The 41,575-nt window shown below is 72.2% G+C and carries 36 protein-coding genes (1 of these 36 running past the window's edge); 16 read left to right on the forward strand and 20 right to left on the reverse strand.

The features are described from left to right. The 3 genes in view from AB0873_RS21950 to AB0873_RS21960 are tightly spaced (at most 1 nt apart) and all read right to left on the reverse strand, a layout consistent with a single transcriptional unit that may run on beyond the window. On the reverse strand, positions 1-699 hold the 5' portion of the coding sequence (locus AB0873_RS21950; RefSeq protein WP_366601741.1) for a carbohydrate ABC transporter permease. Its footprint begins 135 nt before the window's first position; only the first 699 of its 834 coding nucleotides appear in the window; its start codon is at positions 697-699; its stop codon lies beyond the left edge, outside the window. 1 nt (position 700) lies between these two features. Continuing rightward, a complete protein-coding gene (locus AB0873_RS21955; RefSeq protein ID WP_366601743.1) occupies positions 701-1,699 on the reverse strand; it encodes a sugar ABC transporter permease in 999 nt (332 codons plus the stop codon). Beyond that, the gene (locus tag AB0873_RS21960; protein WP_366601744.1) at positions 1,696-2,982 is read right to left on the reverse strand and encodes an ABC transporter substrate-binding protein; all 1,287 of its coding nucleotides are present in this window, start codon (positions 2,980-2,982) and stop codon (positions 1,696-1,698) included. The genes AB0873_RS21955 and AB0873_RS21960 overlap by 4 nt, the downstream gene beginning before the upstream one ends. A 235-nt stretch (positions 2,983-3,217) precedes the next feature. Here AB0873_RS21960 and AB0873_RS21965 point away from each other — a divergent pair, with 235 nt between their 5' ends. From AB0873_RS21965 to AB0873_RS21980, 4 genes are all read left to right on the forward strand, one after another. Next, the gene (locus tag AB0873_RS21965) at positions 3,218-3,796 is read left to right on the forward strand and encodes a DsbA family protein (RefSeq protein ID WP_366601746.1); all 579 of its coding nucleotides are present in this window, start codon (positions 3,218-3,220) and stop codon (positions 3,794-3,796) included. A 152-nt stretch (positions 3,797-3,948) separates the two neighbouring features. Beyond that, positions 3,949-4,653: a VOC family protein gene (locus tag AB0873_RS21970; RefSeq protein WP_366601747.1), complete on the forward strand. Its 705-nt coding sequence runs from the start codon at positions 3,949-3,951 to the stop codon at positions 4,651-4,653. A gap of 171 nt (positions 4,654-4,824) precedes the next feature. Beyond that, positions 4,825-5,256 (forward strand): hypothetical protein, encoded by a 432-nt coding sequence (locus tag AB0873_RS21975; RefSeq protein ID WP_155331338.1) that lies wholly within the window; start codon positions 4,825-4,827, stop codon positions 5,254-5,256. Positions 5,257-5,303: 47 nt separating this feature from the next. Beyond that, the gene (locus AB0873_RS21980) at positions 5,304-5,573 is read left to right on the forward strand and encodes a hypothetical protein (protein WP_155331337.1); all 270 of its coding nucleotides are present in this window, start codon (positions 5,304-5,306) and stop codon (positions 5,571-5,573) included. A 385-nt stretch (positions 5,574-5,958) separates the two neighbouring features. Here the strand turns inward: AB0873_RS21980 and AB0873_RS21985 are convergent, their stop codons facing one another. The 3 genes from AB0873_RS21985 to AB0873_RS21995 all read right to left on the reverse strand — a co-directional run bounded on the left by AB0873_RS21985 (position 5,959) and on the right by AB0873_RS21995 (position 10,239). Beyond that, entirely contained in the window at positions 5,959-6,714 is a 756-nt protein-coding gene (locus AB0873_RS21985; protein ID WP_366601749.1) for a DUF4184 family protein, read from the reverse strand. Between the two features lie 17 nt (positions 6,715-6,731). After that, on the reverse strand, positions 6,732-7,427 hold the full coding sequence (locus AB0873_RS21990) for an HAD family hydrolase (RefSeq protein WP_366601784.1): 696 nt from the start codon (positions 7,425-7,427) through the stop codon (positions 6,732-6,734). A gap of 76 nt (positions 7,428-7,503) precedes the next feature. Then, on the reverse strand, positions 7,504-10,239 hold the full coding sequence (locus AB0873_RS21995) for a glucosidase (RefSeq protein ID WP_366601751.1): 2,736 nt from the start codon (positions 10,237-10,239) through the stop codon (positions 7,504-7,506). 42 nt (positions 10,240-10,281) lie between these two features. On the opposite strand from AB0873_RS21995, the gene AB0873_RS22000 reads away from it, so the two are divergent. The 6 genes from AB0873_RS22000 (at position 10,282) to AB0873_RS22025 (ending at position 18,764) form a co-directional block, all read left to right on the forward strand. Next, a complete protein-coding gene (locus AB0873_RS22000; RefSeq protein WP_366601753.1) occupies positions 10,282-12,219 on the forward strand; it encodes an amylo-alpha-1,6-glucosidase in 1,938 nt (645 codons plus the stop codon). Positions 12,220-12,363: 144 nt separating this feature from the next. Beyond that, positions 12,364-13,692, forward strand: coding sequence for a glycosyltransferase family 4 protein (locus tag AB0873_RS22005; protein ID WP_366601754.1), 1,329 nt, complete (start codon positions 12,364-12,366; stop codon positions 13,690-13,692). A gap of 133 nt (positions 13,693-13,825) precedes the next feature. Further along, a complete protein-coding gene (locus AB0873_RS22010; RefSeq protein WP_366601755.1) occupies positions 13,826-15,196 on the forward strand; it encodes a hypothetical protein in 1,371 nt (456 codons plus the stop codon). Between the two features lie 84 nt (positions 15,197-15,280). Further along, on the forward strand, positions 15,281-16,960 hold the full coding sequence (locus AB0873_RS22015; protein WP_230689030.1) for a serine/threonine-protein kinase: 1,680 nt from the start codon (positions 15,281-15,283) through the stop codon (positions 16,958-16,960). A gap of 98 nt (positions 16,961-17,058) precedes the next feature. Continuing rightward, positions 17,059-17,868, forward strand: a complete 810-nt coding sequence (locus AB0873_RS22020; RefSeq protein WP_155331332.1) for a metal-dependent hydrolase — start codon at positions 17,059-17,061, stop codon at positions 17,866-17,868. Between the two features lie 2 nt (positions 17,869-17,870). Beyond that, positions 17,871-18,764 (forward strand): amidohydrolase family protein, encoded by an 894-nt coding sequence (locus AB0873_RS22025; protein WP_155331331.1) that lies wholly within the window; start codon positions 17,871-17,873, stop codon positions 18,762-18,764. 3 nt (positions 18,765-18,767) lie between these two features. Here the strand turns inward: AB0873_RS22025 and AB0873_RS22030 are convergent, their stop codons facing one another. Both AB0873_RS22030 and AB0873_RS22035 read right to left on the reverse strand, forming a co-directional pair. After that, positions 18,768-19,361: a nucleotidyltransferase family protein gene (locus AB0873_RS22030; protein WP_155331330.1), complete on the reverse strand. Its 594-nt coding sequence runs from the start codon at positions 19,359-19,361 to the stop codon at positions 18,768-18,770. A 186-nt stretch (positions 19,362-19,547) separates the two neighbouring features. Further along, entirely contained in the window at positions 19,548-21,233 is a 1,686-nt protein-coding gene (locus AB0873_RS22035; protein WP_366601758.1) for a bifunctional 3'-5' exonuclease/DNA polymerase, read from the reverse strand. Between the two features lie 195 nt (positions 21,234-21,428). Between AB0873_RS22035 and AB0873_RS22040 the strand changes: the two genes are divergently transcribed. Together AB0873_RS22040 and helR are read left to right on the forward strand one after the other, a co-directional pair. After that, positions 21,429-21,569, forward strand: coding sequence for a hypothetical protein (locus tag AB0873_RS22040; protein WP_366601759.1), 141 nt, complete (start codon positions 21,429-21,431; stop codon positions 21,567-21,569). A 5-nt stretch (positions 21,570-21,574) separates the two neighbouring features. Continuing rightward, the gene (helR, locus tag AB0873_RS22045) at positions 21,575-23,719 is read left to right on the forward strand and encodes an RNA polymerase recycling motor ATPase HelR (RefSeq protein WP_366601785.1); all 2,145 of its coding nucleotides are present in this window, start codon (positions 21,575-21,577) and stop codon (positions 23,717-23,719) included. A gap of 233 nt (positions 23,720-23,952) precedes the next feature. Here helR and AB0873_RS22050 read toward each other — a convergent pair whose 3' ends face one another. Further along, complete coding sequence (locus tag AB0873_RS22050; RefSeq protein ID WP_366601761.1) at positions 23,953-24,171, reverse strand: hypothetical protein; 219 nt, start codon at positions 24,169-24,171, stop codon at positions 23,953-23,955. A 419-nt stretch (positions 24,172-24,590) separates the two neighbouring features. Next, positions 24,591-25,799 carry a helix-turn-helix transcriptional regulator gene (locus AB0873_RS22055; RefSeq protein ID WP_366601787.1) on the reverse strand — a complete coding sequence of 403 codons (1,209 nt, stop codon included), beginning with the start codon at positions 25,797-25,799 and terminating at the stop codon, positions 24,591-24,593. Between the two features lie 316 nt (positions 25,800-26,115). On the opposite strand from AB0873_RS22055, the gene AB0873_RS22060 reads away from it, so the two are divergent. Continuing rightward, complete coding sequence (locus AB0873_RS22060; protein WP_366601762.1) at positions 26,116-26,649, forward strand: DUF6745 domain-containing protein; 534 nt, start codon at positions 26,116-26,118, stop codon at positions 26,647-26,649. 84 nt (positions 26,650-26,733) lie between these two features. Here AB0873_RS22060 and AB0873_RS22065 read toward each other — a convergent pair whose 3' ends face one another. The 5 genes from AB0873_RS22065 to AB0873_RS22085 form a co-directional block, all read right to left on the reverse strand. Then, the gene (locus AB0873_RS22065; protein ID WP_366601789.1) at positions 26,734-27,534 is read right to left on the reverse strand and encodes a carbohydrate ABC transporter permease; all 801 of its coding nucleotides are present in this window, start codon (positions 27,532-27,534) and stop codon (positions 26,734-26,736) included. A 169-nt stretch (positions 27,535-27,703) separates the two neighbouring features. After that, entirely contained in the window at positions 27,704-28,645 is a 942-nt protein-coding gene (locus AB0873_RS22070; protein WP_366601764.1) for a sugar ABC transporter permease, read from the reverse strand. Between the two features lie 23 nt (positions 28,646-28,668). Next, positions 28,669-30,072 carry an N-acetylglucosamine/diacetylchitobiose ABC transporter substrate-binding protein gene (gene ngcE / locus AB0873_RS22075; protein ID WP_366601765.1) on the reverse strand — a complete coding sequence of 468 codons (1,404 nt, stop codon included), beginning with the start codon at positions 30,070-30,072 and terminating at the stop codon, positions 28,669-28,671. A gap of 25 nt (positions 30,073-30,097) precedes the next feature. Continuing rightward, positions 30,098-30,847, reverse strand: coding sequence for an SIS domain-containing protein (locus AB0873_RS22080; RefSeq protein ID WP_155331324.1), 750 nt, complete (start codon positions 30,845-30,847; stop codon positions 30,098-30,100). Further along, entirely contained in the window at positions 30,844-31,833 is a 990-nt protein-coding gene (locus tag AB0873_RS22085; protein WP_366601767.1) for a MurR/RpiR family transcriptional regulator, read from the reverse strand. The genes AB0873_RS22080 and AB0873_RS22085 overlap by 4 nt, the downstream gene beginning before the upstream one ends. A gap of 192 nt (positions 31,834-32,025) precedes the next feature. Here AB0873_RS22085 and AB0873_RS22090 point away from each other — a divergent pair, with 192 nt between their 5' ends. Then, a complete protein-coding gene (locus tag AB0873_RS22090; protein ID WP_366601769.1) occupies positions 32,026-33,027 on the forward strand; it encodes a BadF/BadG/BcrA/BcrD ATPase family protein in 1,002 nt (333 codons plus the stop codon). Between the two features lie 13 nt (positions 33,028-33,040). On the opposite strand, the gene AB0873_RS22095 is transcribed toward AB0873_RS22090, so the two are convergent. The 3 genes from AB0873_RS22095 to ngcE (AB0873_RS22105) all read right to left on the reverse strand — a co-directional run bounded on the left by AB0873_RS22095 (position 33,041) and on the right by ngcE (AB0873_RS22105) (position 36,343). After that, a complete protein-coding gene (locus AB0873_RS22095) occupies positions 33,041-33,949 on the reverse strand; it encodes a carbohydrate ABC transporter permease (protein WP_366601771.1) in 909 nt (302 codons plus the stop codon). After that, positions 33,946-34,854 (reverse strand): sugar ABC transporter permease, encoded by a 909-nt coding sequence (locus tag AB0873_RS22100; protein WP_155331320.1) that lies wholly within the window; start codon positions 34,852-34,854, stop codon positions 33,946-33,948. The genes AB0873_RS22095 and AB0873_RS22100 overlap by 4 nt, the downstream gene beginning before the upstream one ends. Positions 34,855-34,927: 73 nt before the next feature. Further along, positions 34,928-36,343, reverse strand: a complete 1,416-nt coding sequence (ngcE, locus tag AB0873_RS22105) for an N-acetylglucosamine/diacetylchitobiose ABC transporter substrate-binding protein (protein WP_366601773.1) — start codon at positions 36,341-36,343, stop codon at positions 34,928-34,930. A gap of 187 nt (positions 36,344-36,530) precedes the next feature. On the opposite strand from ngcE (AB0873_RS22105), the gene AB0873_RS22110 reads away from it, so the two are divergent. Next, entirely contained in the window at positions 36,531-37,982 is a 1,452-nt protein-coding gene (locus AB0873_RS22110) for an acyltransferase (protein WP_366601775.1), read from the forward strand. On the opposite strand, the gene AB0873_RS22115 is transcribed toward AB0873_RS22110, so the two are convergent. Both AB0873_RS22115 and AB0873_RS22120 read right to left on the reverse strand, forming a co-directional pair. Beyond that, positions 37,954-39,444 (reverse strand): CoA-acylating methylmalonate-semialdehyde dehydrogenase, encoded by a 1,491-nt coding sequence (locus AB0873_RS22115; RefSeq protein ID WP_366601790.1) that lies wholly within the window; start codon positions 39,442-39,444, stop codon positions 37,954-37,956. The two genes, AB0873_RS22110 and AB0873_RS22115, sit on opposite strands and share 29 nt — an antisense overlap. A 17-nt stretch (positions 39,445-39,461) precedes the next feature. After that, positions 39,462-40,769: an aspartate aminotransferase family protein gene (locus AB0873_RS22120; protein WP_366601777.1), complete on the reverse strand. Its 1,308-nt coding sequence runs from the start codon at positions 40,767-40,769 to the stop codon at positions 39,462-39,464. A gap of 690 nt (positions 40,770-41,459) precedes the next feature. Between AB0873_RS22120 and AB0873_RS22125 the strand changes: the two genes are divergently transcribed. Next, a partial coding sequence (locus tag AB0873_RS22125) for a transposase (RefSeq protein ID WP_366601792.1) occupies positions 41,460-41,575 on the forward strand: 116 nt, incomplete at its 3' end.

The raw sequence follows: 41,575 nt of genomic DNA on the forward strand, positions 1-41,575 counted from the left end.
GCCGGTGAAGAACGACAGCGCGACCGGCACCGTACGGGCCCGTTCGGTGGAGGTCAGCGTGATGGCGAACAGGAAGTCGTTCCAGCAGAAGATGAAGACCAGGATCGCCGTGGTGAACAGCCCCGGCGCGGCCAGCGGCGCGATGACCCGGCGGAACGCCTGGCCCTGCGTGGCGCCGTCCATCTTCGCCGCCTTCTCCAGGTCCCACGGGATCTGCTTGAAGAACGCCGACAGCGTGTAGATGGCCAGCGGCAGGGCGAACGTGATGTACGGCAGGATCAGGCCGGGCCAGGTGTCGAAGAGGCCGAGCTGCCGCTCGATCTCGAACAGCGGTGACACCAGCGACACCTGCGGGAACATCGCGATCAGCAGCGACACGCCGACGAGCAGCTTCTTGCCGGGGAAATCCAGCCTGGAGATCGCGTACGCGGCCATCGCACCGAGCACGACCGCGATCAGGGTGGCGATCAGGGCGATGCCGATCGAGTTGACCAGGGCACGGACGAACTGGTCGGTCTGGAAGATCGTCCGGTAGTTGTCCAGCGTCCACTCGCGCGGGATGAACTTCCCGTCGGTGAGCGTGGCCGGGGTCTTGAACGACAGCGACGCGATCCACAGCACCGGGATCAGCGCGAAGACGACCACGAGGACGTCGAGCAGCCCCCAGCGCAGCCTGGCCTTGGTGGTGGTGTCCGCCATGTCAACGCCTCTCCCCGTCGTCGCTGCCGGGGGCAGCGGTACCGAACAGCTTCACGAAGATGAAGGCGATGATCGCCACGGTGATGAAGATCAGCACCGACATCGTGGACCCGATGCCGAGGTTCAGACCCCGGATCAGGTTGTTGTAGGCGATCATCGACACCGACGACGTCTCGTTCGCCCCGGACGTCAGGACGTAGATGTTGTCGAAGACCCGGAACGCGTCCAGCGTGCGGAACAGCAGGGCGACCAGGATCGCCGGCTTCATGACCGGCAGCATCACCTTGGTGAACCGCTGCCAGGCCGTCGCACCGTCGGTGGAGGCCGCCTTGAGCAGGTCCTCCGGCACCAGGGCCAGGCCGGCCATCAGCAGCAGCGCCATGAACGGCGTGGTCTTCCAGATCTCGGCGAGCATGATGATCGCCAGTGAGCTGGCCCGCTCGGTCAGCGGCGCGCCCTCGCTGAACAGGTTCGCCAGGTAGCCGGTGCCGGGCGTCCACGCGTACCGCCAGGAGAACGCGGCGACGACCGTGACGATGCCGTACGGGATCAGCGCCGCGGTCCGGACGATCCCCCGGCCGACCAGCGTCCGGTGCATGATCAGCGCCAGCCCCATGCCGAGCACCAGCTCGACGGCGACCGTGACGACGGTGATCAGCACGGTGACGCCGAACGCCGTCCACCAGAAATCGTTGGTCAGCACGGTCACGTAGTTCTCCAGCCCGATGAACTCGCGCTGGTCGGGGAAGCGCAGGTCGAAGCGCTGCATCGACAGCCAGACCGAGTAGAGGATCGGGTACGCCGTCACCAGCACCATGACCAGCGCGGCCGGCGCGCAGAGCAGCCAGCCGAGCCGTCGCTCGGCGCGCTTGTTCTCGCTCAGCGGGCTCCTGTTGCGGCGGTTGGCCCGCTGCGCGGGCACGACCGCGTGCCGCCCGCTACGGGTGGCGGTCTCGTCGGCGGTCACGTCCGCGCCCGCCGGGGTGGCGTTGACACTCACGGCAGGACCCCCTTCGACTCGAGCGCGTCCGCGATGGCGGCGCGCAGCTCGTCCGCGGTCTGCTCCGGGTCGATCGCCGACGGCGGCGAGAGGATCGCCGAGGTCACCGTGGAGATGCTCTGGTAGGCCGGCGTCAGCGGGCGCACCGCCGGGTCCTTCAGCTCCTCGAGGATCGTGTCCTTCATCGGGTACGCCTCGGTCATCTCCGGGTCGTCGTAGATGCTCTCGATGGTCGGCGGCACACCGTCGTTGATCGCGGAGAACTTCTGGTTCTTCTCGTTACGGATGCACTTCGCGGCCTCGAAGGACTCCTCCGGGTGCTCCGAGTACGCGCTGACGGCCATGTTCACCCCGCCGATCGTCACCTTGCTCGGGGTGCCCTCGTCGATCCCCGGGACCCGCGCCCAACTCACCTGCGTCGCGAGGTCCGGGTTCGCCTCCTGCATCGCCGGGTAGACGAACGGCCAGTTCACCTGGAAGGCGCCGTTGCCGGACTGGAACTGCAGCCGCACCGGGTCCTCGGTGGCGTTGCTGAACGACGGTGACGCCACGCCCGACGTGGCGAAGCGCCGGAGCTGGTCGAGGGCTCGCACCGTCCCCTCGTCCATCACCGCCTCGGTGCCGTCGTCGTTGAGGATCCGCCCGCCGGCGCTCTCGGCGAGGGTGTTGTAGAGGACGACCAGGCCCTCGTACTGCGCGCCCATGGTCAGCACCTGGTACGGCTTGCCCTGCTCCTTCAGCTGCTGGGCCGCCGCGATCATCTGGTCCCACGTCTTCGGCGGCTCCGGCACCAGGTCCTTGCGGTACCAGAGCAGCTGCACGTTGGTGTTCTTCGGCGCCGCGTACAACCGGCCCTCGTACCGGGCGGTCTCCAGCGGGCCCTCCAGGGTGCCCCGCTCGGCCTCGGCCCGGTTCTCGCCGGTCCACTCCAGGATCCAGTCCGCGCTGGCGAACTCCTGGGTCCAGGTGACGTCGAGGCCGAGGACGTCCATGCCGGTGTCCTCGGCGGCGAGCCGGCGCACCATCTGCACCCGCTGCTCGTCGGCCTGCCGGGGCAGCACCCGGTAGACGATGTGGTACCGCCCCTGCGCCTGGGCGTTGCAGTCGTCGACGACCTTCTGCAGGTTCTGCTCGGGCGGGTAGTACAGGTTGATCGTGGGCGTACCGCCGGCACCGCCGGTCCCGCAGGCGGCCATGGGCGCCACCAACGTCAGCGCCGCGGCGGCGGCGACCGCGCGGGCGCGGGGTCGACGTCGCCGTCGGGCCTGGTCAGAGTCGCTCATCACCCCTCCCCTCCTTCTCGGCCAAAGCCGGGGGAAGGCTCCGTGCCCCGGCGCACGGCGAGACGGACGGGGCGCCGACCGGACAGGTGCGTCGCGCCCCGGGCGTTTCGTGGCCTGAACACTGCCCGACCTGCGAAGTTCCGAAACCTGACGGCAACCGGAGCGCCACGATCCGTCCCGGTGTGGCGCAGATCACCACGCTGCGGGCCGGGACGGGCGCCCGTACGCTCGCCCGATGGACGTCACCTTCTTCTTCGACCCCGCCTGCCCGTGGACCTGGCGTACGTCCCGCTGGCTGGTGGCCGTCGCCGACGCCCGTAACCTGCGCATCGAGTGGCGGGCGTTCAGCCTGGCCCTCCTCAACGAGGGAAACGTGCCGCCGGAACGCGCCGCTGCGATGACCGCCTCGAGCCGGGCGTTGCGCCTGGTGGAGGCGCTGCGCGCCGAGGGGCGGCACGACGACGCGGGCCACTTCTACGCCGAACTGGGCACCCGCACGCACGACGCCGGCAACCGGCCGGCCCCGAAGATCGTGGACGCGGCCGTCGAGGCGGCCGGGCTCGGCGGCGCGGCGGCGGCGCTCGACGACGAGCGCTGGGACGCGGCGGTACGCGAGTCGCACACGCTCGCGTACACGTCGGTGGGCCCGGACGCCGGCTCGCCGGTGCTGATGCTGCCCGGCGCCGAGCGCGGCCTGCACGGGCCGATCCTGACCGAGGTGCCCGGCACCGACGACGCCCTGACCATCTGGGACTGCACCGTCCCGCTGATGCGCCTGCCCACCTTCCACGAACTGAAACGCGCCCGCCACTGAACCACCCGCGGCAGGATCCGCGCAACTTCGGGGAAGATGTCCCCTCGCCGCGCGAGTGCGGACGAGACAGCACTTTCCCTGAGGTTGCGCGCCCGGGCCGGGCCGGGGTCGGCGGCGGCGGCGGCGGGGCGGCGGGTCGGCATGATGGAGCCGTGATCGCGCGGTTCAAGGATCTGTGTCTCGATGCTGCCGACGCCCAGGTGCTCGGCGAATTCTGGGGGCGGGTGCTCGACGGGGAGGTCGTGGACGCCGGGGACGGGGACACCCGCGTTGATCCCCGGGCGGCCCGCTCCGGCGCCGAGTCGATCTGGGTCAACCGGGTGAGCGAGCCGCGTACCGGCAAGACCCGCGTACACCTGGAACTGCGGCTGGCCGGCGCGGACCCGGCGCCGCTGGTCGCGGCCGGAGCGCGAATCGTCCGCGAGCCGGACGAGGAGATCGAGTGGTGGGTGCTCGCCGACCCGGACGGCAACGAGTTCTGCGCCTTCGCCGGCCGGCCGGACACCCGGCCGGGGCCGATGGAGCTGGTGGTGGACTGCGCCGAACCGGAGCGACTGGCCGGCTGGTGGGCCGGCGTGCTCGGTGGCGAGGTGGAGATTACCGGCTGGGACGCGGCCTCGTTGGTCGGCGCGACCGGCTTCCCGTGGGACGAATGGATCTTCAACCCGGTGCCGGAGCGCAAGACGGTCAAGAACCGGATGCACTGGGACGTGGACCTGGTCGACCCGGAGCCGACCGCCCTGATCCGGGCCGGTGCCACGCTGCTGCGCGAGCCGACCGACCAGACCCGCTGGTGGGTGCTGGCCGACCCGGAGGGGAACGAGTTCTGCGCCTTCCCGCCCCGTCCCACCGAGTGAGCGGACGGTTACCCGGCGACCACCGGGTGGACTAGCGTTTACCTGCGCGTTCGCCACCGACGTCGACACGCCTCGGCCGACCCCGGCCCGCCCGATCGGTTGGTTCTCGCGGGAACTCCCACCGCCGCCGCCCCGGTTGGGCAGGATCGTCCCCAACGAGGAGGTGCCGTCGTGCAGGACACCCGCGCTCTCGCCCTGACATTCGAGGTGAGCGGCCTGCCACCGGTCAAGACCGAGGCGCTGTCCATCTTCGCCGCCGGGCATCGGCAGGCGACGAGGGTCCGCGCCCTGCTCCAGGCGGCCTGCACGGCGGCCCAGCGCACCGGCTGGACCCCGCTGTCCGGGCCGATCGAGGTGGACCTCGTGCTGCGTTGCCCGCCGGGGCACCGCACCTCCGACGCGAGCACCCTGCTCGGCGGGGTGTGCGCCGTGCTCCAGGACAAGAAGCGGGTGGGCAGCATCGGCCTGGCCCACCTCGGCGTCCTGGTGGACGTCGCCCTCTACGACGACGACCGGCAGATCCGGAAGTTGTCGTACACGGAGGAACCGGCGGAGAACTTCTCATACCAGGTACGGGTGGCGGCCGTACCGGCCGCGGTTTGACCGACGGCCGCGGTGGGGTACCGCGGTCGCCGAGGAAGGGAGCGCCGATGTCGGAACCACACGTCACGCTGGATCCCCGCGACGCGGTGCAGGAGAAGCTGCGCGGCCCGCTGGAGGATCAGCTGACCTCGGCGTTGCAGGCCGCGACCGAACGGGTGCGGGCCAGCTACGCCGGTGAGCCGGTCGAGCAGGTCTGCCAGCGGCTGCTGGACGAGACCCGCGCCGGCCTGCACCCCGACATCGCGGCCGGCTTCAACCCGGACATGGAGGAGTTCTGCCGGGTGGCGGTGGCGATCGTCCGCGGCGCGGGCAGCTGACGCCCGGCGGCCGGACCCGCCCTGCCTCTCATCAACTGCCTCGACGAGCTGTCGGCGGTGGGCATCGAAAATGGGTCAGGACCGGGTCCGCAACTACCCGGCCCTGACCCTCCGCCGTCCGGTGTGGTAGCGGACATCGCCATGGTGGACGCGCGGGCGCGGCACGCCGCCCACGCCGGGCCCACCACAGCGAGCCGGCCCGCCTGCACTCAGCTCCACGGTGCCCACAACCGGACCGCACGCGCTCCGACTCACCCCGAAGAGCCGTGAGCGCCGGATCAGGTTAGGCGCGTTTTCGCAGCGCAAACAAGGTTCGCACCGGCCGTGGAAGCGTGATTGATGCCAAGGTGAAAAGCGGCATGTCGACGTAACGCGCCACTGCCACCTAGCGCTGTTTCCGGTCGAGGCGACCACTACGCGCGCGGCCGGTGACGGTCGCCGCGACCCCGCCGGCGAGGAGGGCGCACGCCAGCGCGTGCAGCAGCCGTACGCCGGTCGGAGCGATGTGTTCCGCAGCCGGCAGCAGCGGCACCACCGCCACCCCGGCGGCGAGGACCACCCCCGCTACCGCGACGAACACCGCCCGGCGGGCCGGCACCGCCGACGGTGCCTCCGTCAGCATGTCACGGCGGTCCGCAACCCGACGTGCGACCCCGACGGTGACCACCGCGCCGAGCAGCGTGCTGGCCGGATCCGACACCGTCCACCAGTGCACACCGGTGGCGCCGTACCAGTCGACGCCGAGGGCCCCCAGCCAGTTCGTGTGGGTGACCCGGTCCCACACGACGTGGCTGATCGCGCCGAGCAGCGCCGACCCGGCGGTGATCCACCAGGGATGCCGGACCGCCGTCAGCGCGGTGTAGTCCGTCCACCGGAAGCGGGAACCGGCCGGCAGGTGGGGGGCGACCACCGCCACCGCACGACGGACGACCCACGCGTACGCGAGGGCCACCGGCAGGCACCACCAGAGCAGCCCGGCGGCCGTGTGCGTCCGCGGGAGATCCCACGCGGTGCCGGTGAACAGGTACGCCACGTCCGGCGAGACCGCCCCGGTGACCAGGGCGACCCCGTCGAACCAGCGGGGTCGCCAGAGCTTCAGCGGCAGGACCGCCGCCGGATGGGACGGAAACGTCAGCGGCACGCCGGGAGGTTACCGGGTCAGAAGTGCCGCAGCAGGTCCGGAAACGCGGCGAGGTGCAGGACACTCGGGTCGCTGGCGTCCAGTTCGTCGTGCTCCAGCACCCACGTGTTCTCGTTGGGGATGAACACGGCGTTCATCCCGGCCGCGCGGGCCGGCAGGATGTCCGACTTCGGGGAGTTGCCGATCATCCAGGCGTCGGCCGGGTCGAAGTCGTGCTCCTTGGCCAGCCACCGGTAGGTGTCGACGGTCTTCTCCGGCACGATGTGCGCGGCCCGGAAGTGGTGCAGCAGGTCGGACGCGTCGAGCTTGCGCTGCTGCTCCTCCCGTTCGCCCTTGGTGAGCAACAGCAGCTCGTGGCGGCCGGCCAGCTCGTCCAACGCCTCGGCCACGCCGGGCATCAGCTCCACCCGGTGCTCGACCAGGGCGACCGCCAGGTCCTGGATCTCCCGCTGCTCGGCCTCGGTGGCCGGCCGCTCCCGCAGGTGCTGGAAGCACTCCCCCAGGCTGCGCAGGAAGACCTTGCTGCCGTAACCGTGCGTCACGGCGTTGGCCCGCTCGATGTCGTCGAGGATGGCGCGGACCTCGGTGCGGTCCAGCGTCGGGTGGTCCACCCACGCCAGGAAGTCGTCGATGACCCGCTCGAACAGGACATTGTTCTCCCAGAGCGTGTCATCGGCGTCGAAGACCAGTACCCGTCCCGGCTCGATCACCACGTCACCCGTCACGTCGCCCCCTTCGTCGCCCGGGCCACCGTACTGGCATCGGCCACTCGGGTCAGCCGAGTTCCGTTCAGCGGCGGAGGTCGAGGATGAGGTCGGCGACCAGGGCCGTCCAGCCGGTCTGGTGCCAGGCGCCGAGCCCGGCCCCGTTGTCGCCGTGGAAGTACTCCGGGAAGCAGATCAGGTCCCGCCAGTCCGGGTGGGTCTGGAAGAGCTGCGCGGCGCCGTAGATCGGGCGCCGGCCCCAGCCGTCCCGGGTGAACAGGGAGATCAGCCGGGCGGACAGGTCGTCGGCGATCTCGTCGAGGCTGCGCTTCACACCGGACCGGGTCGGGTACTCGACCTGGAGGTCGTCGCCGAAGAACGCGGCGTAGTCGCGCAGCGCGCTGATCAGCAGGAAGTTGGTCGGCATCCAGATCGGGCCGCGCCAGTTCGAGTTGCCGCCGAACAGGCCGCTGGTCGACTCGGCCGGCTCGTACCCGACGCAGAACTCCTGCCCGCCGAGGGTGACCGCGAACGGCTTGTCCAGGTGGGCGCGGGAAAGCGTCCGCAGCCCGTACTCGGAGAGGAACTCGTCGGTGTCGAGCATCCGGGCCAGCAGCCGGACGATCTGCTCCGGGCCCACCATGGACAGCAGCCGCTGCTGACGGCCGTCCGGGCCGAGCCGCCGGGCGCCGATCACGTCGGCGTACTCGGGCCGGTTGGTGAGGAACCAGCGCAGCCGCGCGCCCAGCTCGGGCAGCCGGTGCAGGGTACGGGCGGTCAGCCGGGTGACGGCGGCGAGGGGCAGCAGCCCCACCACCGAGCGGACCTTCAGCGGCACCTTCGTGCCGTCGGCGAGCCGCAGCACGTCGTAGAAGAAGGCGTCCTCGTCGTCCCACAACCCCTGCGAGTACGCGGCCGCGGCGATGTACGCGAAGTGTTCGAAGAATTTGGTGGCGGTGTCCACCCAGGTGCGGTCGTGCTCGGCGAGGACGACGGCGATGTCGAGCAGGTTGAGCGCGTACATCGCCATCCAGCCGGTGCCGTCCGACTGCTCCAGCACTCCGGCCACCGGCAGCGCGGCCGAGCGGTCGAACGGGCCGACGTTGTCCAGCCCGAGGAAGCCGCCCTCGAACACGTTGTTGCCGCCGGTGTCCTTGCGGTTGACCCACCACGTGAAGTTCAGCAGCAGCTTGTGCATCACCCGGGCGAGGAACGTGTGGTCCCGGCCCCCGTCGATCTCGAACACCTTGAGCGCCGCCCAGGCGTGCACGGGCGGGTTCACGTCGCCGAACGCCCACTCGTACGCGGGGATCTGCCCGTTGGGGTGCAGGTACCACTCGCGGAGCAGGAGCAGCAGCTGCTCCTTGGCGAAGCCCGGGTCGACCCGGGCGATGCTCACGCAGTGGAACGCGAGGTCCCAGGCGGCGTACCAGGGGTACTCCCACGGGTCCGGCATGGAGATCACGTCGAAGCTGGTCATGTGCCACCAGTGGCTGTTGCGCCCGTGCCGGCGACCGGCCGGCGGTGGCGCGGAGCCCGGGTCGCCTTCGAGCCACCGCTTGACGTCGAAGTGGTAGAACTGCTTGCCCCACATCAGCCCGGCGATGGCCTGCCGGGCGACCAGCGCCTCGTCCGGGGTGGCCTTCGCCGGGATCACCCCGGCGAAGAAGCGGTTCGCCTCGGCCCGCCGCGCCCACACCACCGCGTCGTAGCCGTCGCCGAGGTCGGCCGGCGGGGGCGGTGTGCCGCCGGGCGGTGGGGCGGTCCGGGTCAGCCGCAGGCGGATCTGCCGGTACCCACCGGCCGGCACGGTCAGGACGTAGTGCAGCGCCCCTTTGGTGCCCTCCCGCTCCGGGTTGACCGTCGGCGCCCCGGCGACGACGTGGTCGTTGATCCCGTCCTTCGGGTAGCGGGACCGGCTGGGCAGCCCCCATAGCCGCTCGGCGTTGGTGTCGTTGTCGCACAGCAGCGGTGTGGGCTCGCCGTCGCCCTCCAGCACGAGCTGGCCGAGCACCCAGTGCTCGCCGACCAGCCGGGCGCCCGCGCCGTCGGGGGCCGAGCCCGCCGCCGAGCCGACGATGCGGGGCACCCGGTCACCGCCGGGCAGGCCCCACGCCCACGTGTTGCGGAACCAGAGGGTCGGCAGCACGTGCAGGGTCTCCGCCCGGTCGCCGCGGTTGGCGACGGTGATCAGGACGCACAGGTCCGTCGGGCCGGCCTTGGCGTAGTCGACGGTCACCGCCCAGTACCGGTCGTCGTCGAAGATCCCGGTGTCCACCAGCTCGTACTCGGTGTCGTCCCGGCCGCGCAGCGCGTTGACCGCGACGAGTTCGTCGTACGGGAAGGCGGCCTGCGGGTAGTGGTAGCGCCAGCGCATCCAGGAGTGGGTGGGGGTGGAGTCCTCGTACCACCAGTAGTCCTTCGCGTCCTCGCCGTGGTTGCCGCCGTCCCCGCCGAGGCCGAACATGCGCTCCTTCAGGATCGGGTCCCGGCCGTTCCACAGCGCCAGGGCGAAGCAGAAGGTCTGCCGGTCGTCGCAGACGCCCGCCATGCCGTCCTCGCTCCACCGGTAGGCTCGGGACCGCGCGTGGTCGTGGGGAAAGTAGTCCCACGCCGTACCGTGTTCGCTGTAGTCCTCCCGTACCGTCCCCCACGCCCGCTCGGACAGATAGGGACCCCATGCGCGCCACTCCCGCTCCCCCGCGTCGGCCTGGACGAGCCGGATCCGCTCAGGGTCGGGCGCGGAAGCGTCGGGAGGCGGCACGTCGGTGATCACTCGCACATCTTCGACGCCGCCGGGGTACTTCACCACAGCGGCCATTCTTCTCGTGCCGCGTCACACCTCGCCGCCGGTGGAGGGAAATTGATCGACATCACCTTCGGTCCACAGGTCTGCGGTGAGCTGACCAGCGCCGCCACCCGGGAGTGGCTGGTGCCGGACGGTCTCGGTGGGTACGCCATGGGCACGGTCGCCGGGCTGCGCACGCGCCGCTACCACGGTCTGCTGGTGGTGGCGGGCGAGACACCGGCGTCCCGACGCGTGGGACTGGCGAGCCTCGACCCGGCGGTCGTGCTCCCGTCCGGGGCGCGGGTACGGCTCGGCGCCCACGAGTGGGCGTCCGGTGACGTGGATCCACGGGGCTTCGAGTTGCTGGAGCGCTTCGACCTGGCCGACGGGCTGCCCCGCTGGCGCTGGCGGATCGGCGACGTGGTGATCGAGCGGGAGCTGGCGACCGTGCACGGCCGGCCGTGCGTCGCGGTGGTGCACCGGCTGGTGACCGGCGGCCCGGTCCGGCTGGAACTCGCCGCGGCCTGCACCTGGCGGGACGCCCACGGCGAGCGCCGCGCCGACGGGCCCACGCCACGGATGGACCCGGTCGCCGACGGCGCCGTGGTCGAGGGCTGCTTCCGGCTGGCCGGGCCGGGCTGGGTGCCGGAGGGGCAGTGGTGGCTCGGCGCGCACCACCGCGAGGAGGCCGCGCGCGGCCTGCACCCCGACGAGGATCTCTGGTACGCGGGCGGCTTCGTCGGCGCGCTGGACCGGCCGGGTGACACCGTCTCGGTGCTCGCCTGGGCCGGCGACCTGGCCGCCGAGCCGCCGCCCGGGCCGGAGGTGGTGGCCGCCGCACGGGCCCGCAACCGGGCCGTGGTCGCGGCCGCGCAGCCGGTCGACCCGGTCGAGGCGACGCTCGTCCTGGCCGCCGACGCGTTCGTGATCGGTACCGGCCGCGGCCCGGACGTGGTGGCCGGCTACCCGTGGTTCGGCGCCTGGTCGCGCGACACGATGATCTCCTACGAGGGTCTGTTCCTGTGTACCGGGCGCGCGGACGAGGGCCGCGAGCTGCTGCGGTCGTACGCGGCGACGCTGTCGGAGGGGATGTGTGCCAACACCGCCGACACCGGCCGGGTGGAGTACAACACCGTCGATGGCACGCTGTGGTTCCTGCACGCGGTGAGCCGGCACGTGACCGTCACCGGTGACACCGACCTGGGCGCGGAGCTGCTGCCCGGGCTGCGCGGCGTGATCGACGCGCACGTGGCCGGCACCCGGTTCGGCATCGTCGTCGACCCGGCGGACGGGCTGCTCACCCAGGGCGCCCCGGCCGTCGCATTGACCTGGATGGACGCCCGGGTGTACGGGGTGCCGGTGACGCCCCGGGCCGGCAAGCCGGTCGAGGTCAACGCGCTGTGGATCAACGGTCTGGCCGGGCTCGCCGAGCTGGCGGAGCTGGTCGGGCAGGACGCCGCCGAGCTGTGGCGGCTGCACGACCGGGCGGTCTCCGCCTTCCGGGAGCGGTTCCCCGCCCCGACCGGATGGCTGCACGACGTCGTCGACGCGCCCGCGCCCGCGTACCCGCTGGGCGGTGCCGCCGTCCACGACGACGACCTGCTGCGGCCCAACCAGCTGCTGGCCTGGTCGCTCCCGTACGCCCCGCTGGACCCGGACGAGCCGACGCTGCGCCGCGTCGCCGCCGGGCTGCTCACCCCGCTCGGCCCCCGCAGCCTCGCCCCGGACTCGCCGGAGTTCGTCGGCCGGCACCGCGGCGGCCCGGCCGAACGGGACGGCGCCTACCACCAGGGCACCGTCTGGCCGTGGCTGCTCGGCCCGTTCGTGGACGCGAGCCGGCGGGCCAAGCTCCCCGTCGACGAGCTGTTCGTCGGGATCGAGGCGCACCTGACCGAGTTCGGCCTCGGCTCGGTCAGCGAGACCGCCGACGGCCTTCCGCCGCACCGGGCCACCGGGTGCCCGTTCCAGGCGTGGTCGGTGGCCGAGCTGCTGCGGGTGCGCCGGGTCCGGTAGGCAGCGGTTTACACGACCGCAACGGTTGTGTCTCCGCTGGTTAGCCAGCTACCAGCAGGATTGGTCCCGATCCAGTCGCGACGTCAACGGGGCACGGAAATGGTGCCGGCCGGCGCGCGCTCGGGGACAACTCAAGGGGGCCGCATGTCACCAGACGCCGCCGTCATCGACCTCCAGCCCGCCCGGCACGAGCGCGTGCTGATGTTGTCGTGGGAGTACCCGCCGGTGCTCGTCGGCGGCCTCGGCCGGCACGTCCACGCCCTGTCCGTCGCCCTCGCCGCCGCCGGCCACGAGGTCACCGTCGTCACCCGCCACGCCGACGGCGCACCCCTGGAGGAGTACGCCGACGGCGTCCGCATCGTCCGCGCCGCCGAAGACCCCGTCACCTTCCCCCTCGCCACCAGCTCGCTGCTGGCCTGGACGATGGCGTTCAACCACACCCTCACCCGCGCCGCCCTGCGCGCCACCGAGACCGGCGGGTACGACGTCATCCACGCCCACGACTGGCTCGTCGCCCACACCGCCATCACCCTCGGCGAGCATCTCGGCCTCCCGCTCGTCACCACCATCCACGCCACCGAGGCGGGCCGGCACCAGGGCTGGCTCCCCGAGGAGATGAACCGCACCATCCACGGGATCGAGCACTGGCTGAGCAACGCCGCCACGCGGATGATCACCTGCTCCGGTTACATGCGGGACCAGGTCACCACGCTGTTCGAGGTGCCGGCCGGTGACGTCGACGTGGTGCCCAACGGGGTCGACGACCGGGCCTGGCACGCCCGCCCCCGGGCAGTGGCCTCCGCCCGGGCCCGGTTCGCCGGGAACGGCCCGCTGATCGGGTACGCCGGCCGGCTGGTGTACGAGAAGGGCGTCCAGCACCTCGTGCGCGCGGTGCCGTACCTGCGCCGGCGGCATCCCGGGCTGCGGGTGCTCATCGCCGGCGACGGGCCGTACCGGGAGGAACTGGTGGACCAGGCGCGGGGGCTGCACCTGCACGACACGGTCCGCTTCGCCGGGTTCCTCGACTCGACGCAGCTGCCGGCCGTGCTGGGCGCCACCGACGCGACCGTCGTGCCAAGCCTCTACGAGCCGTTCGGCATGGTCGCGCTGGAGGCGGCCGCGGCTGGCGCGCCGCTGGCGGTGGCCGCGACCGGCGGGCTCGCCGAGATCGTCGAGCCGGGGGTCACCGGGGTGACGTTCCCGCACAGCGACCCGGACGCCCTCGCCGGAGCGGTGGACCAGCTCCTCGCCGACGAGGTGTTCGCGCGGCGGGTTGCCCGCCGCGCCCGGGCCATGGTCGGCGAGCGGTACGGGTGGGCGACAATCGCGGCGCGCACCGCCGGCACGTACGCCACGGCCCGCCGTGCGCACCTCACCGGCGGGCGGCTGGCCAGGGCCCGGCCCGGCGAGCGCCGACGGAGCATCGAGATCCCGGAGGGGAACCTCCTCGCGATGGGCGGTGCCGCCGGCTGAGCGGCGGTCGGTAGCCCCGGACCGGGCCGTCCCCGCGGCCGCCGAGCCACCGCGCACCGGCGGACGGCCGGCAGCGCGCCCGCTTCAGCGGATGAATCCCGCACATCTCCTGGCCTAGGGTGTACGCCGGGCGGTGGATGGGAGCACTGTGGAGCGAGTGCTGATCGCCGGCCGGTACCGGCTTCTGGAGATGGTCGGGCGCGGCGGCATGGGCCGGGTCTGGCGGGCCCACGACGAGGTGCTGCACCGGGAGGTCGCGGTCAAGCAGATCGTCCCGCCGAGCTGGCTGACCGGCGAGGAACGCGACGAGCTGCGGCTCCGCACGCTGCGGGAGGCACGCACGGCGGCGGACCTGTGGTCGCTCGGTGCCACGCTGTACGCGGCGGTGCAGGGGCGGTCCCCGTACGCCCGCAGCACCGCCATGGCCACGCTCAGCGCGCTGGCCGTCGCACCACCGGACCCGGCCCCGAACGCCGGGCCGCTGGCCCCGGTGCTGGCCGGGCTGCTGTGCCGCGACCCGGGCGACCGCACCGACCACGACGAGACGCGGCGCCGGCTGACGGCCGCAGCGGAGTCGCCGGAACCCACGGCCGACACCGTGGCGGAGTCGCCGGAACCGACGGCCGACGCCGGGGCGCCGGCCACCGACGCCGGGGCAGCCGCGCCGCAGCCGGTCACGCCGCCCGCCCCGACGGGCGCCGGCGCGGGCGGTCGCCCCGCGCACCGGACCGCCGTCCGGCGGTGGGGGCTGGCGGCCGCCGCACTGCTGGTCGCCGTCGCCGCCGGGGTGGGGACGGCCCTGACGGTGGCCGACGAGCCGCCGGAGCGGCCCGACTGGTCCCGGCCGTCCGACGGGCCGGCCCCCCACGACCGGGACCGCCGCCACGGGCCGGCGCCCGGCGACCCCTGGGCCAGCGCGGTCGGCGACGGGCAGGACGGCGGGCCGGACCACCCGAAGCCACCGCCGCCCGGCCGGCGCGGCTTCCCGCCGCCGCCGTTCTCCTGTGTCCGACCCGACGCGGTCGGCGAGCCCGTGGTCGCCGCCGCCCCACCCGCCGGGGAGACGTTCCGCCCGCCACGTGGCTGGGCCTGGCACGCCGACACCCGCGGCTTCCGGATCGCCGTGCCGGCCGGCTGGCGGTACTCCGGTGACGGCGACGTGGCCTGCTTCCAGGACCCGACCACCGGACGCGCGCTGAGCGTCGCCATCCCCGGCGGCGGTCCCGCCGGAGCGCTGGACCGGCTGCGTGCCGCCCGGGAGCGCGCGCTCGCGGCCGGCGCGCTGCCCGGGTACGCCGAGTTCCGGCTCGGCGCCGCCGGCGCGGCGGCGGAGTGGGAGTGCGCGTGGGACACCCCGCACGGCAGCCGGCTGCGGGCCCTCCAGGTGGTGCTGGCGGCACCGACCGCCGGCTGGACGCTCGGCTGGATCACCCACGACGCCGACTGGCCGGCCGCGACGGCGCAGCTCACCACCGTCCGGACGAGCCTGCGCAGCGTCCGCTGACCGACCGGCCACCGATGCTCCGGATGAGAATCTGCACGCCGCTGACTATCGTGTGACACGGGGTGACCGAGGGGGAACGCGAGAGTGCGGCAGGGGCTGATCGCGGGCCGGTACCGGCTGCTCGACCTGGTCGGTACCGGCGGAATGGGCCGGGTCTGGCTGGCCCGGGACGAGATGCTGCACCGGGACGTCGCGGTCAAGGAGGTCGTCCCGCCGAACTGGCTGGCCGAGGCCGAGCGGGACGAGGTACGGCTGCGCTCGCTGCGGGAGGCGCGGACCGCCGCCCGCCTCGCCCACCCCAACGTCGTCCGCGTCTACGACGTCGTCCACGACGGCGACAGCCCGTGGATCGTGATGGAGTACGTGCGGTCCCGCTCCCTGCAGCAGATCATCACGACCGACGGGCCGCTGGGCCCCCGCCGGACCGCCCGGATCGGGCTGGCGGTGCTGGCCGCGCTGCGGGCGGCGCACCTGGCCGGCGTCCTGCACCGGGACGTCAAGCCGCACAACGTCCTCGTGGCCGACGACGGCCGGGTGGTGCTGACCGACTTCGGGTTGGCCACGTTCGACGGTGGCGACGGCGCGATGACCGGGCCCGGCATGGTGCTCGGCTCACCGCAGTTCGTGGCGCCCGAGCGGGCGCGGGACGGGATTTCCGACCCGCGTACGGACCTGTGGTCGCTCGGCGCGACGCTCTACGCCGCCGTGGAGGGCCAGTCCCCGTACGCCCGGCCCACCGCGATGGCGACGCTCAGCGCGCTGGCCACCGAGCCGCCCGACCCGATGCGGCGGGCCGGTCCGCTGCGCCCGCTCCTGACCGGCCTGCTGCAACGCGACCCGTGGCGCCGGTTGACGGCGGCCGAGGCGGAGCCGCTGCTGCGCGCCGCGGCGGCCGACCACGACCGGCCGGTCGGGCCGACCCTGCCACCTGGCGCGGGTGCCACTGCCGGTCGGCCTTCCTCGGCGGAGGCCGGCCCGCCACCCGCACCGCCGGCCGATCCGATGTCGACTCGGCACCGGCCGGCGGGCGCCGGTCAGGCGGCGGCACCGGCCGGCGGGCCAACCGCCGGCCAGGCGCCGGGACGGCGTCCGAGGAGCTTCCGGCGGCGACGGCCGTGGATCGCCGTGGGCGCGGTGTTCCTGGTGCTCACCGCGCTTGGCGTCGGCCGGGCCCTGGTGGGCGGCGACGGCGGCCGGCCGGAGCCGGGGGCCGGTTCCGGTGGGGGCGTCGCACCGGAGCGCCCGGCCGCGTTCGCCTGCGCCGCGCCGCCGCCCGCCGCCACCCCGGTGCCGTCGGTGCCGCCGCCCACCGGCGCGCTGCGCCTGGTACGCGGCTGGACGTGGCACGTCGACCCGGGCGGGTGGCGGATCGCCACGCCGGTGGCCTGGCTGCGGTGGACGGAAGGGACGGTGACCTGTTTCCGGGAGCCGGGCGGCGTCCGCATGCTCAGCGTCGAGGCCGGTCCCCACCGGGTTGACCCGGTGGGTTGGTGGCGGTCGGAGGAGCAGCGGCTCACCGGTGGCGGCCTCCTCAGGGACTACCGCCGGTTCCAGATCGCCCCGCTGGACATGTTCGACGGTGCCGCGGTGTGGGAGTGCGCCTGGGTCAACGCCGCCGGGGTACGCGTGCACACGGCCCGGCTGCTGCTGAACGTGACGACCGCTCGCGCGTACACCGTGTCCTGGTTGACCTCGGAGTTCGACTGGGGGGTCAACAACCCGTACCTCCTGATGGTCCGGCAGAGCTTCACGCCGCTGCCCTGACCGACGGATGTGAGCGGCCGGCCGCCACCCCGCGGGTGCGGCGCTGAACTACAGTGACGTAGTTTCGGCGCTCAAGATCCCCGGGAGGATGAGCGGACATGATGGGACCGTCGCATGCGCTGTCCGGCGCGTCGGTGTGGCTGGCCGGGTCCTGGGCGCTGGACCACTTCGCCGGCTACGAGCAGTCGCCGCTGGCGCTCGCGGTCGGCACCGCGGTCTGCGCGGGCGGCGCGCTCTTCCCCGACCTAGACCTGTCGGGAAAGGTCACCCGCAACCAGGGCGGCGCCACCGTCGCCCGCACCTTCGGCGTCTTCTCGCTGTTCATCGCCGAGGTCACGGAGAAGGTGTCGCTCGGGGTCTACTACGCGACGAAGCTCAGCAAGGATCCACGCCGCAGCAACGGCCACCGGACGCTCACCCACACCATCCCGTTCACCGTGCTGGTCGGCTGGGGCACCACCACGCTGTGCGCCGCGTACGGCAAGTGGGCCGTGATCGGCATCCTGTTCTTCATGTTCGGCCTCGCCCTGCGCGGCCTCTTCGACGAGTGGGCCGAGCGGGCCGGCTGGGTGGTCGTGACCCTCCTGTCACTCGCGGCGGCGTGGTTCACCTTCGCCACCCTGCCCGGCGACCGCGGTTACCCGATGATCGGGCTCGCCGTCGGCGTCGGGAGCTTCGTGCACATCCTCGGTGACATGATCACCCGGGCCGGGGTACCGATCCTCTGGCCCATCCCGATCAAACGTCGGATGTGGACGATGATCAGCCTGCCGGATTCGATCGCCCTGCGCGCCGGCAGCAAGACCGAGGTGGTGGTGGTCCGCGCCGCGCTGACCGTCATCGCGGTGCTGGCCGCCGTCGGGCTCGTCGCCCCCTCGGTGCTGCAACGCTTCAACATCGAGGTGTGACGGTGGTGGCGAAAGCCGACGACGCGGACGTGCCCGCGTTCTGGCAGGGCCTCGGGCTGCCCGGCCTGGCCGACGTGCACGTGCACTTCCTCCCGCCGCGGCTGCTGCGCCGGGTGTGGGCGTACTTCGACGCGGCCGGCCCACTGGTGGGCACCGAGTGGCCGATCCGGTACCGGTGGAGCGACGCCGAGCGGGTCGCGTACCTGCGAGAGCTGGGCGTACGGGCGTTCAGCGCCCTCGCGTACGCCCACCGGCCCGGCATGGCCGCCGATTTGAACGGTTGGACGCTCGACTTCGCCCGCGCGACGCCGGGATGCCTGCCGTCGGCGACGTTCTTCCCGGAGCCGGAGGCGCCGCGGTACGTCGCCGACGCCCTCGCCGCCGGCGCCCGCGTGTTCAAGGTGCACGTCCAGGTGGGCGGCTTCGCTCCGACCGACCCGCTGCTCGACCCCGTGTGGGGGCTGCTCGCCGACGCCGGCGTGCCCGTGGTCGTGCACGCCGGGCACGCCCCGGTCGGCACCACGCACACCGGGCCGGACCCGTTCGCCGCCGTGCTCGCCCGCCATCCCGCGCTCACCGCGATCGTGGCGCACCTCGGCGCGCCGGACTACACGGCGTTCCTCGACCTCGCCGAGCGGTACGAGCGGGTACGGCTGGACACGACGATGGCGTTCACCCCGTTCTTCGACCGGTTCGTGCCGTTCCCCAGCGAGGAGCGTCCCCGGCTGCGCGAGCTGGGGCTCGCCGGCAAGGTGCTGCTGGGCAGCGACTTCCCGAATCTGCCCTACGCGTACGCGGAGCAGCTCGCCGGACTGGCCCGCCTCGATCTCGGCGACGACTGGCTGCGCGCGGTCTGCTGGGGCAACGCCGCCGAGCTGTTCGACCTGCCCGGCTGACTCTCAGACCCCGACCCGCTGCTCGGGGACGCTGAGGCCGTAGAGGGCCATCAGCTCGGGGCTGTCGACCCGGCTGCCGTCGGCCACCGCGTCGCAGGCGATGTCGACGATCTGGTCCTTGTGCGCCAGCAGGTACGGGCGAGCGCCGACGTCGGCGCTGGCCAGGGTGGCGATGCCGGACCAGTGCCGGCGACCGAACAGCATCGGGTACCCGCGCAGGCCGTCGTAGGTGGCGCAGACCAGCACGTCCGGGTACGGCAGCGCGGTCACCCGGCGGACCGCCACGGCCGTCAGGCCGGGCATGTCGACCGGCACCACGACCACGGCCTCGATCCCGTCGTCGTCGATCGCCGCGAGGCCGGCGCGGATCGACGAGCCGACGCCCGTCCCCCAGGCCCGGTTGACCACCACCGTGGCGCCGCTGAGATCCGTCGTCTCGCGCACCTGGTCGGCCGCGGCGCCCAGCACGACCACGATCCGCTCGCAGCCCGCCTCCGTCATCGTGTCGATCATCCGGCTGACCAGGGGCTTCTCCCCCTGGTGCAGCAGGGCCTCCGGGCCGCCGATCCGGCGTCCCCCACCCGCGGCGATGATCATTCCTGCGATCCGGTTCAGCGCTGCGCCCCCTTCACCAGAGGCTGCCGGGAGATCCCGGTACGCGGTTTCCCGACAGCCTCTTGGAGCGGGCCGCGCCACGTCGGCCTGGCCCGCTCCGTCGTACGGACATGAGGAGAAACGAGCATTCCCGGGCGCGGGTAGCGGGGCAAAAGGGAAAATTGTGGGCTAAGCCGCGTCGGCGTAGCAGTCCACGATCGACACGTCGAGCGGGAACCGGACCGGCGTGTGCCCGAAGAGCAGCGCGGTGGCCCGCGCACCGGACCGGACGACCGCCGCCGCGACCACGTCGGCCCGCACCTTCGGGCAGTGCACGACCACCTCGTCGTGCTGGAAGAACACCAGCTCGCCACCGGTGCCGGCCAGCTCGCCGCGCAACGTGGCGAGCAGCGTCGACGCCCACTCGGCGGCCGTGGCCTGGATGACGAAGTTGCGGGTGAACCGTCCGCGCGACCGTGCCCGCGCCGACCGGTCGCCGCCGTCCGGCGCCGCCTCCTCCCCGTCGAGGCCGGCCGAGCCGGGCGGGCAGGTGCGGCCCAGCCAGGAGCGGACCAGGCCGCCGGTCTCACCGGTACGGGCGGCGGCCTCGACGTGGCCGAAGGCGGTCGGGTAGTGGCGCCGCAGCACCTCCAGCGCGGGCACCGCCGCCCCACCGGTCTGCCCGTACATCGCGCCGAGCAGGGCCACCTTGGCCCGGGCCCGGTCGCCCCCGAACGCGTCCCGGGCGAGAGCGGCGTAGAGGTCGCCGGCCCCACCGGCGGCGGCCAGCCGGGCGTCCTCGGAGACCGCGGCCAGCACGCGCGGCTCCAACTGGCCGGCGTCGGCCACCACGAAGGTCCAGCCCGGGTCGGCCACCACCGCCCGGCGGATCACCTTGGGGATCTGCAACGCCCCGCCGCCCCGGGTCGCCCACCGCCCGGAGACCACGCCGCCGGGCACGTACTCCGGGCGGAACCGCCCGTCGCGCACCCACGCGTCGCGCCAGGCCCAGCCGTGCGCCGTCCAGATCCGGTAGAGCTCCTTGTACTCCAGGACCAGCGGCACCGCCGGGTGGTCGACGCCGCGCAGCACCCAGGCTCGCGTGTTGGGCACCTCCACCCCCGCGCGGGCGAACGCCTTCACCAGTTCCGCCGGAGAGTCGGCGTGCAGCTGGCGTACGCCGAACGCGTCGGCGATGCGGGCCGCCAGCTCGGCGAGGCGCCGGGGCGGCCCGCCCACCGGGGACGGCTCGCCGAGCAGCTCGGCGAGGACGGCGTCGTGGACGTCGGCCCGCCACGGCAGCCCGGCGGCGCCCATCTCGACGGCGATCAGCGCGCCGGCCGACTCGGCGGCCACGAGCAGCCGGAACCGGCCGGGATGCTCGGTCGTGGCGACCCGGGCGAGCTGGTCCGCGTACACCTGGGTCAGGACGTCGACGCCGGGGCCCGGCGGGCCCGGCAGGGTCTCGAAGAGCGCGTCCTGGCCGTGGCCGGGCGGCTCGGCCGCGCGGGGCGGCGGGTCGGGCGGCACCGGCGCACCGGTGAGCCGCGCCCAGGCGGCGGCGAGCGAGCGGGGCTCACCCCAGCGGCCGGCGTGGCCGAGCAGCAGCGCCTCGGTCAGCTCGACGTCGTGACAGCGGTCGACACGGACACCGGCGCGCAACAGCGCCGGGTAGACCGTCGCGCCGGACGCCCACACCCAGCGCGGGCGGTCGGCCCGCTCCCGAGCAGCCACCGCGCCGGCCAGGTCGGCCACGGGCTCGGGCGGCGCGGTCGACCGCCCGGCGGCGTCGAGGGGTTGCAGCACTCCCCCGCCGACCTCGTCCGCCACCACCGCCACCAGCACGGACGCGATTCTGCCTCGTCGGTGCGACACTCCCCCGCGCGCCGTCGGCCAGGCTCGTGCGACGCGTAGCGGGACGATCGCCCGCCGGGGTGGCGACAACCGAAAACGGGGAGCATCTGCCCCCCGCCACTCTCAACGTATACCGCACCGGGGGGCTTGCGGCAAGACCCCAGGGGTGCCGCAGAATCGTCGGCCGAGGCCACGACCTGCGGAAACAGGAACCGCGTGGGTGGCGTTGACGCGTGCGTGCCACCGGACGACGACGTCGCGCGGCGGCCGGTCGGTGTCGGCGTGCCGGCGGTGCCGGTCGGCCGGTCGGTGCGCGCGATCGGCGCGAGCGGCCTCAGATCGGAGCTGATGACGTGAACCCGCTGACCACCAGCGCCTTTGATCTTCCCGACCACCTCTCGCCCAAGGCCGACCCGGGTCTGATCGCCGGTGACGAGCAGCACTTCGCGGCCATCGCGGAGACGCTCCGGCAGTCGATCGCCGACCTGTCCGACCGCCTCGATGCCGCCCGCAAGGCGCCCGGCGGCAAGGGCCGGCGGGCCGTGGACCGGGACCAGGAGGTCCACCGGCTGACCGCTCGCCTGCGCGGGCTGCGTCGCTTCGGTCTGGACCTGTGTCTCGGACGCATGGTCGGCGCGGACGACTCCGAGCCGGTGTACGTCGGGCGGTTCGGTCTCACCGACAGCGCGGGTCGCCGGCTGTTGCTCGACTGGCGCTCGCCCGCGGCGGAGCCGTTCTTCGGGGCGACCCACGCCAACCCGATGGGTCTGGCGAGCCGCCGCCGGTACCGCTGGACCCGTGGCCGGGTCACCGACTACTGGGACGAGGTGTTCACCCCGGACGGGTTGGACGGGCACGCGGCCCTCGACGACCAGTCCGCCTTCATCGCCAGTCTGGGCGGCAGCCGGTCCACCCGGATGCGGGACGTGCTCGCCACCATCCAGGCCGACCAGGACGCAATCATCCGAGCGGGATCGAGCGGCGCGCTCGCCGTCGACGGCGGCCCGGGTACGGGGAAGACGGTCGTCGCCCTGCACCGCACCGCCTACCTCCGCTACGCCGATCCTCGGCTCAACCACCGCCGGGGCGGGGTGCTGTTCGTCGGTCCGCACCAGCCCTACCTGGCCTACGTCGCCGACGTCCTCCCCAGTCTCGGCGAGGAGGAGGTGCAGACCTGCACCCTGCGGGATCTCGTCCCCGAGGGCGCCGCGGCGACCGTCGAGACCGACCCGGACGTGGCGCTGCTGAAGTCGTCCGGTGACCTGGTGGCGGCGGTCGAGGCGGCCGTCAGGTTCTACGAGGAGCCGCCGGCCGAGGGGATGACCGTCACGACCGACGACTGCGACATCTGGCTGGGCGCGGACGACTGGGCCGAGGCGTTCGCGGCGCCGGGGCCCGGCACACCGCACAACGAGGCGCGTGACGAGATCTGGGAGGAACTGCTCACGATCCTGCTGGACCGGTACGACGGCGACGAGCCGGAGGACCTGGTCCGCAGGTCGCTGCTGCGGAACCGGGAGCTGCGGACGGCCTTCAACCGGGCCTGGCCGCTGCTCGACGCGGGAGACCTCGTCGGCGACCTGTGGTCGGTCCCCGCGTACCTGCGCCGGTGCGCCCCCTGGCTCGGCCCGGACGAGGTCCGGAGGCTGCACCGTCCTGACCCCCGGGCCTGGACGGTGTCCGACCTGCCGTTCCTGGACGCGGCACGGCAGCGGCTCGGCGACCGGGAGGCGTCGCGACGCCGGCACCGGCGCGACGCCGCCGTCGCCGTCGAACGGGAACGGATGGCCACGGTCGTCGACGAGCTGATCGAGGCCCACGCCTACGACGACGGTGAAGGTGTGCTGTCGAGCCTGCGCCAACTGGACCTCCAGGATGCCCTGGTCGACGAGGCGGCACTGCCCAGCGCCGAGCCGGACCCGCTCGCCGGCCCGTTCGCGCACGTCGTCGTGGACGAGGCCCAGGAACTGACCGACGCGGAGTGGCAGATGTTGCTGCTGCGCTGCCCGTCCCGGAGCTTCACCATCGTCGGGGACCGCGCCCAGGCACGGCACGGGTTCACGGAGTCGTGGCAGGAGCGGCTCGAACGGGTGGGGCTCGACCGGATCAGCCTGGCCACCCTGAGCATCAACTACCGGACGCCGACGGAGGTCATGGCGGAAGCCGAGCCGGTCATCCGCGCCGTGCTCCCGGACGCGAACGTGCCCCGCTCCATCCGCGACAGCGGCATCCCCGTCGTACGCGGGCGGGTGTCGGACCTGGGCCCGATCCTCGACACCTGGCTCGCCACGCACGCCGACGGGATCGCCTGCGTCATCGGCGACCCCACGTTCCGGGCGACCTCCCGTGTCCGGTCGCTGAGCCCGGAGCTGTCGAAGGGGCTGGAGTTCGACCTGGTCGTCCTCGTCGACCCCGAGGCGTTCGGCACGGGCATCGAGGGGGCGGTCGACCGCTACGTGGCGATGACCCGCGCCACCCGGCAGCTCGTCATCCTGAGCAGTTCCTGACGCGAGGAACCCACAGCAGCACGGAGTTACTTCCGCCTCGCCGACGCGACACCTCGCCGCGCTTCAGATCAGTCTCTGGATACGCACCTTGGGCTGCTCGTTGGCGAGGTGGCGCTGCTTGTGCTGGCGAACCTGTTCGTCCCAGACTCCCTGGTCGTGATCGGGACTTGGTGGGATCCACTTGTGTGAGCCGTCGCTGTAGTGGAACTTCTCGTCTCCACGCCGGAGGACACTCACCGCAGCCAGCCGAGGAAGCGGCGATGCAGCGTGCCGGCCGGTGCCCAGGACAGGTCCTGGGACGCGCGGACGAGCTGGGCGCCCAGGTACAGGGCCAGGGAAACGGGGGCGTCCGCGTACTCCGCCCGCAGCTCTCGCTGTCGGGTGCGACATGGCCAGGGCGAGCCGCACCCACCGCAGGTCCAGATCGGCAACACCGGCCCGTGGGTGGTCACGCTTCCCACCCATCCAGCCGGGCCATCGAGGTACACAACGGCTGGCTGCTCCGGCCTCCCATCCGGCAGCATCGGCGTGTGCCGACCCTCATCGTTGCTCGCGTCGCCAACGTCGGTCGGGCAACGCCCGCGTCGTGTCCTCTACCGGCACCCGGCTCGCCTCTGCTTGCGCCAGCAACCGGCGCTTGGCGGCGTCGCGCTCGGCCGCCTCGGCCGCTTCGCCACGACTTGATCGCGAATCATCGTCCACCGCACCCATTCGACCTCCCGGAACGGCACGCTCCGCATGGAGCGCGAGGGTGAGAGGCGGCAGGACTCATGCCGGACGCCACCGACTCTCCGCCACCTTTGACGGCGATGACGGTAGGTAGTCCTAAGATCACTCAGGGGTACGTGACGTACCCGGTGACGTGGTGTACCTATTCGACGACGCCCACTCGGCGGGCGAGCGCGACCGCCTCCGCCCGTACAGAGGCCGGAGCCTCTCTGACCAACCGGACCACCATGTCCTGCGCCGCCGGCGAGTACCGGACGGTCTCCGGTGAGGTCGCCTCCGCGCGGCCCAGCAGGTGCAGCGTGGCCTCCGGAGCGTTCTCAAGGTCAGCCGACCGGGCCAGTTCGACGTAGTGCCGGCCCCGACGCTCGGTGGACGGAATCGACATCGGATCGAGAGCATGGGCACGCCGCTGGGCCTCGTCCGGATCGCCAAGGTCAACGGCGCACATGACGGCGTACACGTCCACCAGCGGCCGGGAGACCCTGGTGCGCAGACCCACGAACCCCTCGGGCAGCGCTCGGTGCACGACCTGACGGGCAGCGTCCCACTCCGACCAGGCGCTCTGATCCCCCATACGAGCACGGGTCAACGCGGCGCAGAGATGGAGATCGGCCAGCATCTCCGCGTACTCAGTCCCGCCGTCGGCCACCCGGGGCTCGATCAGGCCACGAGCTTCCCGCAGACGTTCCAGCGCCTCGTCGCCCCGGCCGACGGCCCGCAGCAGGTGGGCGGCATACCAGATGGATTGCGCAATGGCCAACGGATCGTCCGCATCCAGGGCGGCGGCCATTCCCCGGTCCACGGTCAGCCAACACAGCTCCCGATCCCCGTGCCAGGCCAGATAAGCCTGGGCGAGGTGGTACGCCTGTGCGAGAAGCGAGAGACTGACCCGTCGCTCCTCGCCGGTGTGCAAACGACTCGCCCGCTGCGTGCTGTCGATAAGACCCGGCAGGACCGCGCCCGCTTCGGTTCGCTGATGGCGGGACGTGTGCCAGGTCTGCCAGGCGGAGTCGACAGCACCACGAAGGTATTCCGTGGACTCCGGCTCACCCGCGAGAGTGACATGCCAGGCGGTCAGCGCTCGACGTACCTCATCGACGGCGGGATGGCTCGGTCGGCCATCGAGCGACAGCGTCACGGTCGGTCCGAAAAGCTCGGCCAAGTCACGTACGCCGAGGTGGGGCGCGAGTTGTTGAGCGGCCCGCAGCGTGAGGGCACGCCGCCCGTTCTCGACAAACTTCACGGTGGTCGGGCTGAGGCCGGCGAGGCCGGCGAGGCGCTCCCGGGACAGACCGGCGACTCGGCGAAGCCGCTCGACGCGCTGCCCCGGCGTGGGCTGCTCGGGCTGGATCACGAAGATCACCACCGTTCAGGTACATCGTGTACCCATGACGGTACGCATTACAGCAGCGGCCGACCAGAGACGCAGTGACTCTTCTCGGAACCGGCGGTGGAATCTCCACCGTTCGACCTCGTCAACCGTCCGCAAAGCAGTTGCGCGAATGCCGACTGTGGTCCACCATCAGCGGATGATCATCAACTACCGAAAGGGCGGCGACGCCCTCGCGCAGTGACCGCGCCCGCGCGGCGCAATGACGCCGCGACGTCTCCGGCAGCCGCTGCCACCGACAGTGTCCGGAAGATGCCCGCTCGCCAGTGATCTGGCGATGGAGGTGTCCCGGTTACGCGGCGCCCTGAGCGCGGGTGTCACCCACACCGACCCCGAACTGTCGCCGGCGCGTAGGGGGAAGACCAAGGAACCGTGGCCCGAACTGCCGGCACCTGCCGCGCTCGACAGCGGCGTACCGCTGGGGGTCGTGCTCCACCACGGTGTCCGCACGGCGCTGCACCGAAGCCTCGCCCACGGGTGGTACCTGCCCTTGCGCGCGGCGCTGCCCGCCGAGGGACCGGTGCCGGTGTGCTGGTACGGGCAGCAGGAGGCGTCGTGGATCGGCTACTACGACGCGCTGCACCGGCTCGGGCTCGCCGAGTACCGGCCGGACGACAGCGAGCACCTCGGCCTCTGGGGCACCCTGGCGCGCTCCTGCGGCTGGTGGTGGCCGGGCGAGGAGGTGTGCGTCGTGGTGGAGCGGCCCGAAGCCGTACGCACCGAGCCGGTCCCGGGCGCGCTGCACGGAGAGATCCGGCTACCACCTCGCGGCGTGCGCTACCGCGACGGCTGGCAACCACCGCTGATCTGACCGACGGACCGACCGGTCCCGTGGAAAGGGCGGCCGTCCCCGTGGAACGGCCGCCCTTTCGCAAACGCGCGACTCGACGTCCGGTTACTTGCCGACGCCGGCGGTGAGGCCGGACTGCACCTGGCGCTGGAAGACGATGTACACGATCAGCACCGGCAGCATCGCCATCGTGACCCCGGCGAAGAGACCGGACCAGTCGGACTTGTAGCCCTGGTTGACCGACAGCTCGATCAGGCCCTGGGCGATCACCTGGTTCTTCGGCTCGCCGGCGACGGACTGCATCAGCAGCGTCGGCAGGTACCACTGGTTCCACTGCCCGAGCACGTTGAAGATGCCGATGCTGATCAGGCCGGGCTTGGCCATCGGCAGCATGACGCTGAAGAACAGGCGGGTGTGCGAGGCGCCGTCGACCAGGCCGGCCTCGGCGATCGCGGTCGGCAGGTTCCGGAAGAACGAGTGCATGAAGAAGACCGTGAACGATAGCGACCAGGCCACGTACACCAGGATCAGCATGACGTGCTTGTTCGGCCCGAGCAGCGGGAGCACGACGCCGGTGTTGTAGACCCCCTTGAACAGCGGGACGGCGGCGAGGTAGATCGGCAGCGTCAGCCCGGACAGGAACATCCAGTAGATCAGCCGGTTGCCGGGGAACTCGTAGCGGGCCAGGGCGTACGCGGCCATCGAGCCGAGCAGCATGGTGAGGAAGACACTGCCGACGAGCACCAACAACGTGTTCAGGAAGAAGCTGTCGATGCCCGCCGTCCAGGCGCGCGCGAAGTTGTCCCACTGCAGTGACGAGGGGAACAACGACAGCGGCTCGCGGATCACCTCGGAGTCGGTCTTGAGGGCCGACATGACCACCCACAGCAGCGGGTAGACGACCATGATCGCCCACACCACGAGGAAGAGGTGCGAGAAGCCGTTGAAGATCCGTGCGCCGACGCCGTTGGCGGCGGACTCGGCCACCGGGCCGCGGGTGGTGCCGGTCGGCGGGGGCGGGGTGGGCCGGGCCCGGCCGGAGGTGTGGGTCACCGTGCTCATCGTCCAGGCCTCCTCAGTACTCGATCCGCTCACGGCGGGTGATCCGAAGCTGGAGGGCGGCCAGCAGGATCGTGAAGATCGCCAACGCCACGGCGATGGCACAGGCGTAGCCGAACTGGCCCTTCTGGAACGCGTTGAAGTTGATCACCGATGCGAAGATCTCGCTGGCGTGGTTCGGCCCGCCCTGGCTGGGTGTCATGACGTAGACCAGGGCGAACATGTCCAGGGCGATGAAGCCCAGGTAGACCCAGGCGACCGAGACCGTGTCCCGCAGCAGCGGCAGGGTGATCCGGAAGAACGTGTGGAACCGGCCGGCGCCGTCGAGGATCGCCGCCTCGTAGACGTCCTTGGGAATCGACTGCATCGCCGCGGAGAACAGCACCATGTAGAACCCGGCGCCGCTCCACACCGCGATGAGCAGCAGCCACCACAGCACCGCCGGGACACCGAGGAAGGGCTCGGGGTCGTTGGTGAACGCGATCGGGTTGTCGGCGTCGACCAGCCCGATCTTGATGAGCAGGCCGTTGATCAGGCCCTGGCCGTCCGCCCGGTAGATCTGCTGCCACATGACCGCGATGACGACCAGGGACAGCACCTGCGGGAAGAAGAAGATGACCTTGTAGAGGCCGGAGCCGAAGACGCCCCGGATGCCGGCCCTGTCCTCGCGTCCGCCCACGTTGAGCAGGAACGCGAGGAACAGGGCCAGCGCGATCGTGAACAGCGGCACGGTGACCAGGAAGAACACGTTGTGCCAGAACGCCTTCCTGATCAGCTCGTCGGAGAGCAGCCGGACGTAGTTGTCCAGCCCGACGAACTGCTGCCGATCGGAGTAGCCACCCCAGTCGGTCAGCGAGTACCCGGCGGCCTGCACGAAGGGCCAGACCACGTAGAAGAGGTAGAGCGCGACGGGCAGGGCCAGGAAGCCCGTGACGAAACGCGCGACACCGTGCCGCATTGGACTCACTCTTTCCGTTGGGATCAGGCGGTACGGGTCTGCTTCTTGATCGACGAGTCCTTGGCGACCTTGTCGGCGGCCGCCTGCATCTTGTCGACGAACTGCTGGGCGGTCAGCCGGCCGGCCATCAGCTCCTCGGAGAGGTTCTGGCTCTCCTTGTCCAGGTCGGCGTAGAAGTTCCAGAACTTGACCGAGACGAGGTCCTTCGGTGCGTTCTTCATCAGCTCGTTCGCGCTGGCCAGCGCCGAGTCCTGGACGTTGTCGCCGGAGCCCTTGGTGGAGGCGAGCGACTTGGTCAGCTCGGCGAACTTCGCCGAGCCGGCCTTGGAGAGAACGGCCCGCAGGAACTCCTTGGCGGCGGCCTTGTTCGGGGCCTTCGCCGGCACCACGATGCCCTCACCCGCGCCGGCGTAGACGTCGTTCGGCGCCTTGTCGCTGGCGCCCAGGCCCCAGTAGTCCGAGATCTTCATCTCGAAGCCCGGCGGGATGGTCGCCGCCATCTCGTTCTTGAGCCAGGTGCCGACCTGGATGAACGCGGCCTTGCCGTCCAGCCACGCCTGCTGCGACTGGGTGTGGTCGAGCTTGCCTGGGAGCAGCAGCTTGTCCTTGACCAGCTTCTCCCACGCCTGCAGGGCCGGCAGGATGCCGTCGGCCTTCCAGGCGTTCTCCTTCAGGTTGTCGATGTCGACCACGGCCTGCTTGCCAGCGGACTTCCAGATGGTCGCCATCAGTGCCCAGCGCGGGTAGTAGCCGTGCACCGCGTCGTGGACGTACGGGGCCATGCCCTTCGCCTTGATCTTCGGTGCGAGCGCGAAGAACTCGTCGAAGGTCTTCGGCGGCTGCCAGCCCTCCTTGTTGAACAGCGCGGCGTTGTACCAGTTGCCCCAGACCGTGTAGGCGATGTTGACCACGTAGAACTTGCCCTGGAAGGTGCCGTCGGCGACGGTGCCCGGCAGCAGCGTGTCGGCCACCGTTCCGTCGCTGTCCCAGGCGGGGGCGGTGAGCAGGTCGTCCAGCGGCTCGATCGCACCCTCGTTGACCAGGGTGCTGATGTCCATGATGTCGGCGCCCGAGTTCATGACGACGTCGCTCGGCTGCGTCGCCATCTTCGGCTGCTCTTCGGTCTTGATCTTCTGGGTGGAGCTCATGTTGACCGTGATGTTCGGGTGCTTGGCGGCGAAGATGGCCTGGTCTTCCTTGGCCCACTGGTCGCCGAGACCGCCGTTGAAGATCACGACCTTGACGGCGCTGCCGTCCTTGACGCCGAACGGGTTGTCCTTGCTCTTCGCGCCGCCGGTGTCGTCGTTCTTGGCCGGCTCGCTGCCGGCGCACGCGCTGAGCAGGCCGGCGGCCGGTGTGACCAGCAGACCCGCGGCCGCGGCGCGACGCAGCAGAGTCCGGCGGTCGAGGTCGGGGGAAACAGACATCTCTGACTCTCCTTGGATATTCGGGTCAGGCGGTCCGCCGGAGGCGCCCGGCGTACCGCGACTCGAGGGCGTGGTTGTGCTCGTCCCCGCCGGGGACGTTGGCGGAGAGGTAGATAGGGGGTACCTCCCCGGCCTGGTGGAACCGTCGTACGACCTCGGCGGTCAGCAGCTGCGCCAGCAGCGCCGCGGTGACCGAGGAGACCGCACAGACCGCGCCGCCGCCCTCGAGCGGCAGCAGTGCGTCGCCGTACGGCGCGCCGTTGTCCAGCACGACGTCGGCGATGTCGGCGAGCCGGTGCCCGGACGGGTGCCGGGGGGCGACCCGCGCCGTGTGCTCGACCGAGGTGACCGCGATCAACGGGTGACCGCGCCCGGTGACCAGCGTCGCCAGCTCGACCACCGAGCCGTTGATGCCGGACTGGGACGCCACCACGAACACGTCCTGCGGCAGCGGGTCCGCGAGGGCGTAGATCTGGTGGGCGATGGAGGGGTCGCGCTCCAGCTTCGGATCGGCGAGCACGTCGCGCGGGGCGTCGCCGTGCAGCACCAGGTCGTGGATGGACAGCCGGTTGGTGGGGACCAGCCCACCGGCCCGGGCGACCAGCTCCGCGGCGAACGCCTCGGAGTGCCCCGCCCCGAAGGCCTGGAGCACGCCGCCCGCCCGGAGACTTCCGGCGATCAGGTCGGCGGCGGAGGCGAGCGCGTCGGCGCTGGAGTCGACGAGGCGGTCGAGCACCGGCCGGACCGCGTCGGCGTACCGCTGGGCGCTGATCATCGGCTGACCCCCTCGCTGGTCCCGGTGTTGCCCGGCAGCCGCCTGGCGGCCTTGTGCCCGTCGACGGCCTGGGCGGTACGCCGGAAGGCCGCGTGGGCGCGGTCGTGGGTGCGCTGGGCCACCGCGATGTAGAGCAGGTCGAGCACGACGAGCTGGGGGTGCCGGGCCGACAGCGCGTCGGGGCGGAAGGTGGTGGCCTGGCTCGCCGTCAGCAGCACGATGTCGGCGAGCTCGGCCAGCGGCGAGCGGGGAAAGCCGGTCACGGCGACGGTGGTCGCGCCCCGGCTGCCGGCCTCCGCGAGCATCTCGATGGTCTCCCGGGTCTGGCCGCTGTGCGAGACGCCGAGCGCGACGTCACCGGCGCGCAGCAGGGCGGCCGAGGCGAGACCCTCGTGGACGTCGTTCCAGGCCCAGGCGGCGACCCCGATGCGGTGCAGCATGAACTGCATCTCCTCGCCGACCAGCGCGCTGCCGCTGGCGCCGAAGATGTTCACCCGGCTCGCGCCGGCGATGGCCACCGCGGCCCGCTCCACCTCGCCGAGGTCGAGCAGCGCGGCGGTGTCGTGCATGGCCCGGGTGTCGGCGGCGATGATCTGGTCGAGCACCCGGCGCAGCGGGTCGCTGGGCTGGATCTCGCGCCCGATGTCGACGGTCCAGCCGGCCGAGCGGGCCCGGCCGGTCTCGGCGGCGATGCCGAGCCGCAGGTCCGCGTACCCCTCGAAGCCCATCGCCCGGCAGAAGCGGGTGATGGTGGCCGGCGACGTGCCGCTACGCTCGGCCAGCTCCACGATCGTCGCGCGGGCGGCGGCCTCCGGGTCGCTGAGCACGTGCTCGGCGACCCGCCGCAACGCTCCGGTCAGCTCACCGGCGCCGGCCCGGACCCGGGCGAGCACGCCGCCGGCAGCGACCCCGGCGCCCCGCCGGTCGAACCCGTCGGCGTCGACCACCGCGGTCACCGCGGTGGCGTCCACCTCGTGATCAACCATCGGACGCCCTTTCGGAAAAGACTGTTAACTGTTAGTGGTAAAAGTTCTTACTGAAGGGCCCTCCGTGTCAAGGCCGTGGGCGAAGTTTTCAAACTGTTACCTGGCGCACAGTCCGGGACCGGTCCGCTCCCCTTGCCCGGCACGCCCCGGCCGACCAGCATGAACGCCGTATCCGATCAAGGGAGGTGGGCGGTGTCCGGCACCGTCGTGGTCGGTCTCGACGTCGGGGGTACGTCCACCCGCGCCACCGCCGTGACCCTGGACGGGGAACGGCTCGGCACCGGCCGGGCCGGTGGCGGCAACCCGACCAGCCACGGCGCCGAGGCCGCCGCCCGGGAACTGCGCGCCGCCCTGCGCGCCGCGCTCAGCGGCGTCGACCCGGCACGGGTACGCGCCGGGGTCGTCGGGCTGGCCGGGGCCGCCCGGTTGCTCGCCGACCCGGACGGCCGGGCCGCCTTCGACCGGGCCTGGCACGACGCCGGGCTGCGCTGCCCGTACGCGGTGCACGGCGACGCCCTGGTCGCGTACGCCTCGGGCACCGCCGCACCGGACGGGACGATCCTGATCGCCGGCACCGGGGCGATCGCGGCGCGGGTACGCGACCTGCGACTGGACCGGGTGGCCGACGGGCACGGCTGGCTGCTCGGCGACGCCGGCTCGGGCTTCTGGCTGGGGCGGGAGGCGGTCCGCGGGGTGCTCGCCGACCTGGACCGGGGCACCGCACCCGGCCCGCTGGGCGCCGCCGTCCTGCGCGACCTGCTCGGCTCGGCCGAGGTCGCACCCCGGTCCCGGGACACGGTCGACACCCTGATCCAGGCCGTCACCCGGCGCCCGCCGGTGGAGCTGGCCCGGCTGGCCCCCCTGGTGACGACCGCCGCCGTCGACGGCGAGCCGGTGGCCCGGCGGCTCCTCGACGAGGCCGCGCTGCACCTGGCGGAGAGCACCGCCCGGATCCGACCGGCGGGCGAGCGCACCCCGATCGTGCTCGGCGGCGGCCTGTTGACCGGCGGCACACCGCTCGCGGCGACCGTACGGGCGGAGGTGCGGCGACGCTGGCCGGACGCGCCGGTCCACCCCGCCGGCGACGGCGCGGCCGCGGCGGCCTGGCTCGCCGCCCGGGACCTGCCCGAGGTGACCGACCCGGCGGCGTTGCACGCCCTCCTGCTCCCCACCCGGGGAGCGCCAGGGTCGTGACGGCCAGCCCGCCCTACTTGAGCTGGCCGGCGGTCAGGCCGGCCTGGATCTGGCGCTGGAAGGCGATGTACACGACCAGCACCGGCAGGGTGGCGATGGTCAGGCCCGCGAAGAGACCGCTGTAGTCGCCCTGGTAGCCCTGGCTGACCGCGAGCGCGGCGAGCCCCTGGGCCAGCACCCACTTGGAGTCGTCGCCCTGCATCAGCACCTGCGGCAGGATGAACTGGTTCCAGTGGCTGAGGAAGTTGAAGATCGCAATACTGATCAGTCCCGGTCGCGCCATCGGCAGCATCACCCGGAAGAAGAGCCGGAAGTGACCGCACCCGTCCATCAGCGCCGCCTCGGCGACCGCGGTCGGCAGGGTCCGGAAGAAGGCGGTCAGGAAGAACACCGTGAACGGCAGCGAGTAGGCGGCGTACACCAGCATCAGACCGGTCCAGGTGCCGAAGAGACCGGCGTTGCGCACCACGAAGAAGAGCGGCACGAGGGCCAGGAAGACGGGGAACATCATCCCGCCGACGAACAGGTAGTAGCAGATCTGCCGGCCGGGGAACTCGTACCGGGCGAACACGTAGGCCGCCGTGGCGCCCAGCAGCATGGTCAGGGTGAGCGAACCGGCCACCACGATCGCGCTGTTCAGGAAGTACTGGCCGATGTGCGCCTCGGTCCAGGCCCGCGCCCAGTTCTCGAACCGCAGCGCACCCGGCAGCCCCCACGGGTCGGACAGGATCTCCCCGTCGCTCTTGAACGAGCTGAGGAACATCCAGAGCAGCGGCAGCACGGTCAGCGCGCCCCAGAACACCAGGAACCCGTGCGAGAAGACGTTGGCGCCGCCGGTCTCGCGGCGCAGCTTCCGGACCTCCGGCGCCGACCGGTCCCCCGCGGCGGTGCCGCCGGACGCGGGCTTGTCGAGAATGGTCACGAGTACTCGATCCGATCACGTCGAGCGGCCCGCAGTGCCAGCACCGCCACCGACAGGGTGAGGAAGAACAGCACCACCCCGATGGCCGAGGCGTAGCCGAACCGGTTCTCGCTGCCGAACGCCGTCTCGTACATCCGAAGGCCGATGACGTCGGAGGAGAAGTTGGGGCCGCCGTTGGTCATCTGCTGGATCAGGATGAACCCGTCCAGCGCCGCGATCGCCAGGTAGATCCAGGCCACCTGGACGGTGTCCCAGAGCAGCGGGATGGTGACCTTGCGCAGGGTGGTCCAGCGGGACGCCCCGTCGAGCATCACCGCCTCGTAGATGTCCCGCGGGATGGCCGACATGGCCGCGCCGAAGAGCACCACGTAGAAGCCCACGTTGCTCCAGACCATCACCGCCAGCACACACCAGAAGGCCGTCCGCGGGTCGCCGAGCCAGGTCGGGGTGGGCAGGCCGACGGCACCCAACGCGCCGTTGAGCAGGCCGCTGTTGGGGTGGTAGACCTCCCGCCAGAGCAGGGCGATGATGACCACCGAGAGCACCTGCGGGAAGAAGTAGACCATCCGGTAGACCGAGGTGCCGCGGACGCCCGTCACCCCGGCCCGGCCCTTGCGACCGCCCATCGCGAGCATGGTGGCGAAGAAGAGGCCCAACCCGATGGTCAGCACCGGCACCACGGCCAGCAGCCACGCGTTGTTCTTCAACGCGTTCCACACCCGACCGTCGTCCAGCAGCCGCTCGAAGTTGGCCAGCCCGACGGGATCGGCCTCGGCCGAGTAGCCGAGCCAGTCGGTGGTCGAGATCTGGAAGGCCTGCAGGTACGGCGAGATGACGAAGATGCCGTAGAGCAGCAGCGGCGGCACCAGGAACGTGACGATCAGCGGGTACTTGCCATGTCTCACGAGAAGGACCTACTCCCGAAGCGAAGGCGGTGCTCCGGTGGGGACGGTCGTCGCCGCCCCCACCGGCCGGACGTCACACGGCCCGCTTGTACTTCTTGATCGAGCTGTCCTGGGCGATCGAGTCGGCGCCCTGCTGGCACCGGTCGAGGAACTCGGCCGGGCCGATCCGGCCGCTGAAGAACTCGCCGCACGCGGCGTCGACGAGTTCCCGCTCCAGCTTCCGGTAGTAGTTGTTGTAGACCCAGTTGAAGCCGTCACCGCCGGAGGCGTCCAGCGCCTTCACCACCGTGCTGAGGCCGAACGGCAGCTCGACGCCCTCGGTGGAGCCGGCCACCACGGTCAGGCTGGAGACCTTCCGGGTGAAGTCCTGGGCGCCCTTCCTGGACAGCATGATCCGGAAGTACTCCAGGCCGCCGGCGATGTTCTTCCCCTTCGCCGGCACCATGAACGGCTCACCGGCGGTGCCGCGCATCGCCTCGAACGGCAGCTTGTCGCCGCTGCCCAGGCTCGGGGTCGGCTGGATGGTCATGTTGAAGCCCGCGGGCGTCACCTTCTTCTGCTCGCTCTCCAGCCAGGAGCCGCAGGAGATGAAGGCCGCCTTGCCCTGGCACCACTCGGTCTGCGACTGCACGTGGTCGAGGCCGGGCGAGCCCTCCAGGATGTACCTGTCCTTGACGATCTGGTGCCACGCGTCCGCCGCGGCCTTCATCGCGTCGGACTTCCACGCGTTCGGCTCGAGGTTGTCGATCGCGGTGGCGACGGAGGGCCCACCGAACTTGATCGCGGTGGAGATCAGCGGCCAGCTCATGTAGCGCGGGTGCTTGCCGGCGTACGTCCACGGCGCGATCCCGGCCGCCTTGATCTGCTTGCAGAGCGCGATGTGCTCGTCCCAGGTCTTCGCGTACTGCCAGCCGCGGTCGCTGAACAGCTTGGTGGAGTGCCAGATGCCGTACGCGGTGTAGGTGTAGTTGAGCACCAGGAACCTGCCGTCGTACGACCCGACCTCGACCGCGCCGGGAAGCAGCGTGTCCTTGACGGTCTTGCCGGGGATGTCGAGGCTCGGCGCGTTGAGCAGTTCGCCCAGGTCGGCGATGGCGTTCTGGGAGACCAGCCCGTTGAAGTCGATCTGGCCGGCGCCGGAGTTGTTCACCACGTCCGGCGGGGTGCCGTCGACGAAGCGCGGCTGCAGCGTCTTGTTGATCTCCTGGGTGGCGGAGTGTTTGATCGTCGCCTTCGGGTACTTCTCGGTGTACATGGCCTCGTGGGCCTTCGCGTACTCCTCGCCGAAGCCACCGTTGAAGATGACCACCTCCAGCGGGGCGTCCTCCTTGACCCCGAGCGGGTTCTGCTCGGTCTTGGTGCCCTGGTAGGTGCCGCCGTCGCCCTGGTCACCGCCACCGCCGGTGGCGCAGCCGGTGAGCAGGCCGGCGGCCGGGGTCGCCAGGAGGCCGGCGGCGGCGCTGCGCCGCAGGATGTCACGCCTGTTCATCATCACTCCTCGGATCGGGTCTCCGGCGGCCACCGGGCAAGGGGGGTGGTGGGTCGCCGCGCGAGGCAGGGGGGAAGTTTGTCTTCAGTTTGACAAATATTGCTGAAGAATTTCTACGGCAGGAGCGTCCGGACTTCAAGACCCGAAGACCGAACCGTTACCGCGGCCTTGACCTAGGCTTGCGGCCATGGGTCGACTGCGCCGACTCGCCGAGGCCACGCCGCCGAGCCGGGACCGCTACGTCGATCTGCTCCGGGCGCTCGCGATCATCATGGTCGTTCTCGGTCACTGGGCGGTCGCGACGATCGGGTACGACGACGCCGGGCAGCCCACCGGGCGCTCGGCGCTGCCCGAACTACCCTGGGCGTACCCGCTCACCTGGCTGGTCCAGGTCATGCCGGTGTTCTTCCTGGTCGGCGGGTACGCCAACGCCGCCTCCCTGACCGCCCACCGCCGCCGGGGCGGCGACGCCACCGGCTGGCTGCTCGGCCGTAGCGCCCGGCTGCTCCGGCCGACCACCGTGCTGGTGGTCGTCCTCGCCGCCGCGGCCCTGGTCGCCCGGGCGCTCGGTGCCGAGCCGTCGCTGACCCGGACGGTCGTCTGGTTCGCCACCATCCCGCTGTGGTTCCTCGCCGCGTACCTGGCCGTGGTGCCGCTGACCCCGGTGATGTACCCGCTGCACCGGCGCTTCGGGCTCCTCGTACCGCTCGCGCTGGCCGCCCTGGTGGCCCTGGGCGACCTCGGCCGAGGGCTCGGCCCCGCCGCGGCGGCCCTGCCGAACTACCTGTTCGGCTGGCTGGTCGTGCACCAGCTCGGCTTCGCCTGGTACGACGCCCGCACCGAACGGTCACCGCACGACGACCGGGCCGAACCGTCGCCGCACGATGTCGCCGGTGAGCCGCCGGACCATCGCACCGGGCTGCGGTCGCGGCGGCTGCCGATGTCCCGGCGGGCGGGGTGGACGGCACTGCTCGGCGGGCTGGCGGTGGCGGTGCTGCTCACCGGGCCGGGCCCGTACCCGGTCAGCATGATCAACATTCCGGGCGAGCGGCTGGACAACGCCGCGCCGCCCAGCCTGGCGCTGCTCGCGCTGACCACGGCGCAGCTCGGGCTGATCCTGCTGCTGCGCGGCCGGGCGGAGCGGTGGCTGGGGCGCGACCGCCCCTGGATGGCGGTGATCGCCGTCAACGCCGTGGTGCTGACCGTCTTCCTGTGGCACCTGACCGCGACGATCCTGCTGGTCGGCGCGCTGGACGCGGTCGGGCTGCTCCCGACGCCGGCCGCCGGCTCCGCCGCCTGGGCGGCCTGGCGGCTGCCGTGGGTGCTGATGCTGGCCGTCGTGCTCGCCGTCCTGGTCGCCGCCTTCGGCCCGGTGGAGGCCCGCACCGGCCGGCCGCCGGCGGCCCGTGTCCCCGGACCGTCGTCCGGCGGCGGGGCGGGCCGCCGGTGGTGGGCCACCGGCCGCGCCACGCTCACCGCCGCCGGTTTCGCCGCCGTGGTGTACGCGCTGGTCGACAACGCGGTCACCCCGCGCGAGGCCCCGGAGCCGCTGGGGCTGCCCGCCTCGGCGCTGGTGGCGTACCTGGCCGGGGCGGGCGTCCTGCGGCTGCTCAGGTCTGGGTGGGGAAGCCGAGGTTGACCCCGCCGTGGCGGGGGTCCAGCCAGCGGCTGGTGACCACCTTGCCCCGGGTGAAGAAGCGCACCCCGTCCGCACCGTGGGCGTGCAGGTCCCCGAAGAGGGACGACTTCCAGCCGCCGAACGAGTAGTACGCCATCGGCACCGGGATCGGCACGTTGACCCCGACCATGCCCACCTCCACCTCGTGCTGGTAGCGCCGGGCCGCGCCGCCGTCGTTGGTGAAGATCGCCGTGCCGTTGCCGTACGGGTTGCCGTTCACCAGGTCGACCGCCTCGTCGTACGAGCCGACCCGGACCACCGACAGCACCGGGCCGAAGATCTCGTCGGTGTAGATCGACATGTCCGGGGTGACGTGGTCGAACAGCGTCGGCCCGAGCCAGAAACCGCCCGCGTCGCCGTCCGGTTCGACGTCCCGGCCGTCGACCACCGGCACCGCGCCGGCCGCCACGCCCGCCGCCACGTACGACCGGACCCGCTCGGCGTGCGCGGCGGTGACGAGCGGGCCCATGTCGCAGCCGCGCCGCCCGTCGCCGGTGCGCAGCCCGGCCATCCGCTCGGCGATCTTCGTCACCAGGGCGTCGGCGACCGGCTCGACCGCGACCAGCGCGGAGATCGCCATGCACCGCTCCCCCGCCGACCCGAAACCGGCGTTGACGGCGGCGTCGGCGGCCAGGTCCAGGTCGGCGTCGGGCAGCACCACCATGTGGTTCTTCGCCCCGCCGAGCGCCTGCACCCGCTTGCCCGCCAACGAGCCGCGCTGGTAGACGTACCGGGCGATCGGGGTGGAGCCGACGAACGACACCGCCTTGACCGCCGGGTGGTCCAACAGGGCGTCGACGGCCTCCTTGTCGCCGTTGACGACGTTGAACACCCCGTCGGGCAGGCCGGCCTCGGCGAACCACTCGGCCAGCAGCAGCGCCGCGCTCGGGTCCTTCTCGCTGGGCTTGAGCACCACCGCGTTGCCGGCGGCGACCGCCACCGGGACGAACCACAGCGGCACCATCACCGGAAAGTTGAACGGGCTGATCACGGCGACCACGCCGAGCGGCTGCCGGAGCGAGTACGAGTCGACCTCGGTGGAGACGTTCTCGCTGAACCCGCCGCGCAGCGCCGACGGGAGGCCGCAGGCGTACTCGATGACCTCCAGCCCGCGTTGCACCTCGCCGGCGGCGTCGGCGAGCACCTTGCCGTGCTCGGCGGTGACGACCGCGGCCAGCCGGTCCCGCCGGGCGTGGACCAGCTCCCGGAACGCGAACAGCACGGCCGTCCGCTTCGCCAGGGAGGCGTCCCGCCAGGACCGCGCGGCGCGCTCGGCGGCCCCCACCGCCACCGCGACGTCCGCGGTGGAGGCCAGCTCCACCTCCCCGGTACGCCGACCGGTGGCCGGGTCGAAGACGTCGCCCCGTCGCGGGGACGTGCCCACCACGCGCTTCCCGTCGACGAAGTGCCCGATCAGGTTCACCGGCTCCCTCCTCGCGCTCACCGGGCCACCGCCTCGGCGGCGGCGGTGCGGATGGCGTCGACCAGGATGGCGAGGCCCTCGCGGGCCTCGTCCTCGGTCAGCGTGAGCGGCGGGCCCATCCGCAGCACGTTGCCGTGCAGGCCGCCCTTGCCGGCGAGCAGGCCGCCGGCCCGGCACGCCTCGAAGACGCGGGTGGCCAGCGCCGCGTCGGGCTCACCCGTACCCGGCCGGACGAACTCGACGCCGAGCATCAGGCCCTTACCGCGTACCTCGGCGACCTCCGGCAGGTCGCCCACAGCGGCGCGCAGTCCCTCGGCGAGGATCGCGCCGACGCGGGCCGCGTTCGCCTGGAGGTCGTGGTCGAGCAGGTAGTCCAGGACGGCGTTGCCCGCCGCGGTCGAGACCGGGTTGCCGCCGAACGTCGAGAAGCTGATGGCCGGCACCGACTCGACCACATCGGCACGGCCGACGACACCGGCGACGGCGAAACCGTTGCCGATGCCCTTGGCGAAGGTGAGCAGGTCCGGCGTGACGCCGTGAGCCTGGTAACCCCAGAAGTGCTCGCCGGTACGCCCCCAACCGGTCTGCACCTCGTCGGAGACGAGCAGGATGCCGTGCTCGTCGAGCACCTTCTTCCAGGCGGCGAAGAGCCCGTCCGGGCCGTACACGAAGCCGCCGACGCCCTGGATCGGCTCGGCGATCAGGCAGGCCACGTCACCGGCGGTCTGCGTGGCGAGCACCTCGCGCAGGTCCTCCACCGCCGCGTCGACCCGGTCCGCCTCGGGCAGCCGGGCCAGCAGGCCGCGCAGCCGCTCACCGGAGTGCAGCCAGGCCACCCGCAGCGGGTTCAGCGGGCTGGCCGACCAGCCGCGGTTGCCGGTGACGCCCATCGCCGCGTACGACCGGCCATGGTAGCTGTTGCGGACGGCCAGGACCTGGTGGGAGCGGCGGTGGTTGGTGGCCATCAGCAGCGCCGCCTCGTTGGCCTCGGTCCCCGAGTTGGTGAAGAAGACCCGCGGGTCCGGGATGCCGGAGAGCCGGGCCACCTTCTCGGCCAGCTCCACCTGCTGCCGGATCAGGTAGAGGGTGGAGGTGTGCACGATGCCGGTGCGGAGCTGGCGCTCCACCGCCTCCCGGATCTCCGGGATGTCGTAGCCGATCATGTTCGTCAGCACGCCGCCGAAGAAGTCCAGATAGGTGCGCCCCTGCGCGTCGGTGACCCGGCGGCCCTCGCCGGAGACGAGTTCGAGCGGCTCGGCGTAGTAGAGCGGCATCCAGGACGGGAGCACGGCCCGGTGCCGGGCCAGCAGGTCGTCGGCGGTCATCGTGGCGCCTCCCAGCAGTTGTGGTTACCGCACGCTCTCATCAGGCCCGGCGCGGGACAACTGTCACCGTGTAGCGCACGCGCCCCGGCGACCTGACAGCACGTCAGCTCCGGGCGTTGACGCGTCACCTGGTCGGTATGTCCGGGTCCGCCGTCGTCTGGTGTGCCGGATGTCCGGTTCGGCGGGTGACCGGCGGCACCGTCACGGCGGAATGGTGGCCGGGCCGGAGTCGTTACATCACCTGGACGATCGAGCAGGGCCGCCGCCCCGAGCGGGCGCGATCCCCGGCCCACCGGCCGGAATGATGGTGGCCCGGCGGTCGTTACACATGGTCCCGGCGCCGTGAGGGCCCCCCCGCCCCGCGTGGTCGCCGGTCCGGACACCCGGGACATCGCCGGTCCGACCCCCGCGGACCGCGCCTGCGAGCCCGCACGTCGCACCCGTCGCCTGAGTTCCCCCCTTTTTTGTCGGCGCGGGTGCCCTTCCCCCGAATGGAGCTTCTCGTGATGAACACGATGCTGCGTTAGAGACCGTCGGGTAACCGGTTCGGGGCGTTGTGTGACGGCGAGACACGTCGATGTTGAGTGCTCGACAAATGGATCATCCCCGCCATGATCGCGTTGTGTGGACAACTGCAACTGTGGCGGGGATGAGGCCCGTTCATGCTATCCGTCGAGCTTGACCGATGCGATGTGGGCGGTCCTTGCGCCCTTGATGCCGGTGCGTGACCTGCGTAAAGGCGGCCGGCCCCGCAAGTGGGGCGATCGGCTGATCCTGGACTCGATCTTCTATGTGCTGCGGTCGGG

Origin of the sequence: Micromonospora sp. NPDC047707, assembly GCF_040704235.1 — a bacterium.
Lineage (GTDB): Bacteria > Actinomycetota > Actinomycetes > Mycobacteriales > Micromonosporaceae > Micromonospora.

Excerpts from the sequence above, each read along its gene's own strand:
- ngcE (WP_366601773.1), bottom strand. The coding sequence starts at position 36,343 with ATGAACAGGCGTGACATCCTGCGGCGCAGCGCCGCCGCCGGCCTCCTG.
- AB0873_RS21965 (WP_366601746.1), top strand. The coding sequence starts at position 3,218 with ATGGACGTCACCTTCTTCTTCGACCCCGCCTGCCCGTGGACCTGGCGT.
- AB0873_RS22120 (WP_366601777.1), bottom strand. The coding sequence starts at position 40,769 with ATGACCGCCGACGACCTGCTGGCCCGGCACCGGGCCGTGCTCCCGTCC.
- AB0873_RS22005 (WP_366601754.1), top strand. The coding sequence starts at position 12,364 with ATGTCACCAGACGCCGCCGTCATCGACCTCCAGCCCGCCCGGCACGAG.
- AB0873_RS22020 (WP_155331332.1), top strand. The coding sequence starts at position 17,059 with ATGATGGGACCGTCGCATGCGCTGTCCGGCGCGTCGGTGTGGCTGGCC.
- AB0873_RS21995 (WP_366601751.1), bottom strand. The coding sequence starts at position 10,239 with ATGGCCGCTGTGGTGAAGTACCCCGGCGGCGTCGAAGATGTGCGAGTG.
- AB0873_RS22110 (WP_366601775.1), top strand. The coding sequence starts at position 36,531 with ATGGGTCGACTGCGCCGACTCGCCGAGGCCACGCCGCCGAGCCGGGAC.
- AB0873_RS22070 (WP_366601764.1), bottom strand. The coding sequence starts at position 28,645 with ATGCGGCACGGTGTCGCGCGTTTCGTCACGGGCTTCCTGGCCCTGCCC.
- ngcE (WP_366601765.1), bottom strand. The coding sequence starts at position 30,072 with ATGTCTGTTTCCCCCGACCTCGACCGCCGGACTCTGCTGCGTCGCGCC.
- AB0873_RS22030 (WP_155331330.1), bottom strand. The coding sequence starts at position 19,361 with ATGATCATCGCCGCGGGTGGGGGACGCCGGATCGGCGGCCCGGAGGCC.
- AB0873_RS22080 (WP_155331324.1), bottom strand. The coding sequence starts at position 30,847 with ATGATCAGCGCCCAGCGGTACGCCGACGCGGTCCGGCCGGTGCTCGAC.
- AB0873_RS21960 (WP_366601744.1), bottom strand. The coding sequence starts at position 2,982 with ATGAGCGACTCTGACCAGGCCCGACGGCGACGTCGACCCCGCGCCCGC.
- AB0873_RS21980 (WP_155331337.1), top strand. The coding sequence starts at position 5,304 with ATGTCGGAACCACACGTCACGCTGGATCCCCGCGACGCGGTGCAGGAG.
- AB0873_RS22060 (WP_366601762.1), top strand. The coding sequence starts at position 26,116 with ATGGAGGTGTCCCGGTTACGCGGCGCCCTGAGCGCGGGTGTCACCCAC.
- AB0873_RS22065 (WP_366601789.1), bottom strand. The coding sequence starts at position 27,534 with ATGGTCGTCTACCCGCTGCTGTGGGTGGTCATGTCGGCCCTCAAGACC.
- AB0873_RS22085 (WP_366601767.1), bottom strand. The coding sequence starts at position 31,833 with ATGGTTGATCACGAGGTGGACGCCACCGCGGTGACCGCGGTGGTCGAC.